Origin of the sequence: Streptomyces sp. NPDC086147, from assembly GCF_040702165.1 — a bacterium.
In the GTDB taxonomy this organism is placed as follows: Bacteria; Actinomycetota; Actinomycetes; order Streptomycetales; family Streptomycetaceae; genus Streptomyces.
In genome coordinates this window covers 1-53475 of record NZ_JBFBJO010000022.1, presented here as the reverse complement: position 1 = coordinate 53475, position 53475 = coordinate 1, and the positions used below count along the sequence as shown (strand labels likewise).

General features: G+C 73.6%; 57 protein-coding genes and 1 riboswitch (1 of these 58 only partly in view). Of the genes, 31 read left to right on the top strand and 26 right to left on the bottom strand.

The annotated features are described in order from the left end of the window. Positions 1 to 268: the 5' portion of a tetratricopeptide repeat protein gene (locus AB0398_RS29890; protein WP_366378771.1), read on the bottom strand. 242 nt of this gene lie to the left of the window's left edge; 268 of the gene's 510 nt are visible here — the first part of the coding sequence; the start codon lies at positions 266 to 268; its stop codon lies beyond the left edge, outside the window. A gap of 169 nt (positions 269 to 437) precedes the next feature. Here AB0398_RS29890 and AB0398_RS29885 point away from each other — a divergent pair, with 169 nt between their 5' ends. Continuing rightward, positions 438 to 2048: a PHB depolymerase family esterase gene (locus AB0398_RS29885; protein ID WP_366378770.1), complete on the top strand. Its 1611-nt coding sequence runs from the start codon at positions 438 to 440 to the stop codon at positions 2046 to 2048. Between the two features lie 33 nt (positions 2049 to 2081). On the opposite strand, the gene AB0398_RS29880 is transcribed toward AB0398_RS29885, so the two are convergent. Then, positions 2082 to 2567: an SRPBCC family protein gene (locus AB0398_RS29880; RefSeq protein ID WP_366378769.1), complete on the bottom strand. Its 486-nt coding sequence runs from the start codon at positions 2565 to 2567 to the stop codon at positions 2082 to 2084. A 239-nt stretch (positions 2568 to 2806) separates the two neighbouring features. On the opposite strand from AB0398_RS29880, the gene AB0398_RS29875 reads away from it, so the two are divergent. The 6 genes from AB0398_RS29875 to AB0398_RS29850 all read left to right on the top strand — a co-directional run bounded on the left by AB0398_RS29875 (position 2807) and on the right by AB0398_RS29850 (position 7240). After that, positions 2807 to 3442, top strand: coding sequence for a PadR family transcriptional regulator (locus AB0398_RS29875; RefSeq protein WP_366378768.1), 636 nt, complete (start codon positions 2807 to 2809; stop codon positions 3440 to 3442). 102 nt (positions 3443 to 3544) lie between these two features. Continuing rightward, complete coding sequence (locus AB0398_RS29870; RefSeq protein WP_366378767.1) at positions 3545 to 3994, top strand: peroxiredoxin; 450 nt, start codon at positions 3545 to 3547, stop codon at positions 3992 to 3994. Positions 3995 to 4127: 133 nt separating this feature from the next. Further along, positions 4128 to 4526, top strand: coding sequence for an SHOCT domain-containing protein (locus AB0398_RS29865; RefSeq protein ID WP_366378766.1), 399 nt, complete (start codon positions 4128 to 4130; stop codon positions 4524 to 4526). A 111-nt stretch (positions 4527 to 4637) separates the two neighbouring features. Beyond that, positions 4638 to 5081, top strand: coding sequence for an Rrf2 family transcriptional regulator (locus tag AB0398_RS29860; protein ID WP_366378765.1), 444 nt, complete (start codon positions 4638 to 4640; stop codon positions 5079 to 5081). Between the two features lie 73 nt (positions 5082 to 5154). After that, positions 5155 to 6342, top strand: a complete 1188-nt coding sequence (locus AB0398_RS29855; protein WP_366378764.1) for a globin domain-containing protein — start codon at positions 5155 to 5157, stop codon at positions 6340 to 6342. A 178-nt stretch (positions 6343 to 6520) separates the two neighbouring features. After that, on the top strand, positions 6521 to 7240 hold the full coding sequence (locus AB0398_RS29850; protein WP_366378763.1) for a rod shape-determining protein: 720 nt from the start codon (positions 6521 to 6523) through the stop codon (positions 7238 to 7240). A 289-nt stretch (positions 7241 to 7529) separates the two neighbouring features. Here the strand turns inward: AB0398_RS29850 and AB0398_RS29845 are convergent, their stop codons facing one another. From AB0398_RS29845 to AB0398_RS29830, 4 genes are all read right to left on the bottom strand, one after another. Then, positions 7530 to 8315 carry a polysaccharide deacetylase family protein gene (locus AB0398_RS29845; protein ID WP_366378762.1) on the bottom strand — a complete coding sequence of 262 codons (786 nt, stop codon included), beginning with the start codon at positions 8313 to 8315 and terminating at the stop codon, positions 7530 to 7532. Positions 8316 to 8544: 229 nt separating this feature from the next. Next, on the bottom strand, positions 8545 to 8922 hold the full coding sequence (locus AB0398_RS29840; RefSeq protein WP_366378761.1) for a hypothetical protein: 378 nt from the start codon (positions 8920 to 8922) through the stop codon (positions 8545 to 8547). Between the two features lie 186 nt (positions 8923 to 9108). After that, positions 9109 to 10470 carry a DUF6397 family protein gene (locus AB0398_RS29835; protein WP_366378760.1) on the bottom strand — a complete coding sequence of 454 codons (1362 nt, stop codon included), beginning with the start codon at positions 10468 to 10470 and terminating at the stop codon, positions 9109 to 9111. A gap of 230 nt (positions 10471 to 10700) precedes the next feature. Continuing rightward, on the bottom strand, positions 10701 to 11114 hold the full coding sequence (locus AB0398_RS29830) for a roadblock/LC7 domain-containing protein (protein WP_366378759.1): 414 nt from the start codon (positions 11112 to 11114) through the stop codon (positions 10701 to 10703). 152 nt (positions 11115 to 11266) lie between these two features. Here AB0398_RS29830 and AB0398_RS29825 point away from each other — a divergent pair, with 152 nt between their 5' ends. Next, positions 11267 to 11692: a PPOX class F420-dependent oxidoreductase gene (locus tag AB0398_RS29825; protein WP_366378758.1), complete on the top strand. Its 426-nt coding sequence runs from the start codon at positions 11267 to 11269 to the stop codon at positions 11690 to 11692. Positions 11693 to 11800: 108 nt separating this feature from the next. Here the strand turns inward: AB0398_RS29825 and AB0398_RS29820 are convergent, their stop codons facing one another. The 5 genes from AB0398_RS29820 to AB0398_RS29800 all read right to left on the bottom strand — a co-directional run bounded on the left by AB0398_RS29820 (position 11801) and on the right by AB0398_RS29800 (position 17075). After that, the gene (locus AB0398_RS29820) at positions 11801 to 12418 is read right to left on the bottom strand and encodes an ATP/GTP-binding protein (RefSeq protein ID WP_366378757.1); all 618 of its coding nucleotides are present in this window, start codon (positions 12416 to 12418) and stop codon (positions 11801 to 11803) included. Beyond that, positions 12399 to 12815 (bottom strand): DUF742 domain-containing protein, encoded by a 417-nt coding sequence (locus tag AB0398_RS29815; protein WP_366378756.1) that lies wholly within the window; start codon positions 12813 to 12815, stop codon positions 12399 to 12401. Before AB0398_RS29815 ends, AB0398_RS29820 begins: the two co-directional genes overlap by 20 nt. 13 nt (positions 12816 to 12828) lie before the next feature. Next, positions 12829 to 13263 carry a roadblock/LC7 domain-containing protein gene (locus AB0398_RS29810; protein ID WP_366378755.1) on the bottom strand — a complete coding sequence of 145 codons (435 nt, stop codon included), beginning with the start codon at positions 13261 to 13263 and terminating at the stop codon, positions 12829 to 12831. Further along, on the bottom strand, positions 13260 to 16157 hold the full coding sequence (locus tag AB0398_RS29805) for a nitrate- and nitrite sensing domain-containing protein (RefSeq protein WP_366378754.1): 2898 nt from the start codon (positions 16155 to 16157) through the stop codon (positions 13260 to 13262). Before AB0398_RS29805 ends, AB0398_RS29810 begins: the two co-directional genes overlap by 4 nt. An 81-nt stretch (positions 16158 to 16238) precedes the next feature. After that, entirely contained in the window at positions 16239 to 17075 is an 837-nt protein-coding gene (locus AB0398_RS29800; protein ID WP_366378753.1) for an MHYT domain-containing protein, read from the bottom strand. Between the two features lie 196 nt (positions 17076 to 17271). On the opposite strand from AB0398_RS29800, the gene AB0398_RS29795 reads away from it, so the two are divergent. The 3 genes from AB0398_RS29795 (at position 17272) to AB0398_RS29785 (ending at position 19298) form a co-directional block, all read left to right on the top strand. Next, positions 17272 to 17877, top strand: coding sequence for a methyltransferase domain-containing protein (locus AB0398_RS29795; RefSeq protein ID WP_366378752.1), 606 nt, complete (start codon positions 17272 to 17274; stop codon positions 17875 to 17877). A 146-nt stretch (positions 17878 to 18023) separates the two neighbouring features. Then, entirely contained in the window at positions 18024 to 18341 is a 318-nt protein-coding gene (locus AB0398_RS29790; protein ID WP_366378751.1) for a hypothetical protein, read from the top strand. A 96-nt stretch (positions 18342 to 18437) separates the two neighbouring features. Continuing rightward, entirely contained in the window at positions 18438 to 19298 is an 861-nt protein-coding gene (locus tag AB0398_RS29785) for a hypothetical protein (protein WP_366378750.1), read from the top strand. A 28-nt stretch (positions 19299 to 19326) separates the two neighbouring features. Here AB0398_RS29785 and AB0398_RS29780 read toward each other — a convergent pair whose 3' ends face one another. Continuing rightward, positions 19327 to 19923 carry an HD domain-containing protein gene (locus AB0398_RS29780; RefSeq protein WP_366378749.1) on the bottom strand — a complete coding sequence of 199 codons (597 nt, stop codon included), beginning with the start codon at positions 19921 to 19923 and terminating at the stop codon, positions 19327 to 19329. Positions 19924 to 20091: 168 nt separating this feature from the next. On the opposite strand from AB0398_RS29780, the gene AB0398_RS29775 reads away from it, so the two are divergent. Next, the gene (locus AB0398_RS29775) at positions 20092 to 21468 is read left to right on the top strand and encodes a tannase/feruloyl esterase family alpha/beta hydrolase (protein ID WP_366378748.1); all 1377 of its coding nucleotides are present in this window, start codon (positions 20092 to 20094) and stop codon (positions 21466 to 21468) included. Positions 21469 to 21523: 55 nt separating this feature from the next. Here AB0398_RS29775 and AB0398_RS29770 read toward each other — a convergent pair whose 3' ends face one another. Beyond that, on the bottom strand, positions 21524 to 22600 hold the full coding sequence (locus AB0398_RS29770) for an acyl-CoA desaturase (protein ID WP_366378747.1): 1077 nt from the start codon (positions 22598 to 22600) through the stop codon (positions 21524 to 21526). 414 nt (positions 22601 to 23014) lie between these two features. Here AB0398_RS29770 and AB0398_RS29765 point away from each other — a divergent pair, with 414 nt between their 5' ends. After that, positions 23015 to 25975: a DEAD/DEAH box helicase gene (locus tag AB0398_RS29765; protein WP_366378814.1), complete on the top strand. Its 2961-nt coding sequence runs from the start codon at positions 23015 to 23017 to the stop codon at positions 25973 to 25975. Continuing rightward, entirely contained in the window at positions 25972 to 27279 is a 1308-nt protein-coding gene (locus tag AB0398_RS29760) for an SWF or SNF family helicase (RefSeq protein ID WP_366378746.1), read from the top strand. The genes AB0398_RS29765 and AB0398_RS29760 overlap by 4 nt, the downstream gene beginning before the upstream one ends. Before the next feature lie 170 nt (positions 27280 to 27449). Here the strand turns inward: AB0398_RS29760 and AB0398_RS29755 are convergent, their stop codons facing one another. Then, positions 27450 to 28313 carry a hypothetical protein gene (locus AB0398_RS29755; protein WP_366378745.1) on the bottom strand — a complete coding sequence of 288 codons (864 nt, stop codon included), beginning with the start codon at positions 28311 to 28313 and terminating at the stop codon, positions 27450 to 27452. A gap of 7 nt (positions 28314 to 28320) precedes the next feature. Then, complete coding sequence (locus AB0398_RS29750; RefSeq protein ID WP_366378744.1) at positions 28321 to 29175, bottom strand: tetrahydrofolate dehydrogenase/cyclohydrolase catalytic domain-containing protein; 855 nt, start codon at positions 29173 to 29175, stop codon at positions 28321 to 28323. Positions 29176 to 29203: 28 nt separating this feature from the next. Beyond that, a riboswitch (ZMP/ZTP riboswitch) is annotated at positions 29204 to 29309 on the bottom strand. A 255-nt stretch (positions 29310 to 29564) separates the two neighbouring features. Between AB0398_RS29750 and AB0398_RS29745 the strand changes: the two genes are divergently transcribed. Then, on the top strand, positions 29565 to 30518 hold the full coding sequence (locus tag AB0398_RS29745; RefSeq protein ID WP_366378743.1) for a terpene cyclase: 954 nt from the start codon (positions 29565 to 29567) through the stop codon (positions 30516 to 30518). Positions 30519 to 30569: 51 nt separating this feature from the next. On the opposite strand, the gene AB0398_RS29740 is transcribed toward AB0398_RS29745, so the two are convergent. Beyond that, complete coding sequence (locus tag AB0398_RS29740; RefSeq protein WP_366378742.1) at positions 30570 to 31400, bottom strand: DUF1206 domain-containing protein; 831 nt, start codon at positions 31398 to 31400, stop codon at positions 30570 to 30572. Between the two features lie 173 nt (positions 31401 to 31573). On the opposite strand from AB0398_RS29740, the gene AB0398_RS29735 reads away from it, so the two are divergent. Both AB0398_RS29735 and AB0398_RS29730 read left to right on the top strand, forming a co-directional pair. Next, positions 31574 to 32383 (top strand): alpha/beta hydrolase, encoded by an 810-nt coding sequence (locus AB0398_RS29735; RefSeq protein ID WP_366378741.1) that lies wholly within the window; start codon positions 31574 to 31576, stop codon positions 32381 to 32383. A 40-nt stretch (positions 32384 to 32423) separates the two neighbouring features. Next, positions 32424 to 33416, top strand: a complete 993-nt coding sequence (locus AB0398_RS29730) for a glutathione S-transferase C-terminal domain-containing protein (protein WP_366378740.1) — start codon at positions 32424 to 32426, stop codon at positions 33414 to 33416. Positions 33417 to 33785: 369 nt separating this feature from the next. On the opposite strand, the gene AB0398_RS29725 is transcribed toward AB0398_RS29730, so the two are convergent. Next, complete coding sequence (locus AB0398_RS29725) at positions 33786 to 35036, bottom strand: PP2C family protein-serine/threonine phosphatase (RefSeq protein WP_366378739.1); 1251 nt, start codon at positions 35034 to 35036, stop codon at positions 33786 to 33788. A 264-nt stretch (positions 35037 to 35300) separates the two neighbouring features. On the opposite strand from AB0398_RS29725, the gene AB0398_RS29720 reads away from it, so the two are divergent. The 7 genes from AB0398_RS29720 to AB0398_RS29690 all read left to right on the top strand — a co-directional run bounded on the left by AB0398_RS29720 (position 35301) and on the right by AB0398_RS29690 (position 41076). Continuing rightward, positions 35301 to 35834, top strand: a complete 534-nt coding sequence (locus tag AB0398_RS29720) for a DUF6328 family protein (RefSeq protein ID WP_366378738.1) — start codon at positions 35301 to 35303, stop codon at positions 35832 to 35834. A 121-nt stretch (positions 35835 to 35955) separates the two neighbouring features. Beyond that, positions 35956 to 36750: a peptidase M4 gene (locus tag AB0398_RS29715; protein WP_366378737.1), complete on the top strand. Its 795-nt coding sequence runs from the start codon at positions 35956 to 35958 to the stop codon at positions 36748 to 36750. Between the two features lie 283 nt (positions 36751 to 37033). Next, positions 37034 to 37570 (top strand): EF-hand domain-containing protein, encoded by a 537-nt coding sequence (locus AB0398_RS29710; protein ID WP_366378736.1) that lies wholly within the window; start codon positions 37034 to 37036, stop codon positions 37568 to 37570. A gap of 140 nt (positions 37571 to 37710) precedes the next feature. Beyond that, entirely contained in the window at positions 37711 to 38781 is a 1071-nt protein-coding gene (locus tag AB0398_RS29705) for an isocitrate/isopropylmalate family dehydrogenase (RefSeq protein ID WP_366378735.1), read from the top strand. After that, positions 38778 to 39449 carry an isochorismatase family cysteine hydrolase gene (locus tag AB0398_RS29700; RefSeq protein ID WP_366378734.1) on the top strand — a complete coding sequence of 224 codons (672 nt, stop codon included), beginning with the start codon at positions 38778 to 38780 and terminating at the stop codon, positions 39447 to 39449. The genes AB0398_RS29705 and AB0398_RS29700 overlap by 4 nt, the downstream gene beginning before the upstream one ends. Further along, positions 39416 to 40315 carry an SAM-dependent methyltransferase gene (locus AB0398_RS29695; RefSeq protein WP_366378733.1) on the top strand — a complete coding sequence of 300 codons (900 nt, stop codon included), beginning with the start codon at positions 39416 to 39418 and terminating at the stop codon, positions 40313 to 40315. The genes AB0398_RS29700 and AB0398_RS29695 overlap by 34 nt, the downstream gene beginning before the upstream one ends. A 92-nt stretch (positions 40316 to 40407) precedes the next feature. Further along, on the top strand, positions 40408 to 41076 hold the full coding sequence (locus AB0398_RS29690) for a hypothetical protein (protein ID WP_366378732.1): 669 nt from the start codon (positions 40408 to 40410) through the stop codon (positions 41074 to 41076). A gap of 24 nt (positions 41077 to 41100) precedes the next feature. Here the strand turns inward: AB0398_RS29690 and AB0398_RS29685 are convergent, their stop codons facing one another. From AB0398_RS29685 to AB0398_RS29650, 8 genes are all read right to left on the bottom strand, one after another. Next, complete coding sequence (locus AB0398_RS29685) at positions 41101 to 41439, bottom strand: gas vesicle protein K (RefSeq protein WP_366378813.1); 339 nt, start codon at positions 41437 to 41439, stop codon at positions 41101 to 41103. A 107-nt stretch (positions 41440 to 41546) separates the two neighbouring features. Beyond that, positions 41547 to 41762: a gas vesicle protein gene (locus AB0398_RS29680; RefSeq protein ID WP_366378731.1), complete on the bottom strand. Its 216-nt coding sequence runs from the start codon at positions 41760 to 41762 to the stop codon at positions 41547 to 41549. After that, the gene (locus AB0398_RS29675; protein ID WP_366378730.1) at positions 41759 to 42658 is read right to left on the bottom strand and encodes a GvpL/GvpF family gas vesicle protein; all 900 of its coding nucleotides are present in this window, start codon (positions 42656 to 42658) and stop codon (positions 41759 to 41761) included. Before AB0398_RS29675 ends, AB0398_RS29680 begins: the two co-directional genes overlap by 4 nt. Then, positions 42655 to 43122 carry a gas vesicle protein gene (locus AB0398_RS29670; protein ID WP_366378729.1) on the bottom strand — a complete coding sequence of 156 codons (468 nt, stop codon included), beginning with the start codon at positions 43120 to 43122 and terminating at the stop codon, positions 42655 to 42657. Before AB0398_RS29670 ends, AB0398_RS29675 begins: the two co-directional genes overlap by 4 nt. Positions 43123 to 43140: 18 nt before the next feature. Further along, positions 43141 to 43389 (bottom strand): gas vesicle protein GvpG, encoded by a 249-nt coding sequence (locus tag AB0398_RS29665; protein WP_366378728.1) that lies wholly within the window; start codon positions 43387 to 43389, stop codon positions 43141 to 43143. Between the two features lie 85 nt (positions 43390 to 43474). Further along, complete coding sequence (locus AB0398_RS29660) at positions 43475 to 44191, bottom strand: GvpL/GvpF family gas vesicle protein (protein ID WP_366378727.1); 717 nt, start codon at positions 44189 to 44191, stop codon at positions 43475 to 43477. Positions 44192 to 44194: 3 nt separating this feature from the next. Further along, positions 44195 to 44662 (bottom strand): gas vesicle structural protein GvpA, encoded by a 468-nt coding sequence (locus AB0398_RS29655; protein WP_366378726.1) that lies wholly within the window; start codon positions 44660 to 44662, stop codon positions 44195 to 44197. A gap of 28 nt (positions 44663 to 44690) precedes the next feature. Continuing rightward, entirely contained in the window at positions 44691 to 45059 is a 369-nt protein-coding gene (locus AB0398_RS29650) for a gas vesicle protein (RefSeq protein ID WP_366378725.1), read from the bottom strand. A gap of 204 nt (positions 45060 to 45263) precedes the next feature. Between AB0398_RS29650 and AB0398_RS29645 the strand changes: the two genes are divergently transcribed. Both AB0398_RS29645 and AB0398_RS29640 read left to right on the top strand, forming a co-directional pair. Beyond that, a complete protein-coding gene (locus AB0398_RS29645; protein WP_366378724.1) occupies positions 45264 to 46148 on the top strand; it encodes a histone protein in 885 nt (294 codons plus the stop codon). 3 nt (positions 46149 to 46151) lie between these two features. After that, positions 46152 to 47243, top strand: coding sequence for an SRPBCC family protein (locus AB0398_RS29640; protein ID WP_366378723.1), 1092 nt, complete (start codon positions 46152 to 46154; stop codon positions 47241 to 47243). A gap of 80 nt (positions 47244 to 47323) precedes the next feature. Here AB0398_RS29640 and AB0398_RS29635 read toward each other — a convergent pair whose 3' ends face one another. Further along, the gene (locus AB0398_RS29635) at positions 47324 to 48535 is read right to left on the bottom strand and encodes a S8 family serine peptidase (protein ID WP_366378722.1); all 1212 of its coding nucleotides are present in this window, start codon (positions 48533 to 48535) and stop codon (positions 47324 to 47326) included. 618 nt (positions 48536 to 49153) lie between these two features. On the opposite strand from AB0398_RS29635, the gene AB0398_RS29630 reads away from it, so the two are divergent. The 5 genes from AB0398_RS29630 to AB0398_RS29610 all read left to right on the top strand — a co-directional run bounded on the left by AB0398_RS29630 (position 49154) and on the right by AB0398_RS29610 (position 53325). Next, positions 49154 to 51208, top strand: coding sequence for an ABC transporter ATP-binding protein (locus tag AB0398_RS29630; RefSeq protein WP_366378721.1), 2055 nt, complete (start codon positions 49154 to 49156; stop codon positions 51206 to 51208). A gap of 168 nt (positions 51209 to 51376) precedes the next feature. After that, positions 51377 to 51952 carry an NUDIX domain-containing protein gene (locus tag AB0398_RS29625; protein ID WP_366378720.1) on the top strand — a complete coding sequence of 192 codons (576 nt, stop codon included), beginning with the start codon at positions 51377 to 51379 and terminating at the stop codon, positions 51950 to 51952. A gap of 147 nt (positions 51953 to 52099) precedes the next feature. After that, entirely contained in the window at positions 52100 to 52675 is a 576-nt protein-coding gene (locus AB0398_RS29620) for a TerD family protein (protein WP_366378719.1), read from the top strand. A gap of 64 nt (positions 52676 to 52739) precedes the next feature. Further along, a complete protein-coding gene (tatA, locus tag AB0398_RS29615) occupies positions 52740 to 53000 on the top strand; it encodes a Sec-independent protein translocase subunit TatA (RefSeq protein ID WP_366378718.1) in 261 nt (86 codons plus the stop codon). A gap of 58 nt (positions 53001 to 53058) precedes the next feature. Next, positions 53059 to 53325, top strand: a complete 267-nt coding sequence (locus AB0398_RS29610) for a GlsB/YeaQ/YmgE family stress response membrane protein (protein ID WP_366378717.1) — start codon at positions 53059 to 53061, stop codon at positions 53323 to 53325. Positions 53326 to 53475 lie beyond the last annotated feature (150 nt).

Sequence of the window (53475 nt, the reverse complement as noted above, 5' to 3'; positions counted from 1 at the left end):
TGCTGCCGAGGCCGAGGAGGGCGCCGCGCCGGTCGTCGGGCGCGAGCCGTCCGGAGGCGTCGCCGAGGGCCCTCTCGTAGTACGGCACGGCCTCCGCCTCCAGGCCCAGGACGTCGTGCGCCCAGGCCGTCTGGTAGGCGATCCCGGCGTCGTCCGGCCACCGGGCGGAGAGCGCGACCAGCCGCTCGCGGGCCTCCTCCCGACGGCCCTCTTCGCGCAGCGCGACCGCCTCGGCCAGCAGGCCGTCCTTCTCCTCTTGGTGCTCCATGGCGCCATCCTCGCAGCTCGCGGCGGACGTCCCGGCACCGGCTGCCAGGTGACGGGCCGCCATAGCGGACCGGCCGGATTGTGGCGTCCTCACCCATGGAGGACGGCTCCGGGAAGCCCGTAGCCTCCCGGCCGATCCCCTGTCAGGAACGAGCCGCCCGGGAGCCCCCATGCGTTCACTCCGTCCCGCCCGCCTGCGCGGGCCACGCCGTCTCGCGGCGCTGCTGCTGTGCGCCGCCGCGACCCTCTTCCCGACCGCGGTCCCCGCCGGGGCCGCCGCTCCCCCGCCCGTGCCCGGCACGCTCCAGGGGTACGACATCGGCTCCGTGTTCAGCGCGGGCGTCTCGTCCGGCGGGTACATGGCCACGCAGCTGCACGTGGCGTACTCGGGGACGTTCGAGGGCTCGGCGGTGTTCGCCTCGGGGCCGTACGACTGCGCCCGGGGCCAGCTCGCCACGGCGCTGAACGCCTGCATGGACACCACGCAGAACCTCCAGCTCGCCGCCCTGGAGCAGGCCACCCGCGACCGGTCCGCGCAGGGGCAGATCGATCCGGTGGCGAACCTGGCGGGCGACCCGGTGTACGCCTTCAGCGGGTCGGCGGACACCACGGTGAAGCGGCCGGTGGTGGACGCGCTCTCCGACTACTACGGGCGGTTCGGCGCCCGGGTCCGCTACGACCGGTCCACGGCGGCGGGCCACGCCTGGATCACGCCGCTCGGCCCCAACTCCTGCGGGGTGACGCAGACCCCGTTCCTGAACAAGTGCGGGACCGACGCGGAGGGGGCGCTGCTCGGCCATCTCTTCGGGTCGGTCGCGGCGCCCGGTTCCGGGACGGGCGGCTCGCTGATCCGCTTCGACCAGAACGCGTACGCGCCCGGCGGTTCGGCCTCGGCGATCTCGATGGGCGCGGAGGGCTTCGCGTACGTGCCGAGGTCCTGCTCGGACGGGGCGCGCTGCCGTCTGCTCGTGGCGCTGCACGGCTGCAAGCAGGGGTACGCGTACCAGGGCTTCGGGACCCGGTTCGTCGAGGGCGCCTACCTCAACGAGTACGCCGACACCAACGACATGATCGTGCTGTACCCGCAGGCGGCGGCCACGGGGACCCTGGAGAACCCGAACGGCTGCTGGAACTGGTGGGGTTACCTCGGTGACACCGCCTACGCCCGGCACGGCGGGAAGCAGATCGAGGCGATCATGGGCATGGTCCGGGCGCTGCGCGGCACCGGGACGCCGCCTCCCTCCTCCGACCGTACGGTCCTGACCAGCACGGACGCCGATGACGGCTACGTGAAGGCGGCGGCGGACGGTTCGGGGGCGGCGGTCGGCACCCTGGAGGACGTGTCCGGGCTCGCGCTGGGCCGGGGCACGGACGGGAAGGTGAACCGGACGGTGGTCTCCTTCGACACCTCGCGGATCCCGGCCGGCAAGGAGGTCTCGCGGGCCTGGCTGACCGTCACGCGGTCGAGCGGTTCGGGCGACCCCTGGGCCTCGCCCGCGGGGAACCGGCTGCTGGCGGACGTGCGGACGGGCTGCTTCGGCGGGTGCGCGGTCGAGCCGGCGGACTGGTCGGCGTCGGCCTCGGTGGCGGGCGGCGCGCGGATCGACGCGTTCTCGTCCGGGAGCGCGGTGTCGACGGACCTGTCGGCGGAGGCGCTCGCGGCCCTGAACCGGGGCGGGACCACCCAGTTCCGCCTCGGGTTCGCGTCGGCGCCGACCGGCACGGCGTACCTCTTCGTGAACCGGGACGCGCCGGTGACGCTGACGGTCGAGTACCGGTAACCGACGGGGGTGGTCCGTGGGCCGCGGGGGCGGTCAGCGGGGCGGCTCCGGGAGTTCCTCCCCGGTCTCCAGGAGGGACTTGAGGCTGGAGATCAGCGCGGGCCAGCCCTCGCCGATCAGCTCCTTGACGGGGCCGTCGGCCGCCAGGTCGCCGTGGGTGACCGTCAGCCTGACCGTGTCGCCCGACGGTTCGATCTCGAAGGTCGCCTTGGACCGGGGCCCGGCGGCGAGGCGTTCGTACACGTCGCGCCCGAGGCCGACGGCGTCCGCCCAGGCCGGGGTGAAGGTGTGCCAGGTGTACGAGAGGAGGCGGCCGGGCTCGGCCCGGAGCACCACCTGCTCGGGATCGGCCGTCCGGCGGCCGCCCTCCTCCCAGACCATGGGGGCGCCGGGCGTCCAGTCCGTCTCGAAGGCCACGCCCCAGTAGCGGCGGGTGAGCTCCGGTTCGGTGAGCGCCTTCCAGAGCTCGTCGGGGGTGGTCCGGATGTAGGTGGTGTAGACGAACGTGTCGCTGCCCATCGCGCTGCCCTCGGATCTGCTCCCCTGCGGCTTCCCCTCCCCTCCAGCCTAGGCGGGCGCCGGAGGTACGTGCCAGCGAGGGCGCCCCGGGCGTACGTGCCGGCCGGGGCGCCGGAGGTACGTGCCGGCGAAGGGCTCACGGCCCCTGCCGGTCCCCGCCCGCCTCCAGCGGTGCGATGATCCTTCTTCCGTTGAATAGGTGCGGAAGAAACTATTCAACGGACTGCTAGCGTGTCCGGATGTCCCTCAAGCACGCCGTCCTCGCAGCTCTCCTGGAGGGCGAGGCCTCCGGATACGACCTGGCCAAGATCTTCGACGTGTCCGTCGCCAACTTCTGGGCCGCCACCCCGCAGCAGCTCTACCGCGAACTCGACCGGCTGGCGGAGGCCGGCCTGATCACGGCCCGCGTGGTGGAGCAGGAACGGCGCCCCAACAAGAGGATGTTCAGCCTCACGGAGACGGGCAGGCGGGATCTGGCCGCCTACACGTCGACGCCTCCGCGCCCGAGCGCCGTCCGTGACGAGCTGCTGGTCCAGGTGCAGGCCTGCGACGAGGGGGACACCGCGGCCGTCCGCGCGTTCGTGGCCCGGCGGATGGAGACGGCCCGGACGAAGCTCGCCCGCTACGACCGCCTGCGGGAGCGGATGCTCGCCGGCCGGGACGAGGAGACGTACCTGGAGGAGGCGGAGCGCATCGGGCCGTATCTCACGCTGATGCGCGGCCGGTTCTTCGAGGAGGAGAACCTGCGCTGGGGCGCCCGCGCCCTCGCCCTGCTCGACCGGCGCGTCGCCGTGGAAGCCCGGGAAGGGCGGAAAGAGCGGGAGGGGCAGGAAGGGACGGGGCGGGCCGCGGCGGAGGCGGCACGGGGGGCGTGACGGGACCCGAGGGGTGACCGGGGGTCCTACTCTGCGGTAACGTCACCGGCCGGCCGCCGGAGGCTCCGGCGGCGCATCGGGACGGATCGGGGACGGATCTCCATGAACGTCGGTGACCTCGTCGAGGACTTCAGCCTTCCGGACGAGACGGGTACCTCTCGCTCCCTGACCGGGCTGCTGGCCGAAGGGCCGGTCGTCCTCTTCTTCTACCCGGCGGCGCTCACCCCGGGCTGCACCGCCGAGGCCTGCCACTTCCGCGACCTGGCGGCCGAGTTCCGCGCCGTCGGCGCGCTGCCCGTCGGGATCAGCTCCGACGCGGTGGAGCGGCAGCAGGAGTTCGCCGAGCGGCACTCCCTCGGCTATCCCCTGCTGTCCGACCCGGACGGTGCCGTACGGGAGCGGTTCGGCGTCAAGCGCGGTTTCTCGCTCGCGCCGACCAAGCGGGTCACGTTCGTGATCGGCCGGGACCGGCGGGTGCGGGAGGTCGTGCGCAGCGAGCTGCGGATGAGCGCGCACGCGGACCGCGCGCTGGCCGCCCTGCGCGACGCCTGAGCCGCGTCCGGTCCGCGTGGGGGCGGGCGGCCCGTACGGCGGGCCGCCACGACGTGCGGGGACGCGGCGCCCGGGTGAGACTCGCTCCAACGACCGGCCGTTCCCGGCCGGCGCCGGAACGGAGCGTGCTGGCATGGACGACTACCCCCTCCTCAACCTCTTCTGGACCATGCTGTGGTTCTTCCTCTGGATCATGTGGCTGTTCCTGCTGTTCAAGGTGGTCACCGACATCTTCCGGGACCACAGCCTGCACGGCTGGGGCAAGGCCGGCTGGCTGGTCTTCTGCATCCTGCTCCCCTACCTCGGCGTGCTCGTCTACGTCATCGCCCGCGGCAAGGGCATGAGCCGGCGTGACGTCAAGCAGGCGAAGGACAGCGAGGCCGCGTTCCAGGACTACATCCGCAAGACCGCCGGGACGCAGGGCGGCGGCACGAGCGCCACGGACGAGCTGGCCCGGCTCGCGGACCTGAAGGACAAGGGCGCCATCACGGCGGAGGAGTTCGAGAAGGCGAAGGCCAAGGTCCTGTCCTGAGGTGCCGCCGCGACGACCGGTACCGGTAGGAGTCGGTACCGGTGCCGGTGTCGACGGGTGCACCCACCCCCTTAATGCGTATCTCGAATACCACTTTGATACGGTCGGGTCGTGAAGCTGACGAAGTTCACCGACCTGGCGCTCCGTGCCGTGATGCGCCTGGCGGTCACCGCGCAGGAGGAGTCCGTCACCACACGCGAGGTGGCGGAGTCCATGGACGTGCCGTACGCCCACATGGCGAAGGTGATCACCCGGCTCCAGCACCTCGGCGTGGTCGAGGCGCGACGCGGACGCGGCGGCGGGCTCGCCCTGACGGAACGGGGCCGGCGCTCGTCGGTGGGCTGGTTGACCCGCACCCTGGAGGGCGAGGAGGAGGTCGTCGCCTGCGAGGGCGACCCGCCCTGCCCACTCAGGTCCGCCTGCCGGCTCCGGGGAGCGCTCCGCGAGGCGCAGGAGGCGTTCTACCGCGTGCTCGACCCGCTGACCGTGGCGGAGCTCGTCTCCTCGCCGACAGGCCCGCTCCTCCTCTCCCTCTCTCCCCGCCCCACCCCCTGACCGCACGCGCCCCGAGCGCGTGCTCCCTTCCGCCTTTAAATTGGTAGATGATCTACCAGATTAGGAGTCCCCCATGCTGTCCGAGCAGGCCGTCCCGGTCGTCCGCGCCACCCTGCCCGCCGTCGGCGGCGCCCTGGACCGGATCACCGAGCGCTTCTACGGGCGCCTCTTCGCCGCCCACCCGGAGCTCCTGCGCGACCTGTTCAACCGGGGCAACCAGGCCAACGGCGAGCAGCGGCAGGCTCTCGCGGGCTCCATAGCCGCCTTCGCCGCGGCCCTCCTCGAACACCCGGACCGGCGCCCGGACGCGATGCTGGCGCGGATCGCGCACAAGCACGCCTCGCTCGGGGTGACCTCCGAGCAGTACAAGGTCGTGCACGAGCACCTCTTCGCCGCGATCGTGGAGGTCCTCGGCGACGCGGTGACGCCCGAGGTCGCGCGCGCCTGGGACGAGGTCTACTGGCTGATGGCCAACGCGCTCATCGCCGTGGAGGCCCGGCTGTACCAGGAGGCCGGCGTCACCGAGGGCGAGGTCTGGCGTTCGATGGAGATCGCCGAGCGGCGGGAGGAGACGGCCGACACGGTCTCGTTCGTCCTGCGCCCCGCGGACGGGAGCCCCGCGGCGGCGTTCCGACCGGGCCAGTACGTGAGCGTCCGGGTCGCCCTGCCCGACGGCGCCCGGCAGATCCGCCAGTACAGCCTCTCCTCCGCTCCCGGCCGCCCGCAGTGGCGGATCACGGTGAAGCGGGTCGACGGCGACCCGGCGGGCGAGGTCTCGTCCTGGCTGCACGCCCGCGCCCGCGAGGGGGACGCGGTGGAGGTGTCGGCCCCGTTCGGCGACCTGGTCCTGCGCGAGGGCGACGGGCCCCTGCTGCTCGCCTCCGCCGGAATCGGCAGCACCCCGATGCTGGCGATGCTCGACCACCTCGTGGAGACCGGGTCGGCCCGCCCCGTCGTGGTCGTGCACGCCGACCGGGCCCCCGCCTCCCACGCGCACGCCGCCGAACTGCGGCGCCTCGTGGACGCGCTGCCGCAGGGGACCCTGCACCTCTGGTACGAGGAGCCGGGCGACTCCGGCGCCCTGCCGGGCCGCGCGGACGTCACCGCGCTCGACCTGCCGGCGGGCACGACCGCGTACCTCTGCGGGCCGCTGCCCTTCCTGCGCGCGGTGCGCGGCGACCTCCTCGGCCGGGGCACCGCCGCGGCCGACATCCACTACGAGGTCTTCGGCCCCGACCTGTGGCTGGGTGCCGAAAGCTGAACCTCCATCCTCGGAATTCCTTCGATCTCCAAGCAGCATGGCGTTGTTGCTACGGATAATGCATAGTGAGGTGCCATATCGGCCTCGCATTCAGCGGGTCCGGGAGGAACGGACGGAAGCGACGGAGACGATGGCATCGTTCGGGTCAGCACATGGCGGTCGAGGTGCCGGACGGCCGGTGCGCGGGATCGCCCTCGACATCGGCAGTTCGCGGACCCGCGCCTGGGCACCGGGAGCAGGCGTCTTCGCGGACGTCCCCAGCGGTCCGGTGCTGCGCGGCCGCGTGACCGATCCGGACTCCCAGCTCCGACTGCTGCGGAGCCTGACGGCCAGGGCGCCGGGCGGCGACGGTGACGACACCGTCGTGATGCTGACCCACCCGGTGCTCGCCGGCCCGAAGGAGCGGGAGGCCGTGAAGCGGGTGGTGGACGGTCTCGGCGCGGTACGGGTCTTCGCCGTGGACAGCGCCCGCGCGGCGGCTGCCCACGCGGCCCCGCCCGGCGACGGTCCGCTGCTCGTGGTCGACCTCGGCGCGCAGTTGACCGAGGTCACGCTCGTCGTGGACGGCCTGGTCGTGGACGCCCGGCTCGCCGAGGTCGGCCTCGACGACCTCCCGGAGTCGGGGAGCACCCCGGACTCGGTCGCCGGGACGGCCGCCGACCTGGTGAGCGACCTGTGGCGGCGCGACCGCACCGGCGCCGTGCGGGGGGCTCTGCGCCGCGGCGTCCTGGTGACGGGCGGCGGCGCCCTCCGCCTCGACGTGACCGGCCGGCTGGCCCATCTGCTCCGGGCCCGCCTCCGCCTGGCCAACGACCCGTCGACCAGCGTCGTCCGCGGCGCGGGTCTGATGCTCGCCTCCGCCCTCCGTCACCCGACCGCCCCTCCCGCCCGGGTCTGACACCGGCCGGGGCGGAGGGATCCTCCGGAGAGTGCGGGAGAGGGACGGACACGACAAAGCCCCGGTTGGACGGGGGATTCCAACCGGGGCCGATCGCCGTGACGGACGAAGGGCGGTCACCTCTCGGGGGGGGACCTTGGGGACCGGGCCCCTTCGCCGTCACATACGTATGAACGGTAAACCTTTCCCGAATGTTCCGAGAGTTCCCGAGTGGGCGATGTGAGCCACCTCACCCGTTTTCGGCAGTGCTCGGCGGAGCGTCGCGGGGCCGGTGGCCGCGGCGGGCCCGTCAGTCCTTCTCGGGGCGGTAGACGGTGCCGGGTTCCGCCTTCCCGGGGGCGAGGAGTTCCGGCACGGTCACGAAGGTGAAGCCCCGCCGCTTGAGCTCGTCGATGATCGGCGGGACGGCGGGGACCGTGCCGTCGTAGATGTCGTGGAGCAGGATGATCCCGTCGCCGTGCGCCTGTTCGAGGACGCGCTGCTCGATGAGGGCCGAGTCGTCGGTCGAGTAGTCCTTGGCCGTGATGCTCCACAGGATCTGGGCGAGCCCGAGTTCCCTGCTGACCTCGGACACGGTGTCGTCGGTGCGGCCCTGCGGCGGGCGCATCAGAGTGGGCTTCCGGCCCGTGATCCTCTCGACGGCGTCCTGGGTGCGCGACAACTCCTCGCGGACCCCGGCGGCGTCGAGATCCGTCAGGATCCGGTGCGTCCAGGTGTGGTTCGCGACCTCGTGCCCCTCGTCGGCTATGCGCTTGACCACCTGGGGGTAGCGGTCGACGTGCTTGCTGCCGAGCAGGAAGAAGGTGGCGGGGACCTGCTTCTCCTTGAGGATGTCGAGGAGCCTGGGGGTGTCCTTGCCCGGCCCCGCGTCGAAGGTCAGCGCGATGCACTTGGTCTTCGCGCAGTCGACGCGACGGCCCGCGCCACCGGGCTTGTCGTCCGATCCGGCTTCCTCCCGCGCCTCCTGGGGAGTGAGCGGGTCGACGCCGCAGCCGCTCAGCGTCATCATCAGCGACGCGGCGGCCAGCAGGGCGACGGCGGTTCCCCCGCGTCGGCGCAGCCTGGATCGGAACATGGTGGAACCCGCTTTCCCCGGTGACGTTCGACAGGGCCGCGGCCGTCGCCTGGTCAGGGCGGGCCGTGCGACCGAACACGCACACTACACAGGGTGTATACCGGGGACGGCAGGGGGGTCGCACGCCTGTTCGCGGGCGCGCGAGAGCCCCGGGAGCGCCCGTCCGCGCTTCCCGGGGCGTCCTCAGGCGGTGCCTCCGACAGCGGTGGTGCGCTGCGGCGCCCGCCGCTCAGCGGGAGGCGAGCAGCAGACGCGCCTCCTTCTCCTGGTCACCGGAGACGGTGTGCCGGGACTGGACGTCGAAGCCCGCGGCCAGGACCTTCTCCACCTCGTCGACGGCGTGGTAACCGCCGGTGAGCGTGACGCCGACCATGGCGGACAGAGGGGCCGGAGACGTCTTCCGGTGCTCCCCTCCGGCCGTGTCGAACGTGGCCGTCCAGACGGTGGGGGACGGCCCCGTCGCCGCCTGCGGGCCGGATGTCGCCACGTCCTCCAGCCGGTAGGTCGCATCGAGGACGTCGAACACGGCCTTGGCGTCCTCCCGGCCGCAGTCGCTCAACTGGACGGTGACGTCGGTGTCGATGTGCAGGTCGTACACGTCGCTCATCTCCTCACGGCCCCCCGGTCGCCGGTGACACCTCGCGCTCGTCGCGCCACCTCTCCAGCATCCCTCCGGGGGCGCCGCTCCGCGAGGGCCGTCGGGCGCTCGACCGCCCCCGGCACCCTCCGCGACGGCGTGCCGCCCGGCTGCCCGGCCCCGCGCCCGACCGGACCGGCATCAGGGAGGCGCCCATCAGGGCCACGACACCGGGCGCCTCCGTCGCCGGGCGCGCGCCTCACCGCCCGCCCTCCCCCGGCGGAACCGGTCGAGGAACCGGGTGCGGGCCGGACGGGACGGCCGATGCGAGGCAGGTTGGACGACCCCCGGCTCCGCCTCCGCCCGCGCTTCCGCTTCCCCCCACGTCGCCGCCCCTGCCGCCACCGGTGGTTCCGCCCTCATCGGAGAGCGTCCCGCTTCCGCCGTCCCCGACGGTTCCGGCTCCCGCCGGGCAGTCGGCGGCGGGGTCGCCGAGAGAGGTTGCGTCGTCGGGAAAGGTCGCGTCGTCGGGAAAGGCTGGGCTGTCGGGAAAGGCTGCGCCGTCGGCAGAGATCCGGACCGGGACCGGGCCGACAAAGCCCGTGGGCCGCCGCGGACGACCACCGGGACAGCCCATGGGTCCGCCGCCCCGGGCCGTACGGGAGGTGTCGCGTCGGGCCGTACGGACAGCTCGGCATCGGACCGTACGGAAGGCCAGGCGTCGGACCGTACGGAAGGCTCGGCCTCGATCCCCCGGCCGGTCGGGGCGGTCGGCGCGGACGCGGCGGCGTCTCCCGGATACGGGGCCGGGCACGCGGCCCGTGCCTCGTCCAGGGCGAGCGCCAGGCTCAGCCGGTGCCAGAGGATCTCGTCCGGGTCGTCGGCACGCGTGAGCCGCTCGGCGAGCTCCCGCGCGGCGGCGGGCACCGGCATTCCGGGCGGTGGCGGCGGGCGCAGCCGGTCGAGGTGGGCGCGTTCGTACGGATCGTCCACGACCTCGGCCACCTGGAGCGGGTCCAGCAGGGAGGCGACGGCCGAGGCCCGCGCCCACGGGTCGTCGGCGGCCCGGAGCAGCAGGGAGAGCCGCCGCGCCCGCCAGTTCCTCGGCCGCAGGTCCTCCCCCGCGGCCAGACGTTCACGGAGCTCCAGCGGCAGCCGCCCCGCGAGCAGCGCGGGGCAGGCGCGGCCGAGGTCGGCGACCTCCTCCGCCACGTACGTCCACACCACCGCCCGGTAGCGGTTCAGCGAGAACCGCACCGGGCTGAGGTGACCCGTCCGGACCAGCCTGGTGAACCGCTCCGGGGTGATCCCGAGGAGTGCGGCGGCCTCCCCGGTGCCCACCGCGCGCACCCGGTCGCGCAGGCCGGCGGGGAAGTTCGGCGCGGCCTTGAGGCGGTCGAGCTCGCACCGCTCGACCTTCCGCCGTCCGCCCTCCCCGGCCGGCACCGTCCGCACCAGACCGAGCTGGGCCGCGAGCCGGAACTCGTCGCGCTTCAGCTCCAGTTCCCGCGCGGCCCGCGCCGGCGTCACCGTGCGCGCCCCTGCGTCCGCCGTCCTCTCCCGACCGTCCACCTTCATCACGCGGCCCTCCCCCGTACGTCCGTACTCTCCGTGGCGCGGATCCGTCCGACCCGCCGAAAAGAACGTAACGCAGAGTGACGAACCCCGCACCACCTGTGGACAACCACCTGTGGACAACCCTTGGCAGCACACCGGCGAGGGGCACGGCGAGGGACAGCGGAAGGGAAGGCCGGACAGAGTGGCGGAAGGCCGGGGCAGAGCGACGGACGGAGGGCCGGGGCAGAGCGTCAGAGCGGGCCGTCACCCGGATGGCCGGGCTGCCGCGCCTCCACTCCGAGGTGCTCGCCGACGCGGTTCACCAGCAGTGTCATCTCGTACGCCACCTGGCCGACGTCGGCCTCGGCCGCGCTCAGGACGCACAGGCAGCTGCCCTCGCCCGCGGCGGTCACGAAGAGCAGCGCCTCGTCGAACTCCACCATCGTCTGCCGCGCACGGCCCGCCTCGAAGTGCCGGCCCGAACCCCGGGCGAGGCTGTGCAGCCCGGAGGAGACAGCGGCCAGGTGCTCGGCGTCCTCGCGCGCCAGCCCGTTGCTCGCGCCCGTCACCAGGCCGTCGTTCGACAGCACCAGCGCGTGCCGTATGTGCCCGACCCGCTGTGTCAGGTCGTCCAGGAGCCAGTCCAGTCCCTTGTTCAACGCCATCAGTGGTCCTCCCCCTGTGTGGTGCGTCCCCGTCGACCCGGATTCCCGTGCTCCCCGTGCCACCGTGGTCCGCGTGTCGGCGCAAGCCTTACGCACTGTCGTGGACAGGGCAAGCACTGCACCACGCCCGCGTGTGCCTCAGGATGGGAGGCATGACGAGGATGACCGAGGAGCAGTGGCGGGCCTTCGTGTCCGCGGGCACCCGCACCGGCAAGCTGGCGACTGTCCGGGACGACGGCAGTCCCCACGTCGTGCCGATCTGGTTCGTGCTCGACGGCGAGGACTTCGTGTTCAACACCGGCAAGACCACGGTGAAGGGCCGCAACCTCGCCCGCGACGGACGGGTCTCCCTGTGCGTCGACGACGACACCCCGCCGTTCTCCTTCGTCACGCTGTTCGGGCGCGCCGAACTCGGCGAGGAACCGGACGCGTTGCGCCACTGGGCCACCCGCATCGGCGCCCGTTACATGGGTGAGGACCGGGCGGAGGAGTTCGGCGAGCGCAACGCCGTCCCCGGCGAACTCCTCGTCCGGGTGAGGATCGACAAGGTGATCGCCGAAGCCGGCCTCGCGGACTGAGGACCCGCTCCGACCGAACCCGTGGTCCGACCGAACCCGCAGCCGGAACGAACCCGCGGCCGGACGGACATCAGGTCCCACGGCCCCGTGGCCCCGCCTCCGGCCCGCTCAGCCGACGGTGTCGAGGAGCCGGGCGGTGTGCATCCGTCCGGCGTGCTCGACCAGGCGGATCAGCACCTCCTTCCCGGAGTCCCGGTCGCGCGCGTCGCACAGGACGACGGGCGTGCCCCGGTCCAGGTCGAGCGCGCGGGAGACGTCGTGCGCGCCGTAGGTACGCGCGCCCGTGAAGCAGTTGACGGCGACCACGAAGGGGATCCGCCGGTGCTCGAAGTAGTCGACCGCCGGGAAGCAGTCCTCCAGGCGCCGGGTGTCGGCGAGGACGACCGCCCCGAGCGCGCCCTGGGACAGCTCGTCCCACAGGAACCAGAACCGGTCCTGGCCGGGCGTCCCGAAGAGGTAGAGGGAGAGCCCGGAGCGGATCGTGATGCGGCCGAAGTCCATGGCGACGGTCGTGGTGGTCTTCCGGTCCACGCCGCCGGTGTCGTCGACGAACTCCCCGGCCCGGCTCAGCCGTTCCTCGGTGCGCAGGGGCCGGATCTCGCTGACCGCGCCGACGAGGGTGGTCTTGCCGACGCCGAAACCCCCGGCGACGAGGATCTTCAGGGCGAGGTCGGTGCTGTCCGCGTCGTCGTCCGCACCGGTTCTCTCAGAGTGCTCGTAGGCCATCGATTACTTCCCTCAGGATTCTTTCGTCGGGGAGCCGCGCGGGCGGCACGGGCCGGCTGACACGTACGAAGCCCGATTCGAGGAGGTCGCCGAGGAGCACCCGGACGACTCCGACGGGCAGGTCGGCGTCGGCGGCGAGTTCGGCCACCGACTGGGTCTCGGCCCGGCACAGGGCGAGCAGGGACCGGTGCTCGGGACCGAGGAGGGACTCCTCGGCCGGTCCGGGCGGATCGTCGTCCACGACGACGAGGGCGATGAGGTCGAACCGCACGTTGCCGGGCCCCGGTCTCGTCCGGCCGCCGGTCATCGCGTACGGGCGTACGAGCGGCCCGGCGTCGGAGTCGTACCACCGGTCGCCCGGCACGGACGGGCCGCCGCCGGTGCTGTCCTCGTTCATGGGGTTCTCCGGGTCAGCCGGCGGGCGGCGGGGTCACCGTGAGGCGCGGCGGGGTGTGCAGGTGCTCGCCGACGCGTTTGACGAGACGGGCCATCTCGTAGGCGACGAGGCCGATGTCGGCGTCGGCGGAGCCGAGGACGGCGAGGCAGGAGCCGTCCCCCGCGGCCGCCACGAAGAGGAAGCCGTCGTCCATCTCGACCATCGTCTGGCGCACCCCGCCGGTGCGGAACTGGCGGCCCGCGCCCTTGGCGAGGCTGTGGAAGCCGGAGGCGATGGCGGCGAGGTGTTCGGCGTCCTCGCGCCCGAGGCCGCTGGAGGCCCCGACGGCGAGTCCGTCGCCGGAGAGCACCACGGTGTGGCGGACCTCGCGGATCCGTGCGACGAGGTCGTCGAGGAGCCAGTCGAGTTCGCCGGAGCGGTGGTGGGAGACTCTCTCGTGGTCGATCATGCGTCGTCTCCTTCGGGGTGAGGGGCGGGGCGTCCGCCGTCGTGGCCGGGGCCGAGCGGACGCCTGTTGCCCGGGGCCGTGCCGCCGCCCCGCCGCCAGCCGTCCTGATAGGCCGTCATCCGTTCCCGGACCCGTTCCGGGGTGCGGGCGTCCGTGCCGGGTGCGGCCGGTGCGGAGACCGGCTCCTGGGCCGGGGCCTCGCGCAGCTGCGGGACGAGGCTCGCCTGCCGTACGCGGCGGGGCAGTTCGCCGTCGGGATCGCCGGAGGCGCGGGGAGCACGGGGAGTGTCGGGAGCACCGGGGCCGTGGGCCGGTGCTCCGGCCGGCTGCTCCCGCTGTTCCCGCTCTTCCCTCCGCTCCCCCGTCGACGGCGGTACGGAGGTGCCGCGGGGGCGCAGGGCGGTGACCCCGGCGGGCACCTGCCCGGATCCCGACCGCGGTTCCGGCCTGGGTTCCGACCCGGATCCCGGCCTCGGTCCTGCCCCGGACGCCGCTGCCCCGGATCCCGGCCGCGCCGTGAGCGCGGGGACGGCGGTCGGGCGCGACAGCGGTCGCGGGCGGGTGGGCGAGGGGATCCGGGGCAGCGGCGTCCGGGGCCCGTCCGGCTGTTGCGGCGGGCTTCCGTGCCGCCCGCTCCCCTGCGGCCGCGGGGCGGCCCGGTGCGCGTCCCCGGAGTCGGCGGGGTCGTTCCGCTCCCCGGAGGGGCAAGGCGTTCCCGGCGCACCGGAGCCCGGCGGCAGCGCGCCCTGGAGCACGTCGGTGGGGAGCAGCACGACGGCCGTCGTCCCGCCGTAGGGAGAGGGCCGCAGGTGGACCTTGACGTCGTGGCGGGAGGAGAGCCGGCTGACCACGAAGAGGCCGAGCCGGTCGCTGTCGAAGAGGTCGAGTTCCTCGGCACGGGCGATGCGGGCGTTGGCCTCGGCGAGGCTCTCCCTGCCCATGCCGAGACCCCGGTCCTCGATCTCCAGGACGTACCCGTTGCCGACGTGTTCGCCGCTGACGCGCACCTTGGTGTGGGGCGGGGAGAACTGGGTGGCGTTCTCGACGAGTTCGGCCAGGAGGTGGGTGAGGTCGGCGACGGCGCCGCCGACGACGGCCGTCTCGGGGAGCCGCGGCACCTCCACGCGCGCGTAGTCCTCGATTTCGGAGACGGCGGCGCGGACGACGTCGGTGAGGGGGACGGGCCTGCGCCAGGCGCGGCCGGGGGCGGCGCCGGAGAGGATGATCAGGCTCTCCGCGTGGCGCCGCATGCGGGTGGTGAGGTGGTCGAGCCGGAAGAGGTCGTCGAGTTCGCCGGGGTCGTCCGCGCTGCGCTCCATGGCGTCCAGGAGGTCGAGCTGGCGGTGGACGAGGACCTGGCTGCGGCGGGCGAGGTTGACGAAGACGCCGGAGACGCCGTCGGCGAGTTCGGCCCGTTCGACGGCGGCGGAGAGGGCCGCTCGGTGGACGGTGGCGAGGGCCTCGCCGACCTGTCCGATTTCGTCCGGGGAGTCGGGTCCGGCCGGTGCTTCGGCGCGGATGTCGATCTCCTCGCCCGCGCGCAGTCGGCGCATGGCGGCGGGGAGTTCGCGGCGCGCGATGCCGAGGGCGGTGTTGCGGAGGCTGACGAGTTCGACGACGAGGCCGCGCCCGATCCGTACGGAGACGAGAAGGGAGGCCACGACGGCCACGAGGCCGAAGACCACCGCGGCGCCGCCGGTGGTGAGGGCGCCGCCGGCGAAGGGGTCGGCGCGGTCGGCCGCCCCGGTGCGCGCGCCGGTCTCGATCGCGGTGAGTCCGTCGCGCACGGCGGCGAGGTGGGCGTCCCAGTCGGTGGAGGCGACCGCCCGGGCGGCGGGGCGGCCGGGGCTCGCGGCGCGGATCCGGTCCTCCGCGCGGGTGAGCCGGGTGTGGTCGGTGCCGGTGGCGAGCCGGGCCCACGCGGCGCGTTCGGCGGCGGGCAGGTCGGCGGTGGCCGAGGCGACGAGGGTGCGCCGGGTCTCGACGGCTCCGGAGAAGGCACGCAGCCGGTCGGCGGTGAACAGGCCGGTGAGGTGGGCGGAGCCGAGGAGGGCGTCCTCGCGGGACAGCATCTCGCCCGCCCGGCCGAATTCCAGGAGTACGCGCGCGTCGGCTCCCCGTTCGGCGTCCTGGATGCCCGTGAGGGCGCCGCCGACGGCGAAGGCGGCGGAGATCGCCCCGGTGTACTCCGTGTACACCTGGTCCCAGTCGGCCCGCCCGTCGGCCGCGGCGGTGCGGAGCAGGGCGAGGCCCTCGACCGTGCCGACGAACGCGCTCACCCGGTCGGCGACCTCGCCGGGCAGGTCGCCGGTGTCGCCGACGGTGTGGGTCCCGTCCAGGCGGAGCCGGTCGACGGCCTCGTCCGTGCGGCGCATCAGGTCCCTGAGTTCGGCGGCGCGGCCGGCGCCGGGGGCCGCGACCTGGCGTACGGCGGCGCGCCGTTCGGCCTGGAGCGCCGCGAGGGCGGCCGAGACGGGTTCGCGGACCTCGGCGTCGACGCGCTGGAGCTGGCGGAGCCGGGCGACGTCCTGGGCGGTGGTGACGGTGGCGAAGCCCCACAGGGCGAGGAGCGAGACGACCGGGACCATCAGGAGCGAGACGATCTTGGCGCGGACCGTACGGGGGCGCAGGCCGGTGCGCGTGGCGGGCCGGACGCGGTCGTCGCCGGAGACGGAACGCTCCCCGGAAGAAACGGCCCCGGAGGGGGCGGAGGGCACGTCGGCGTCCGGAGGCGCGGTCGGCGCCCCGTCGGCCGTGCGGTCGGCCGCCGGGAAGGACCCGGGGCCGTGCTCCTCCGGCTCGTCGGCGGGCGGCCCCGCGTGTGCGCGCCGCCCGCGCGCGGCTGTCGGCGGTGCCGGTACCCCGGCGTCCTCGGTCCTGCGGGGAGTTCGCATGGCCTCCTCGTTCCGGCTGCGGCTGTCTCTGGTGCGGTGGGGCGGACGGTGGGCGGCTCGACCGGGAGAAGTGTCGGCAGCTCAGTGCGTACGGGGGCGGACGACTCCGGCGGCCTGGGGGCCGGGAGGCGCCACGGCGTCCGCCGGATGCCCGTCCGGTGCGGCGGGGCGCCCGGCGGAGGCGTACGCGGCACGTTCTCCGGCCGTCGGGGAGAGGGCGACGAAGGCGGCGGTGATGAAGAGGTACGAGCCGAGGCCGACGGCGAGCGGGAAGACGAACTGCATGACCGTGGCGCCGGGGAGGGCGGCACCGGAGGGGGCGACGTCGACGCTCACCGCGAGCATGCCGGTGTAGTGCATGCTGCTGACGGCCGCGCCCATGACGAGGGAGGCGACGGCCACGGCCGCGGGCGCGTGGATGTGGAGGGCCGCCCACAGCGCCGCGGTGGCGGCGACGACGGCGATGAGGACGGAGAGTCCGACGAGCAGGGGGTCGTACCGGACCTGGCCGTGGAGCCGGAGGGCGGCCATGCCCAGGTAGTGCATGCTCGCCACGCCGACGCCCGTGGTCAGTCCGCCGATCAGCAGGGAACGGACCCGGTCGCCCCCGTGGCCGACGACGAACACGCCGCCGCCGACGACGCCCATCGCGACGACGAGGCTGAGGACGGTGAGGGGAACGTCGTAGCGGATGTCGGTGCCCCGCACGCCGAATCCGAGCATCGCCACGAAGTGCATCGTCCAGATGCCGCTGCCGATCGCGGAGGCGGCGGTGAGCAGCCAGTTCCGTCGCGATCGGCCGGTCGCGTCGAGCGCCCGCACGGTGCAGCGCAGCCCGAGGGCGGCGCCGACGCAGGCCATCGCGTACGACAGCACGGGGGTAAGCCAGCCGAAGGCGGCGTGGTCCAGGTGTCCCATGGCTCAGGGACGCTAGTGCGCACCGAGGGGCGCATCGGGGGCGCATTTCGAAAGCTGATGGAATGTGACAGAGAGCTGTCCCCGAACGATCGCGCCGGGTTCGAACGCTCACCCAGAAAGCCCGCACCGAACGTTCACCCCTCCGGGTGGCGTACGTGCCGGACCCCTGCCCCTCCGGGTACGGGATCATGGGCGCATGAGCGACGACCCCACACGCGTCCGAGAGTTCTTCGGTGCCCGCGCCGCCGACTGGGACAGCCGGTTCCCCGACGACGGCCCCGCGTACGCCGCCGCCGTGGCCGAGCTGGGCCTGCGTCCGGGCGACTCGGTCCTCGACGCGGGCTGCGGGACCGGCCGCGCGCTCCCACCGCTCCGCGCCGCCGTGGGCCCCTCCGGCACCGTCGTCGGGGCGGACCTGACCTCCGAGATGCTCGAACGGGCCGTCCGGGCCGGACGCGACGGCGCGGACGGCGGGGCGCTGCTGCTCGCCGACGTCGGCCGGCTGCCCGTCCGCGGCGGCGCGCTCGACGCCGTCTTCGGCGCGGGGCTCGTCTCGCACCTCACGGACCCCGCCGCCGGTCTGCGGGAGCTCGCCCGTGTCGTACGGCCCGGCGGCCGGCTCGCGCTGTTCCACCCGATCGGGCGGGCCGCCCTGGCAGCCCGGCACGGCCGCGCCCTCACCCCGGACGACCTGCGCGCCGAGCCCCGGCTGCGCCCCCTGCTCGCCGGGGCGGGCTGGCGGCTCGTCGAGTACGTCGACGAGGACGCGCGGTACCTGGCCCTGGCCGTCCGCGAGGGCTGAGCCGCCGACGGCTCCTCCTCCGGCCCGGCCCGGGAGGGCGTGCGCCCCGTGACCGGACGCCGGACACCGACGCGCCCTTCTGCGCCGACGCTTCACTGTCTACGGTGGAAACGCCGGGCAGCCGTGCCCGGGAAAGGCGGCGGGCCGTGACGCAGATACCGGAAAGACTCCGCAGGCTCCTTCCCTTCGCCCGGAGGACGCCCGGGGCCGCCGCGCCGACGGCGGCGCGCCCCGCCCGGCAGGGGCACAACCTCTTCGAGGCTGCGGCGGTGTACGTGGCCGCGTGCGCCGAGGACGACCAGGTCCGGGCGGAGGAGGCCGCGAACCGCGTCTCCCCCAACGCGCTCTCCTTCGGCGTGAACGAACTGGCCTGCCGGGCCCTCGTCGTCCTCGCCCGGCAGCGGAACGAGTCACCGCTCACCGTGGCCCGCTCGCTGCTCGGCCTGCGGAACGACCCGGTGTGACCCCGGACGCACACGGCCCTCCCGTCACGGGGAAACCCTCGACGCGTGGGTTACTCACTGGTTAAGGTGCGCCGACGACCGGATGGGGAGGCTGCCGTGGCTGGGACGGACCCGATCGCCGAGGGCGACGGCGACGCCGACGCGTTGTTCGTGCTGACCGCGGCGCTGCTGACGCCCGCGCGCTTCCCGAGCGTGCTCGGGGACGACTATCCGGCGGCCTGCGCGGCCCTGGGTCTGGCGGCGCAGCCGGAGGGGTACGGACTCGTCTTCGGCCAGGACGGTCTGGGGGCACGGTGGACGGTGGTCGTCGACGACGTGTCGCTGGTCGCCGTGGCCATCTCCTCCTGGGACTGCGGCATGGCCTACGACCTGTCCCCGGACGAGCGGTCCGTGGTGGCCGGGCTGCCGGGCTGGCCGCTCCCCGTGGCGACCTCCGCCCCGGGGGTGCCGGCCCCGCACGACCCCGAGCCCGAGGAGGGCGACCCCGCTCCGCTGGCCCCGCCCTCGGGTGACGAGTGGGGCCCGGCCCAGCGCCGTCTGGGCACCGACCAGGTGGCTCTCCACTGGACCGCCTGGCGGTCCCGGATGGGCGACGACGGCACGTATGCGGAGAGCGCCGAGGGCACGGAGACGGCGAAGGCGGAGGACGCGGAGACCACGTCCTCCGGAGCCCCCGGGAGCGACCCGTACGACGGCGTCAGGAGGGTCCTGGACGAGCTGCACGCCTATCTGGAGGAGCCGCCGCCGTCGGGACGGGTGCGCTCGGCCCCCGACGCGGAGGCCGGCGCGCGGCTGCTGCGCGCGGACGGCCCCGGCTGGTCGTTCGTGGCGAAGGCCGACGACATGGCGTTCGTCCTGCTCGACGAGGTGCCGCGCGAGGTGCTGCCGGTGGCACGGGGAGAGAGGCTCCCCGCGCTTCTCAAGGGCCTCGACGCGATGGCCGTGCGCCCGGTCTGAGCCGGCACCTCCTGGAGACCCGCGGGGCTCAGGTCAGGGCGTGCCCGTATGCGGCGGCCAGGCCGTCGAGCTCCGGGTCGCCGTACGCCGCGCGCAGCGCCCCGAAGGCCGCGACCTTGTCCTGGCCGAACCGGCTCACGGACACCGCGTAGGTCTCCGGGGACAGGAACCTCGGCGGTGTGCTCTTGCTGTGGAACTTGTCCGCGTACATGACCATCCGCTCCTCCGGCGTGACCGCGAGGTAGTCGGCCGGCGGCAGCGGCAGGCCCTGTGCGAGCACGTCCTCCTTGGTCAGTCCGACGCCCGTGTGGCACGAGCAGAACCGGCACACGGCCTCCGGCAGTCCCTCGGCCGCCAGGAGCTCGTGCCCCAGGATCCCGTGCCGGATGTAGTTCCGGCCGTCGAGCCGCCCCTCGGCGTCGTACAGGCGGTACACCCCGATGTCGTGGAGCAGGCACCCCGCGCGCACGAGCTCCGGATCGAGGTTCCCGCCCGAGCGCGGGAGCAGGCGCTCGGCGATCCGCCACACGATCTCGCAGTGGGTGAAGACGCGCTCGAAGGCCTCCTCATGAGGAGCGTGTCTCCTGTGCAGCGCGCGGATCTCTTCGACCGAGGGAATGTCCATCCCCGCAGCCTAATGAGCCGGGTACGCGGCGGCTCCGGGCCCCCGGTCCGGGGCGCGCCCCATAGGACGACGGTCCGGGATGTGGTCTCCGACCATGGTCCGGCGGACGCGGCGCGCCGCACGATGTGGCGCCACCTCGCTTCTCCACCGTCCCACCGGAGGCCCATCATGCGCCTGTTCCCGGGCGTCTCCCTGTTCGCCGCGTTCCTGGCGGGGGTCACCGTCCTCGCCCCCGCGTCCCCCGCCGGGGCCGGGTCGGGGGCCGCCGCGCACTGCGCGGACCGGCACCGGCTCCACGTGCCGGGCGCCGAGCACCAGCGGTCCGCCTGTCTGGACGACCTGACGACCGCGGGGCTCGCGGGCACGCCGTACACCGACATGGCGGACCAGGCCGGTCTCGCCGCGAAGGGGACCCGCAACCCCTCGGGGGTGCCGGGCGTCCAGATCGACGGCTACTTCCCGGACGACTCGCGGCTCAACGCCACGCACGGCTGGGCCCACGACGCCCAGTTCGTCATCCGGCTGCCGGACCGCTGGAACGGCGGGCTCGTCGTCACCGGCGCGCCCGGCACCCGCCGCCAGTACTCCACGGACGCCCTCATCTCCGACCAGGTGCTCGCCCGGGGCTTCGCCTACGCCTCGACCGACAAGGGCAACACCGGCCCGGACTTCTTCACCGACGGGCGGAGGCCCGGCGACGCGGTCGCCGAGTGGAACCGCCGGGTGACCGAGCTGACGCTCGCCGCGAAGAAGGCCGTGCGGCAGCGGTACGGGCGGTCCCCGGAGCACACGTACATGACCGGCATCTCCAACGCGGGCTATCTGACGCGCTGGCAGCTGGAGAACCGGCCCGAGCTGTACGACGGCGGGGTCGACTGGGAGGGCGTGCTGTGGACCGCGCGCGGCCCCCACCTCCTGACGAGCCTGCCCGTCACCGTGGCGCGCTCCCTGGGGCGGGCCACCGACGAGGACCTGATCGGGGCCGGATTCGCGCCGGATTCACGCTTCCTCTGGCCGTACCACGAGCAGGCGTACTGGGGACTGACGCAGAAGATCTTCCGGGCCGAGTTCGACCCCTCGTACGACCCGGCCTGCCCCGGTTCCACCGCCGGCCGCACCGTGGAGGAGATCTTCGCGCCCTGCGCCTCGGACGCGTCGTACGACTACGCCTCCCGGCCGGTGTCCGTCCACCGCGCCGTCGCGAAGGTCGCGCTCACGGGCCGGATCGGCAAGCCCCTCATCACGCTCCACGGTGACCTGGACACCCTGCTGCCCATCGCCACCGACTCCGACGTGTACGCGCGGATGATCGACGACCGGGGGCGGGGCCGGCTGCACCGGTACTACACGGTGCGGGACGGGACGCACACCGACGGCCTGTACGACACGTATCCGGACCGGCTGCGGCCGATCCTGCCGTGCTACCGCTCGGCGTTCGACGCGCTGACGCGCTGGGTCGAGGAGGGCGCGGCGCCGCCCGCGGACCGCACGATCGCGCGGCCGGCGGGCGGTGACGTGGTCAACTCCTGTGCGCTGACGGGGTGAGCGTCCCGGGCGCCGGGGGCGGTGCGGCCCCTCCGGCGCCCGGCCCCGGCCCCGTTCAGCCGCGCAGGGACGCGCCCACCTCGCGCAGGTGCCCGAGGGCCTGGCGGTACGAGTCCACGAAGCCGGTCTCCGTGTACGGGACGCCGAGCGCGGCGCAGTGGGCCCGTACGGCGGGCCGGGCGAGCCGGAGGTTCGGGCGCGGCATGCTGGGAAACAGGTGGTGCTCGACCTGGTAGTTGAGGCCGCCGAGGAACCAGTCGGTCAGGGCGCCGCCGCGGATGTTGCGCGAGGTGAGCACCTGACGGCGCAGATGACCCCAGTCGTCGCCGTCCTCGTGCTCGTCCGGCCGGTCCATGCCCTTGTGGTTGGGGGCGAAGGCCATGCCCAGGTGGACGCCGAGGAGCATCTGGTGGAGCAGGGCGAAGGCCAGGGCCTGGGCGGGGGTGAGGAGGACGAGGAGCAGGGTCGCGTACCCGGCGAAGTGGGCCAGGAGGAGGCCGCCCTCGACGAGCCGCTCGCGCCGGGTGCGGCAGGGCCCGTCCTTCGCGAGCAGGGCCCGGATCCCGTACGCCTTGAGCGCGATGCCCTCCAGGGTCGTCAGCGGGAAGAACAGCCCGGCCTGGTGGCGGGTGAGGAAGCCGCGCAGGCCCGTGCGGCCCGCCGTCTGGTGCTCGGCGAAGACGAGGACGTCGGCCGCGACGTCCGGGTCCTTGTCGAGGTGGTTGGGGTTCGCGTGGTGCCGGTTGTGCTTGTCGTTCCACCACTCCTTGCTCATGCCGAGGAGGAGGTTGGCGTGGACGAGCTGGACGGCTCGGCTCACCCTGCGGTCGGCGGTGATCTGGGCGTGCCCGGCGTCGTGGCCGACGAAGGCGGCACGGGTGGAGAGCAGGGCGAGGGGGACGGCCAGCGGGAGCGCCCACCAGGAGGGGCCGACGAGGGCGAGTCCGGCCACCACGGCGGCGATGCCGAGGAGGTTGAGGACGATGACGCGGGCGTACCAGCCGGGGCGGTGTTCGAGGAGGCCCTGTTCCCTGACCGTCCGCAGGAGCGGGGTGAACTCGCTGCCGCCCCTGGCGCGGGCGGGCGCCGCGGAGGGTGCGGCGGCCGGGGGCAGGACGGTGGCCTGGGACATGGCGGGCTCCGGTTTCTGTCGGTCGGTGGGGCGGCTCGCGGGGGCCGGCCGGTGAGACGGTCGGCGGGTGCTCGGTGGGCAGTCGGCGGGTGCATGGTGAGGGCTCGGCGGACGTTCGGTGGGCAGGTGGCAGATGCCCGGTGGTGAGGGCTCGGCAGGCAGTCGGTGGGTGCTCGGTGGGTGCCCACTGAACGTACGGACGCGCGGCTCCGTGGAGCCATGGCGTCACCACCCGGCCCGGTCGGGGGGTGCGCCAGGGGGCCGGGGTGGGGAGAGCCCCACCCTGGAAGGAGCCTTCGGGAAGGGCGTGCGGCCTGTGGCGCGGATCACCCCGGACGGGGGCACGCCAGGACGTCCGGTGGGGTACTCTCGGCCGCTCGGTACACGTAGTCAAATTTGAGGAATGCGTTGTCGCTGTCGCACAAACCCGATGATCCGACCCGCGAACCCGCCGGGAAACCCTCCCGCCACTCCGCCGTCTTCCTCCCCGCCGATCCGCCCCGCGCCGGACGGATCGCCTTCTGGTCCCCGGACGGCGAGCCGCTGCCGGACTCCCCCGGCGCTCCCTCGGCCGCCGAACTCACGGTCGTGGACGGCGACTCCCTCCGGCCCGTGACCGTCCCCGCCCGGACCCTCTCCGTACGGGACGCCCTGCCGCTGCTCGTCCGCGCCCGGTTCTCGGACGCCGCGTCCCCCTCGGCCGCCTTCTGGGGCGCCGCCGCGCTGCTCGCCCTCGACCTCGTGGCACGCGGTCTGCTCCTGCCCGGCCTCACGCCCGGGGACCACGACGCGTGGCGGGCCGGACCGCTCGGCCCCGAGGACCTGGGGAGGCTCCGTACGCTCGCCGCTTCGATGCCGCCCACCGCCCACGCCGTCCCCCTCCCTGCCTCCTCTCCCGACGCTCCGCCCCTGCTGCCCGAACCGGAGGCGCTGCTCCGGGCCTTCGCCGACGCCGTCGCGGACACCCTGCCGCGCACCCCGGCGGCTCCGGCGGCGGCCGGCGGCCCCGCCTTCGCGGCCGAGGCGCCGGGGACGTTTCCCGAGCAGCGGGCGTGGGCGGCCGACGTGGCCGCCGTGCACGACGCGGGCGTCCGCCTCTCGCTCCGCCTCGAACTGCCCGGTTTCACCGCCGCGTCGCAAGAGGCCCCCGGGTTCCGGGCGGTGCTCCAGCTGCACGGCGTCGCCGATCCGGCGCTGGTCGCGGACGCGGCCGAGGTGTGGTCGGGCTCCGGGCCGGTCGGGGCGGCGTTCGGCCCCCGCGCCCGCATGGACGCCCTGCTCGCCCTCCGGCGCGCCGCCCGCGCCTGGCCCCCGCTCTCCCCGCTCCTGTCGGCTGCCGTGCCCGACACGGTCGAACTGGCCGACGAGGAGGTCGCGGAACTCCTGGGCCCGGCGGCCGACGCCCTCGCGGCCCTGGGCGTCCGGGTCCACTGGCCGCGCGAACTCTCCGACCGGCTGACGGCCCGGGTGGAGATCGGCACGCACACGTCCGGCGCAGGCACCGACACAGATACCGGCGCTACCCATACAGACGTCCACGCCGATGCCGACGCGAACGCGGGCACCGACGCCGACACCCGTACCGGCGCGGCCGCCTCCTCCCTGCCCTCGCTCCTCGCCGCCGACTCCCTCCTCGCCTTCAACTGGCGCTTCGCCGTGGGCGACCACGAGCTGACCCGCGCCGAGCTGGACCGGCTCGCCGAGACCGGGCGGCCCCTCGTGCGGCTGCGCGACAAGTGGGTCCTCGTCGATCCGGCCGAGGTGCGCCGCGCCAGGACGCACCAGGACCGCAAGGTCACTCCGGTGGACGCGCTCTCGGCCGTCCTCACCGGGACGGCCGAGGTCGACGGGCGGGCCGTCGAGGTGGCCGCGACCGGCCCGCTGGAGCGGCTGCGGGAACGGCTCGCGAATCCCGAGGGCGACCGGCCCGAGGTGGCCCAGCCCGCCGCGCTCGCCGCGACCCTGCGCGACTACCAGCTGCGCGGGCTCGACTGGCTGCACCGGATGACCTCGCTCGGTCTCGGCGGCTGCCTCGCCGACGACATGGGCCTCGGCAAGACGATCACCCTCATCGCCCTGCACCTGCACCGGCAGACCGATCCGGCGTCGGCGGGTCCCACCCTCGTCGTCTGTCCGACCTCGCTCATGGGCAACTGGCAGCGGGAGGTCGAGAAGTTCGCGCCCGGAACGCCGGTGCGCCGCTTCCACGGCGCCGCCCGCGATCTGAAGGGGCTCCCCGACGGCGGCTTCGTCCTCACCACGTACGGCACCATGCGGCTCGACGCCGAGCGGCTCGCCGAGCGGGACTGGGGGCTCGTGGTCGCGGACGAGGCCCAGCACGTCAAGAACCCGTACTCGGCGACGGCCCGCCGGCTGCGGACCATCGGGGCACGCGCACGCGTGGCGCTGTCCGGCACGCCGGTGGAGAACAACCTCTCCGAGCTGTGGGCGATCCTCGACTGGACCACGCCGGGGCTGCTCGGCGGCCTGGGCGCCTTCCGCGCCCGGTTCGCCACCGCAGTCGAGGGCGGCCGCGACCCGGCCGCCGCCGCGCGCCTGGCCGCGCTCGTCCGGCCGTTCCTGCTGCGCCGCCGCAAGTCGGACCCCGGCATCGCGCCCGAGCTCCCGCCGAAGACGGAGACCGACCGGACCGTGTCGCTGACGCCCGAACAGGCCGGTCTGTACGAGGCGGTGGTGCGGGAGACGCTGGCGGCGATCTCCGAGGCCGACGGCATGGCGCGCAGGGGTCTCGTCGTGAAGCTCCTGACGGGGCTCAAGCAGATCTGCAACCACCCGGCCCAGTACCTCAAGGAGGAGCGGCCGGAGATCGAGGGGCGGTCGGGCAAGCTGGAGCTGCTCGACGAACTCCTCGACACGATCCTCGCCGAGGGCGCGTGCACCCTGGTCTTCACCCAGTACGTGGGGATGGCCCGGCTCCTGGAGGCGCACCTCGCGGCGCGGGGCGTGCGGACGCAGTTCCTGCACGGCGGCACGCCGGTCGCGGAGCGGGAGGCGATGGTCGCCCGCTTCCAGAACGGGGAGGTGCCGGTCTTCCTGCTCTCCCTGAAGGCGGCGGGGACGGGGCTCAACCTCACCCGCGCCGAGCACGTCGTGCACTACGACCGCTGGTGGAACCCGGCGGTGGAGGCGCAGGCCACCGACCGCGCGTACCGGATCGGGCAGGACCGGCCGGTGCAGGTGCACCGGCTGATCGCCGAGGGGACGATCGAGGACCGGATCGCCGCGATGCTCGACCGCAAGCGGGAGCTCGCGGACAGCGTCCTCGGCACCGGCGGGGACCTGCCGCCGGAGCTGACCGAACTGACCGACGCCGAACTGGCGGAGCTGGTGCGACTGCGGGGGGACGGACGATGAGCGGGTACGGACACGGGGACGGCGAGCGGACGTTCGCGGCGCTGCCGCCGGCGCGGGGCGGGGTGTTCACCCGGACCTGGTGGGGCCAGGTGTGGCTCAAGGCCCTGGAGGACACCGCGCTCGACGGGCAGCAGCTCAAGGCGGGGCGGCGCCACGCGCGCGCGGGGGCGGTGGGCGCCGTGTCGGTGCGGCCCGGCCGGATCACCGCGGTGGTCAAGGACCGGGACGGCACGGCGCACCGGAGCGACGTGCTGGTGCGGGAGTTCTCCGAGGAGGAGTGGGAGCGGCTGCTCGACCTGGCGGTGGACAGCGCGGGCCACATCGCGGCGCTCCTCGACCGCGAGATGCCGCCGCACCTGGTGGAGGACGCGGCGGCGGCCGGGCTCGACCTGCTGCCGGGGATCGGCGACCTCGATCCGGAGTGCGGCTGCGAGGCCTGGGACCACTGCCCGCACACGGCGGCGCTCTGCTACCAGGTGGCGCGCCTCCTGGACGAGGACCCCTTCGTGCTGCTCCTGATGCGCGGGCGCGGCGAGCGCACCCTCCTCGACCAGCTCCAGGAGCGCAGCGCCTCGCGTGCCGCCGCTCCTCCGGCGCGCGACGGGGACGACGGCTCTTCCGGGGACGTCGGCGGGATGCCCGGCGTGCCGGCCGAGGAGGCGTACGCGTCGGCGTTCCTGCTGCCGCCGCTGCCCGGCCCTCCGGTCGCTCCGGCCGCGCCGGGGCGGGCTCCGTCCCTGGACGCGGACACCGAGCCGGAGCCGGGGGTGGATCCGGCGGCCCTCGAATTCCTGGCGGCGGACGCGGTGGGCCGCGCGCACCGGCTGCTGGTCGAGGCACTGGGGTCGGACGGGGAGGCGCCGGGGTTCGCGGAGGCAGGGCTGACGGGAGCTCAGGACGCGGTGCGGCTCGCCGCGGGCTCTCCCGCTCCGTGGATCGCGGCGCGGCTCACCGCCGGTTCGGGCCGGTCGCGGGCGGAGATGGACCTCGCCACGCGCGCGTGGCGGTTCGGGGGCGCCGCCGCCCTCGCCGTACTGGAGGAGGAGTGGGCGCCGGACGCCGAGGCACTGGCGCGCGCCGGAACGCGGCTCGCGGAGGCCTGGGAGGACGACGAGCGGCCGGTCCTGCGGCGGGCGGGCGGCGCGCGGTGGACGGCCGTGGGCGCGGAGGCGCAGCTGCGGCTCGGCGAGGACGGCCGCTGGTGGCCGTACCTCAAGTCGGGGGGCCGCTGGGTTCCGGCGGGCCCGCCGGACCGGGACCCGGCGACGGCCCTGGCGACGGCCTCGACGGCGGGCGCGGTCTGAGGCGGGCACCGTTCCGGGCAGGCGCGGCCCGAGGCGGGCGCCCTCTTGGGCCGGGTGTCCGTCCGTGCCCGCGAACGGTGCTCGCACCGGTGGGCGGACGGCACCCGCGTCGGCGCGCGCCGCCTGAGCCGGTGACCGACCCGTGGGCGGGCGGCATCCGCGTCGGCGCGCTACCTGAGCCGGTGGCTGATCGTGCCGCCGGCGGAGGGGGCGACCAGGCTGCAGGCGACGGTGTCCGAGCCGAGGAGGTGGCTCGTCCGGTACGGGTACTGGACGAAGGTCGTCCAGCGCGTGCCGAGCGGCTGTCGGGCGGCCTTGCGGCGCAGCGGCTCGCGGCAGAGTTCCGTGGCCGCCTCGCGCACCGCCCGGTCCGTGGCGTAGCGGCCGGTCAGCCGGGGGCGGGAGACGAGTTCGGCGGAGTGCGGCGTGTCGCAGGGGCGCCGGACGACGGTGCCCGGCGCGGCGCGGTCGATGTCGAAGCAGTCGCCCACGCGCAGTGCCTCGAAGGAGACGGGCCGCCCGGAGCGCCGTTCGCCCTTCGGGGTGCCGGAGGGGGTCGGGGCGGTGCTCGCGGAGGGGGTGCTCCCGGTCCGGGACGGCACGGGTGACGCGCCCGTGCGCGGGGTCCGGCCTCCGGGCTCCGTACGGGTCGGCGTGCCGCCCCGTGTGGTCGCGGTCGCCGGCGCGCCGTCGTGTGTCGTGTCGGGTTGTTCCGGCGTGTCGGTGCTCCCGGCGCCGGACGCGCCGGGCGACGGGCTGCCGGTCGCGGGAGGGGCGGTGTCCGGGCCGGTCTCCTCGGTGACGACGGGGGACGGCGCGCTCATCGGGTTCCCGTCGTCCTCCCCGCCCCGGACGGACAGGAAGGCGGTCGCCACCACGGCGGCCGTGAGCAGCGGCACGAGCGGCGTGCCGAACCAGCGGGCGCGGCGGACCGCCGGCCGGTGGTCGCGGCCCCGGCGTTCCCCGTCGGCCGGGCGTCGTCCGTACAGCATCGTGACGACCGCCGAACGCGCGCCCTGCCGCCTTCCCGTCATGGCCGTCCTACAGTCCCAGCTGGCGCTCGGCGCCCTCGACCGTCTGGGCGAGGAGCACGGCGATGGTCATGGGGCCGACGCCGCCGGGGACCGGGGTGATGAGGGAGGCGCGCTCGGCGGCCGACGCGAAGTCGACGTCGCCGATGTTGCCCGGGTTGTAGCCGGCGTCGACGACGACGGCGCCGGGCTTGATGTCCTCGCCCTTGATGAAGTTCGGCCTGCCGACGGCGGCGACGAGGACGTCGGCCTCGCGGACGACCGAGGAGAGTTCCCGGGTGCGGGAGTGGCAGTAGGTGACGGTGGCGTCGCGGCCGAGGAGGAGCAGGCCGGCCGGCTTGCCGAGGATGGCGCTGCGGCCCACCACGACGGCCCGCTTGCCGCTCAGTTCGACGTCGTACGCGTCGAGGAGGCGCATGATGCCGCCGGGGGTGCAGGAGACGAAGCCGGGGAGGCCGAAGCCCATGGCGGCGAAGGAGGCCGTGGTCACGCCGTCGACGTCCTTCTCCGGGGCGATGGCCTCGAAGGCGGCGCGCTCGTCGATGTGGGGGCCGACCGGGTGCTGGAGGAGGATGCCGTGGACCTCGGGGTCCAGGGAGAGGGCGGTGATCGCGGCGACGAGTTCCTCGGTCGTCGTGGTGGCGGGCAGCTCGACGTGCCTGGAGCGGATGCCGGCCTTCGCGCAGCGGTTCTGCTTCATCTTCACGTACGTCACGGAGGCGGGATCCTCGCCGACCAGGACGGTCGCGAGACAGGGGGTGACGCCGGTGCGGCGGGTGACCTCGGCGGCGCGGGCGGCGGTCTCCTCGACCGTGCGGCGGGCGAGGGCCGTACCGTCCATGAGGGTGGCGGTGCTGGTGGACATGGCAACTCCTGGGCGTCGTCTCTGACCGGTGGTTCGCCCAGGCGCACGGCATTCGGCACGGCCGCGCCGGTGGGCGCTCCGCCGGGCCGCTCCACGGTGGTGATCCACCTCAAGCGCCAGTCACGGCCCGGGCCCCACTCTACGTGAGGGGCCGGGGGCGAGTCTCGGACAGGTCCGGGTCGGGCTCCGGGGGCGGTGGCCGCTCGCGCGGGACGAATCGTCCCTGACCGCCCCAGGTCCCACCGCGACCGGCCGCCGGTCGGGTTCCGGCCGTTCGGATCCGGATTCGATCCCCTTGTTATTCCTGGCAGTTAGTGATCAATTCAAGTACTCTTCGATCGCGCCGGGGGGCGTCGGTGGCACCCGGGCCCAACGCCCAGGGGGTGCACGTGTTCCACGCCGCAGTGCTCGACCTTCCGTTCCCGCCGCACAGCCATCCGGACCGGGAGCCCGCCGCCCGGCTCCACCGGGAGTGGCTGCGGCGTCACGAAGGGCTCGCCGGGGCCGTCGACCGGGCGGTGTACGAACGGTGGGAGGTGCCCCGGCTCGCGGCGTTCACCAGTCCCGACTGCGCCACCGGCGACCTCGCCCTCGCCGCGGACCTGCTCGGCTTCTACTTCCTCTTCGACGACGGGTTCGACACCGGCCTCGGCCGGGCCCCCGCTCGGGTGGCGGAGGTCTGCACCCGGCTGACGGCCCTCCTGCACGGGGACGGCCCCGAGCCCGGCGCCCGCACCCCCGCCGAGCGGGCCTTCGCCGACCTCTGGGAGCGCAGTGCGCGCGGCATGTCCGCCCGGTGGCGGGCCAGGAGCGCCTACAACTGGGAGTGGTACTTCGCCTGCCATCCGGCGGAGGCCGCCGGCCGGCTCTCGGGGCGGCTCCCGGACCGGGAGGGCTATCTGGCGCTCCGCCGGGGCACGGCCGCCATGGAGACGCTCTTCGACATGGTCGAGCGGCTCAACCGGTTCGAGGTGCCGCAGGAGGTGCTGCACCATCCGACCTTCCGCCTGATGCGCCAACTGGCGGCCGATATACCGTCGTTCACCAATGACGTGCACTCGTACGCGCAGGAGCTCGCCCGGGGTGACGTCGCCAACATGGTCATGATCGTCCGCGAGGAGATCGGCGGCACTCCCGAGGAGGCGGCCGCCCAGGTGATGCGCGAGGCCCAGGCGATGGTCGACCGCTTCGTGGAGCTGTCCGCCCGGGTCCCCGGGATCTGCGACCTCCTCGGTCTCTCCCCGGCCGGGAACGAGGCCGCCCGCCGGTACGTCGACGGCCTCTCCTCCTGGATCGCCGGCTATCACCGCTGGGAGGTCGACACCGGCCGCTACGGCAACTGAGAACGCCCCGCACGCGTACGCGTGCGGGGCGCCCGGATCACGGCCGGCGGATCAGACGTCGCGCCACTTCGCCTGGCCGAAGGAGAAGACCCCGAAGAGGACGAGTCCGACGGCCACGGCGACCAGCAGCCACGGTCCGGCGGGGGTCTGCGCGAACGAGCGGATCGCGTCGTCCATGCCCTTGGCCTCGTTCGGGTCGAACTCGATCGCGGCCTTCAGGCCGAAGAAACCGATGGCCGCGAAGACGAGCCCGCGTCCGACGCCTCCGACGATGCCGGTCACGTCCATGAAGCGCCGCTCCTTCTCGGACATCGTGGCCCACTTCAGGCGCTTGCGGTACTTCCGCATCACGGCCCGGCCGCCCATCCACAGTCCCGCGCCCAGGAAGCCCACCGCCGCCGCGCCGACCAGCCACTGTCCCGCCGGCAGGTCGAGGAGACGCCCGGTGATGTCGTGGCTCTGCCGGTCGGTCGAGCCGGCGCCGCTGTCCCGGTTGCCCGTCGCGAAGGACAGGACGAAGAAGGCCGAGACGGCGTAGAAGACGAACCGGGCGGCGGCCACGGCCCGCTTGGCCGGCTTGTCGCCCTTCGGACCGGCGCTGCCGAACAACGCCTCCGAGAGCCGCCACAGCGCCATCCCGACGAGTCCGATGCCGAGGGCCCAGAGCATCACCGCTCCGAACGGCGTCTCGGCGACCTGCGCGAGGGCTCCTCCCTTGTCGGCCTGTTCGCCCGTGCCCGTCAGCCCGATGCGTACGGCCAGGACTCCTATGAGCAGATACAGAACTCCACGGGCGACGAAGCCCGCCCGGGCACCCGCCCTCACCACGTCCCCACGGGCCGCTCTTCTCGCGACGGCCGTGGTCGACCCCCCTGCGCTCATGCCCCTTCACCCCTTCCCGGATCGGAATGACCGGGTGCCCCGTCTTCTCCGTTCGAACCCTCGCGAGAGGTTCGAACAGCGGCCGGCACGGCGCGGACCACCGTTTGCGCCGCTCCGGCGCCCGGCGGACACTGGGCGGGATCAGGGGGCGATCCGGAGAGGGCCTGGACGACATGGGCGCATACGCTGACCTTCCCGGGGTCAGGACCTGGTACGAGACCGAGGGCGAGGGCGACCCGCTGGTCCTGCTGCACGGCGGCTTCTGCACCAACGAGACGTGGGGCGCCCAGCGGCCCGACCTCGCCGGCGCGTACCGGCTCCTCCTGCCCGAGCGGCGCGCGCACGGACACACCCCCGACGTGGCCGGGCCGCTGTCGTACCGGGACATGGCGGACGACACGGTGGCGTTCCTGGAGCGGGTGGTCGGCGGTCCGGCGCATCTGGTCGGATGGAGCGACGGCGCCGTCGTCGCGCTGCTCGTCGCCGCCGCCCGGCCCGACCTGGTCCACAAGGTCGTCGCGATCGGGGCGAACTTCCGCCCCGGCCCCGAGTGCTTCGTCGAACCGGCGATGCTCGACGCGATGACGCCCGACAGTCCGGACATGGAGTTCTTCCGCGAGATGTACGCGGCCGTCACGCCGGACGGCGCGGACCACTGGCCGGTGGTGGCGGCGAAGGTGGTCGACATGTGGCGGACCCAGCCGACGCTCACCCCCGAGGACCTGGGGCGCGTGCGGGCGCCCACCCTGGTCGTGGTCGGCGACGACGACCTGATGACGCTCGAACACACCGCCGCCCTCTACCGCGCGATCCCGGGGGCACGGCTGGCCGTGGTGCCCGGGGCGTCCCACCTGGTGCCGCTGGAACAGCCGGACCGGGTCAACCGGATGATCCTCGACCACCTGGCGCGGGACGGGCCCGCCGAGACGATGATGCCGGTCCTGCGCGCGGCGCCGGCGGCCCCGGACGGCGCCCCCGGCTGATCGCGGGCGGAGCCGTACGGGGCGGGCTACGCTCGTGGCCATGGCTGGCGACGGTGAGTACGAACGCGACCGGAACTACATCACGACACGGATCACGGCCGACGGCCGGGACGGCTTTCCCGTGGAGCCGGGGCGCTACCGGCTGATCATCGCCCGCGCGTGCCCGTGGGCGAACCGCGCCTCGATCGTCCGGCGCCTCATGGGTCTGGAGGACGTCCTGTCAATGGGCATCGCCGGGCCCGTGCACGACGAGCGCAGTTGGTCCTTCCACCTGGACCCGGACGGCAGGGACCCGGTCCTCGGCATCGAGCGGCTCCAGGAGGCGTTCTTCCGGCGGGACCCCGACTACGCGCGCGGGATCACCGTGCCCGCGATCGTCGACGTCCCCACCGGCGCGGTGGTGACCAATGACTTCGCGCGGATCACGCTCGATCTGGGCAGCCAGTGGACGGCCCATCAGAGGGAGGGCGCGCCGGAGCTCTATCCGGAGAAGTGGCGCGACGAGATCGACGACGTGGCGGAGAAGGTGTACCGGGACGTCAACAACGGTGTCTACAAGTGCGGTTTCGCGAGCGGCCAGGAGGCCTACGACAAGGCGTACCGGAGGTTGTGGGACCGGCTGGAGTGGCTGGAGGAGCGGCTTGGGAACCGGCGCTATCTGGTCGGGGACACCCTCACGGAGGCCGACGTCCGCCTCTTCACGACGCTCGTGCGGTTCGACGCCGTCTACCACGGCCACTTCAAGTGCAACCGGCGGAAGCTGACCGAACTCCCGGCGCTGTGGGGCTATGCGCGGGACCTGTTCCAGACGCCCGGTTTCGGCGACACCATCGACTTCGAGCAGATCAAGACGCACTACTACGTCGTCCACCGCGACATCAATCCGACCGGGATCGTCCCGCTGGGCCCGGACACCCGGAACTGGCTCTCGGCGCACGGCCGGGAGGAGCTGGGCGGGCGTCCGTTCGGCGACGGCACGCCGCCCCGGCCGCCGCCCGCGGCCGAGCGGGTGCCGCCGCTCGGCGCGGGCTGAGCCCCTCCCGGCCGGGCGCGGCCCCGTCTCGTACGCGCGTCGGCCACCACCCTGCGACAGGGTGGGGGCCGACGGACGTGACCGCTCAGGTCACCGGTTCGGGACCGGGGCCCGGCTCGGGCAGCGGGCCGGGCTGCGGGAAGGGGTCCGGAGGCGGTGTCGGGGCCGGCGGGTCCGGTTCCGGCTGGGGCGGGGCGGGCGGAACGGGGTCCGGGCCGCCGGGCCCGGGAACCGGCCCCGGGAGCGGTCCCGGTCCGGGAGCGGGGCCCGGCCCGGGCGGGGGCGTGGGACTCGGAGGGACGGGATCGTTCGGGGGCGTGCTCATGAACCCTCCTGACGGTTCTCCATGGTCTCGCTGTCGACCCGCGCCTACCCGCGTCCGGAGCGATCACTCGCCCCCGGGGTCCGGTCGTGTCCTCCCGCCGTGTCCGGCCGTGCTCCCCCGCCGCGCCCGCGCGGGTGCCACTCGGTGAGCAGGATGGTGGCGTCGTCGCGCAGCTTGTGGCTCTGGTGCTGCCGCAGGCCCTGGACCAGGCGGCGGAGGGCCTCGGGGGCGGGGGCGCCGGCCGCCGTGGCGCGGATGACGGTGTCGGCCAGCCGCTCTTCGCCGTAGAAGTCCCCTCCGGGCGAGCGCGCCTCGGTGACGCCGTCGCTGTAGAGGAGGATCCGGTCGCCCGGCTGGAGGCGCTCGGTGTGCTCGGTGGGCGGCGCGTCCCTGAGGAACCCCCAGCCGAGCGGCAGGTCGGGCTCCCGTTCGAGGACCTGCGGGAGCACCCTGCCGTGGCGGATCAGCAGGGGTGGCGGATGCCCGCAGTTGATCCAGGTCAGCCGTCCGTCGGAGGTGTCCAGATGGGCGACGACGGCGGTCATGAGGCGGTCGGTGAACCAGGTGTCCAGGATCTCGTCGATCGAGGTGACGATGTCGGTCAGCGAACCCCCGGAACGGCGGGCGGCCCGGCAGGCGGCGAGTCCGGCCGCGCTGGCCCCGCCGGAGGCGAGGTCGTGGCCCATGGAGTCGATGACGGTCAGGTGCAGGCCGCGGTCGTCCAGGGTGTGGTCGAAGGTGTCGCCACCGATGTCGTACGCGGGTTCGAGGACCGCCGAGGAGGTGACCTCCGCCGTGCCGATGGTCCGCGGCGGCAGGAAGGCCCACAGCAGTTCGGCCTGCACCGTCATCGCCCGCGCGCGTTCGGTCTCGACCAGCAGGTCGCTGTGGGAGGACTTCGACACCACGAGCAGGGCGGCGATCCCGGCGAGCGACTCCCCGCGCCCGAGCAGGGCGTCGTCCAGGGCGGGCGCCGTCACCATCAGGACGCCGACGCGCTCGACCCCGTCGATCATCGGCAGCCAGGCGGTGGCGCCGTCCCTCGACCGCTGCGGCTGCTGCGTACGGTAGGCCAGGCCCGCCAGCGAGCTGTCGACGTCGAGCGTCGGCGGGCCGGTGGCGTCCGGCTGGGGCAGGGCGATCAACCGGATCTGCTGGAGGTCCGTGACGTACATGGCCGTCCCCCCGAACCCCATGCAGCGGCCCGCGTCCTGGACGAGGCCCGCGAGCTCCCGCCCGGACCGCAGGTGGGAACGGGCCAGCAGACCGCCCAGGACATCCTCGTACGTCGACACACGACCTCCGCGGCTCTTCTCCGGCGTCTTGCGGCGGCGTGGAGCGGCCCGTCCTCCCCCGGGCACCCCGGGAGTGGCTCCCAGGCTACGCAGGCGCTCCGGTGATCGCACTCCTCGCGCGCGCGTGCGTGCGAAAGCGTCCTCACGGGCCCCGGCTTGCCGCGAGGACCTTCCCGCCGGGCCTGAACGGGGGGGGTGGCACGCACGCCGGGAAAAGGGAAACTCCAGGCGGATGGGATGCCGACCTGTGGGAAAGAGGACGCCATGGCTGAGGATGCGATACCCGACAGTGACCGGCGGACCAGAAGACACGAGTCGTCCGAAGAGCGTGCGGACCGGCGCTGGACCGAACTCATCCAGGAGATCAGGGTCGCCCAGACCGGCGTCCAGATCCTCCTGGGATTCCTGCTCACCGTGGTGTTCACACCACATTTCCAGGGCTTGGAGCAGACCGACAAGACGATCTACATCGTCACCGTCGTGCTCGGTTCGCTGGCGACCGGCGCCCTCATCGGGCCCGTGGCCTTCCACCGCATCGTGTCGGGGCGCCGCATCAAACCCCAGGCGGTCGTCTGGGCGTCCCGGCTCACGTTCCTCGGCCTCATCCTGCTGCTCGCGACGCTGATCTCGGCGCTCTTCCTGATCATGCGCGTGGCCACGCACGACGGCTACGTGCCGTGGCTGGTGTCCGGGGTCTTCGCCTGGTACCTGGTCTGCTGGTTCCTCCTGCCGTTGTGGGCGCGGTTCCGCTACACGAACGGGGACGAGAACGGGGACGACTCGTCGTCCGACCGGTGAGGCGGCGTCCGGACGGGGCACCGGGAAGGTTTACCCCGTCCGGACCGGAGGAGGACCGCGATCGGGTGGTTGGGCGGGCCGCCGCGTCACGGAGCGGAGGGCACGGGTCAGGAATGGGTGCATGAGCACTTCTCTGCGACATCGACTGCGCGGCCCGGCCGTCGCCTGCCTCGCCGCGTCCTGCGCCCTTCTGCTCGCCGCCTGCGGCTCCGAGCAGAAGGAGACCACCACGACCTCCGCCCGCGTCGCGCCGGCCCAGACCACCGGCACGGCCGAGCCGTCGGCGCCGACCTCCGCGCCCGCCTCCCCCTCGGGGTCCGCCTCGCCCCGGCTCACCGACGACCAGGCCGAGCGCGAGCGCCTCGTCCCGGCCACGAAGGTCACCTGGGACAAGGCCACGCAGACCGCCGTGGCCACCGTCCCCCAGGGCAAGCTGGTCGAGACCGAGCTCACCTGGGCGCCGCCGAACGCCACGGCGAGCGGCAGCCCCCAGCCCAGCGGCAGCGCGTACGCCTCCCCGTCCGTCAGCGCCGACGCGTCCGCCTCCGCGAGCCCGTCGGCGAGTCCGGGTGCGCGGACCCCGGCGTGGCACGCGAGCGTCGCCGCCTCGGACGGCACCCTCCACGACGTCTGGGTCGACGGCGTCAGCGGCAAGGTCATCAGCGACAAGCCGGACGCGGACCAGGACGCCGAGGACAAGCAGGAGCTGGCCGACCGGCTGAAGCGGACCACCGTCACGCCGGAGCAGGCGGTCCAGACGGCCACCCAGGACGACAAGGGCACCGTCACGGCCGTGGAACTGGACGACGACGCCTGGTCGGTGGACGTCGTCAACACCAGCAACTGGGACAAGACGACGTACGACGTCTCCACGACCGAGCAGCGGGTCCTCCGCAAGGAAGTCGACCGCGACTGACCGTTCCTGTCGGACCGTTCCCTTCCTCCCGCCCGTTCCGGCCCGGCCGGAACGGGCGGTTCGCCGTCGACCGCCGGTGAGGGCGGGAGACGGCAGACCGCCGGAAGGGAATCCGCCCCTGATTTCCCCCTTCCCGTCCCGTCATGCACCGCCCGGCGAATTGCCTTCGATCGTGTACAACAGCCCGCTTTTGTACACCGGAAGCGCCCCCGCGCCCCGATAGTGGATCAGCGGCCGGGCGCGTGTCCCGGCGTCATCCTCACCGAAAGCCGGGTGCATCCTCATGCCCACCACCGAGGCCACCGACCGTGTGCAGCTCGTGTTCTCGCTCTTCGACGCCGACGGGAACGGCTTCCTGGAGCCCGCCGACTTCGAACTAATGGGGAAGCGGACCGTCGCGGCACTGCCGGCGGCCGACGAGAAGGCCGGGGCGCGGCTCCTCGGTGCCTTCCGCCGGTACGGGGACACGCTCCTGTCCGAGCTGGACGCCGACGGGGACGGACGGGTCAGCCCCGAGGAGTTCACCGCCGTCGTGCTCGACCCGCAGCGGTTCGACGCCGCCGTCGACGAGTTCGCCGAGGCGCTGGCGGCGATGGGCGACGTGAACGGCGACGGCTTCGTCGCCCGCCCCGACTTCCTCGCCCTCATGACCGCCATCGGCTTCGACCGGCCCAACATCGAGGCGCTGTTCGAGGCCTTCGGCCCGGTGGACGGCGACCGCGTCCCGGCGGCCGTCTGGGCGGCCGGGATCCGGGACTACTACCGTCCGGAGAAGGCCGGCATCGCCGGTGACCATCTCGTCCCCGGCGCCGCCCGATGACCGGGGAGGCCGGGCGGGGGGCCGCGGGAACCATCCCGTTAGCAGGAGCCGCGCCGACGAGGGGAGCCGTTGCGTCGGCGCGGGTCTCCCCGTCGGCGACGGGCCCATCGGACGGCGACCGCCCCGCGATCGGCCTGGCCGTGGGCCACGGCACGGGCCCGGAGCTGGCGGACGTCTTCGAGCGCGTACTGAGCGCCTTGGCCGCCGGCCGTCCGGGCGGCGCGGACGTGGACGTCGTCCGTTCGCCGCGCCTGTACCACTCGTACGTCTCGCTCCGCCGGGACCACGACGTCGCCGCCGTGCAGCGGCTGACCGCCGAGGACGCCGACCACTACGAGGCGTGGTGCCGTGGCCTGGCCGAGCGCGGGACCACGGCGGTCTTCCGCACCGCGATCAACGCCCAGTCGCTGTACCTCGTCCGGCGCCGGCTGCGGGCCGTGAAGGTCGACCTGCTGGCGGCCGACGGGCGGTCGCTGCTGCTGGTCAGGGACCAGGCCCAGGGCTTCTACACCGGCGAGAACACGCACACCGAGGGCGAGGTCACCCGCACCCTCACCTTCAGCCGCGAGATCACCGGCGCGGTCGTCGAACACGCCCTGGAGCGGGCCCGGCGCACCTGGCCGGACGGGCGGATCGGCCGGGTCCTCATGGCGTACAAGTTCCATCTGCTCGACGGGGCGTTCGACGCGTGGGTGGCCGACCTGTCCGAGCGGCTCGGGGTGCGGATCGAGGTGTTCCAGCCGGACACGGTCAACCGCAACCTGCTCGCCCACGGGCTGCCCGACCGCACCCTGCTGATCGCCGGGAACGAGTGGGCCGACATCATGCACGTCGTGCTCCTCGACCGGTACGGCTCCGACCGGCAGGAGAACCGCTGCACGGAGAACGTCTGTCTCGATCCGGCGCTGCGGGGCCTGGTGGAGTACCAGACCGTGCACGGCTCGGCCGACGACCTGGCGGGGCGGGACCTGGTCAACCCGGTGGCCACGGTCCGGGCCGCCGCGCTCGTCGCCGAGCACCACGCCGGGTGCCACGGTGCCGTGGCGGCCGTGGAAAACGCCCTCGCGGTCCTCGACGAGCGGGGCGTGCGCACCCCCGACCTCGGCGGGCGGCACTCCACGAGCGACGTGGTCGACGCCCTGCTCGACGCGCTCGACGTCTCCGGACCGGGCGGCGTCCGGCGCGACGCGGCCCTGGTGGGCGGCCCGTGACGGCACCGGCGCGCACGGCCCTGGTCGTGGTGGACCTGCAGAACGACTTCTGCGCGAGTCCCCTGGCCAGGGCCCGGTTCCAGGGCGACCCGGCGGTCCTGGACGCCGTCGTCTCCGCGACCGCCGGAGCGGTCGCGGAGGCCCGGCGCAGGGGCGTGGAGGTGGTCTTCGTCCGGTTCACCGGCGACCCCGCCCACCAGGGGGCGAGCTGGCGGCTGCGGGACCGGGGCCGGGGCAGGCCGCCGAAGTGCCTGGAGGGCACCTGGGGCGCGGACTTCCACCACCACGTCCTGCCCGCCGCCGGCGAGGCCGTCTTCACCAAGCGGGCCTGCTTCGACGCCTTCCTCGCGGCGGGCTTCGAGGAGCACCTGCGCGCCCGGGGCGTCGAACACCTGGTGTTCGCGGGCCTGTTCGCGGACGTGTGCGTGGACTCCACCGCTCGTACCGCGTTCCAGAAGGGCTTCCACGTCACCGTGCCGGCGGACTGCACCACGTCCCTGCACCTGCCGTACGAGGAGGTCCTCGCGTTCATGCGCGTCCTCTACGGCGCCCGTACCCCCGCCTCGGACGACCCGTCCGTGTGGGACGTCCCCGCGGCGGAACCGCGTCAGCGCGAAGAGGAAGAGGAGGAGAAGTGCGCACCGCAGCCGGTCCGGCCCCGGGGGTGACGGCGGGCGTGGGCCGCACCGCCCTGCTGGTGGCCGCCGCCCGCGCCGTCGAGACCCACCGTCCCGACGCGCTCGCCCGCGATCCGTTCGCCGCCGCCTTCGTCCGGGCGGCTCCGGACACCGCCGACTGGCCGCTCCACCCCGACGAGGTCCCCGGCGGTTCCTCGGATCCGCTGTGGGGCAGGCTCGGCCGGTACTTCGGGTTGAGGACGCGGGTCCTGGACGATCACCTGCTGGCGTCCGCCCGGTCGGGCGTGCGCCAGGTGGTGCTGCTGGGCGCGGGGCTCGACTCCCGGGCCTTCCGGCTCGACTGGCCCGCCGGGACCGTAGTCCACGAGATCGACTCGGCCGATGTGCTGGCCTTCAAGCAGTCGGTGCTCGACGGCGTCGGGGCGGAGCCCGTCGCCGAGCGCCGCCCGTGCGCCGCCGATCTCCGGCACGACTGGACGACGGCCCTGCTCGGTTCCGGTTTCGACCCGTCCGCCCCGACCGCCTGGCTCGCCGAGGGCCTGCTGCTCTACCTCCCCGCCGAGGCCGAGCGGCGGCTGATCGACGACGTGGACCGGCTCAGCGCCGCCGGCGGCACGCTGGCGTACGAGATCAAGGAGGTGACGGCCGAGTCGTCGCGCGTGCGCGGTGGCCCCGTGTACACGACGGCGCGCGAGCGGATCGGCATCGACCTGCCGGGCCTCTTCGCCGCCGGGCCGCGCCCCGACTCGGCCGGGTTCCTCGCCGCCCGTGGCTGGCGGGTGGCCGTGCACCGCCCGTACGACTTCACCGTGCTCCACGGCCGGGGCCCGCTCCCGGAGCCGGAGGACGCCCTGGCGGCCAACCGCTGGATCTTCGCCGAGGCCGGCCGTTCCTGATCCGGCCGACGGGCGGGGCCCGGCGGCCGGTCTCCGAGAGGGCCGTACCGTTGGTGTGATCATCATCGGGACGAGGATTCACGGGGGCACGCATGACCATCCACCGGCCGGGACTTCCGGAGGACCTTCCGCCGGGCGAGGCGCTGTGGGGCCGGTGGGCGCTGCTCGCGGCGATCGGGGCGACCAGCGCCGAAGAACAGCGCGCGAGCGGCTGCCGCACCGGTCTCCGGGTCGACACCGAGGGACTCCACCACGACGACTCCGGCTGCACCTGGTGGACCATGTCCCGAGGGGGCGAGGGCCGCTTCGTGCTCTACGGCGAGGACGAGTCGAGCGGTGTGAAGTGGCACGGGACGCCGATCGACATGCTGGCCGGCGGACCGGACTGGCTCCCGTACGACGAGCTGCGCGACCGGATCGAGGGGTACGAGCTGGGCTGTGTCTACTGGTACGAGGACGGCGTCTGGGCCCGCGCGCCGTACCCCGACGACCTCCGGGACGACGGTCTGGACTGCGGCATGAGCGGCCTCGTCGACCGGGAGCAGGTGCTGGGAGAGCTGGCGGACCGCCTCCACGTCCCGGACGGCGGCGGGGCGGACGTAGCGGGTCTCCTGACGGACGCCGAGGCGCACCGGCTGCGGCCGGAGCCCCTCCTCGAACGGTTGCGGCCCGCCCGCCACGAAGACGCGCCGCTCGACCTGCCCGCCGTGGCCAGGGCCCTCGACCTGGCGGGCCTCACCGTCTCCTCCCATTCCTCGTGACGGCGCGGGCCGGAGCCGTGGTGCTCAGTCCGACCGCGGCAGCAGGGGGCCGAGCGGGCCGAGGTCGAGGTTGAGGTCCTGGAGCGTGTAGCCGTGCTCGGCGCAGAGGTCGGACAGGGCGTCGTGCAGGGCCATCAGGGTGGCGCCCAGCTCCTCCTCCTGGGCGTCGGTGAGGTCGCCCGCGTCGACGCGCCGCAGTGCCTGCCGCTCGATGAGCTGGCGCAGCAGTTCCACGACGGTGAGGACGAGTCTGAGCAGGTCCTCCTCCACCGATTCGTGGTCGGTCCGGAGTCTTCGGGCGGGGCGCGGGGGTTCGTCGGCCGGGGCGGGCGGGGCCTGGAGGAGGCGGAAGGCGTCGTTCAGGGCGGTGCCCGCCCGGTCCAGGGGCGGAGACGCCTTCGCGGGCCGCTCGGGCGGAGGCCTCCCGGGAGGACGCCTCCGCTCCCCCGGTGCCGGGGCAGCCTCGTCGTTCACGCCGGACCCCGGTCCAGCGGTGTCAGGGGGTCCGCCGCCGAGTCGACGGACACGATCAGGGCGCGGAGGGAGATGCGGACGAGGTCGATGTCCGCGATCGACAGGACGATGTCGCCGGAGAGGACCACTCCCCCGCTGAGCAGCCTGTCGAGCAGGTCGACCAGGGCGACCTGCCGGCCGGGCAGCGACTCGGTGGGCCGGGAGACGGTCATGGCGCCGTCCCCTCCCCGGGGGCTTCGGGTGCGGGTGACGGCGTGGCGAAGGAGTACGGGGCCCACGGGCCGGTCACCTCGACGCGTACGCCGTTGAGACCCTCCACCGCGGCGGTGAGCGCCGTCCGGAACTCTTCGGCGCGGTCGTGCGGGACGAGGTAGGCGTCGTTGAGGACGTTCTCCTCCGGGCCCGCCAGGGCTCCGCGCTGGGCGGGATGGCGCACGCGGTGCGTGCTGAACCGTGAGGCCAGGGCCTCGACGCGGTCGGCGGCCTCCTGGGCGTGCCGGTAGCGGACCTGCTGGGCGCTGTGCTGGGCCCGGCGGCTTCGCAGATAGGCCTTGCCGGGGCCGAGGGAGGCCCCGGCGGTGTCCTCTCGGGGCTCCGAGGGGCCGGTGGGGCTGATGTACAGCTTGACGCCGAACTCGCTCCGGTCGCGGAGGAGGGCGATCCGTTCGGCGAAGACGTGGTGCTGGGCGGCGAGGGCGCCGCGGGCGCGGTCGTCGTTCTGGTAGACGGTCGCCAGGCGCAGCGGGAGGACGGTGTCGTGGCGGGCGACGGTCTGCACGACCTCGTGGTGGGCGCGGGCGACGCCCTCCAGCCACTCCAGGTCCTCGAAGCGGGCCTTCAGCGTCCGCTCGTCGAACTCGTCCGACGCGACCCGGCTGACGACGAACGCGACGGGGGCCGGGGCGGTCGTCCGGATCGGGTCCGTCGGCGGGGAGCCCGCCGGGAAAGAGCCTGTCGGGAGGGAGGTCGTCGGCGGAGAGGCCTTCGAGAGGGGCAGGAGGGCCACGGAAGTGCCCGACACCCCCCGGACGCCCGCGAGCGACGCACGTACCTCCGGCGTGTCCGGAGCCGCGGCGTACACGTAGGTGAGGTCTTCGCGGCCGTTCATTTCCTGCGCTTCCGCGGCGTCCTCGCCCCCGTTCCGCGGCCGGGGGCCGTCCCGTCGTCCGGCTCGGCCTCGTCGTAGGCCTCGGCCTCCTCGACGGCCTCCGCGTCCAGCGGCTCCCCCGGCTCCAGCCTCTCGCGCCGCAGCTCCTCCAGCTCCGCGCGGAGCCTGCGGTTCTCCTCCGCCAGGGGGCCGCCGGTGTGCTTCGAGGAGAGCGAGGGGTCGTGCTCCCACCAGTCGATCCCCATCTCCTTCGCCTTGTCCACGGAGGCGACCACGATCCGCAGTTTGATCGTCAGCAGTTCGATGTCGAGCAGGTTGATGCGGATGTCCCCGGCGATGACGATGCCCTTGTCGAGGACCCGCTCCAGGATGTCCGCGAGGTTGGCGGAGGAGCTCGGTCCGTACGGCGAGGGCGCCGCCCGGGAGGGGGCGGATCCGAACCGGTCGGGCAGGGGGTCAGACACGGCGGCCTCGCTTCCGGGTCATCGCTCCCCCCGCCGGTAGGCGTCGATCTCGTCCAGCCGGTCGAGCAGCTCGTCCTCGCGGTGGTCGAAGGCATCCTGGTCGATCTCACCCCGTACGAGCCAGCTCTCCAGCTCCCTGAGCTCCCGCCAGACGGGAGCCGGGTCGTAGTACTCCTCCTCGGCCTCCTCCACGACCCGCTGGGCGATCCAGACGGCTCCGCGCACCGGGGCGACGGGGAGCGTGAGCAGCTGCGTCAGCAGTCCCATCCTCCGCGTCCTCCTTCCTCGTCCTTCTCCTGCCGTCCCTCTTCCTTGTCCGTCCCCTGCCGTCCCCGCCGTCCGCCCCTCCCCGCTACCGGACGAAGCTGTACGGCGGCAGGGGGCCGTTCAGCCGGAAGTCCACCCCGTCCCCGAGCTGCCGGACGAGACCCGACTGCGCCGAGAGGAACTCTTCCTTCCGGTCGTCGGAGATCAGCAGCGAGAGGTTGAGGAAGTCGTCGCCGGACGCCTGCCGGACGCTGTGCTCCCTGGCGTACGGGACGAGCGCGTCGGTCAGCCCGGCCGCAAGCGCGTCCTGCCGTTCCTCCACCTGCGCGGCGACCATCCTGCCGAGGGTGAGCGGGAGCTGGGGGTCCGGGTCCCCGGCGCGGATCCGCTCGTTGAGCTCCCGGGTCTCGGGCGTCTCCCGCAGGATCTGCCGCAGGAGCTCCTCCTCGTTCTGGGAGGCCCTCACGTGGTACTCGGCGCAGCCGTCGAGACGTTCCAGGTTGGCGAGGTAGCCGTCGGCGTCCTTGCGGAGGGCCTGCTCGACCGCCGCCTCGTCGGCGGCGGTGTAACCGAACTGGAGGGGCAGGACGGGGCCGCCCTCCATGAGGCGCTCCTGCACCTCCTGGTGGATCAGCAGATCGCGCCGCTTGGGCCGGATCTCCTCGGAGACGTCGCTGACCACGGCGTACAGCGGCCCGCACGCGAGGGCGCGCACCGGGGACGGTTCCGCGCCGACTCCGGTCATGTCCGCGACGGCGAGGGGGTGGTCCTGCCCCGTGATCGCGTAGACGTAGAGGGCCATCGGTCACTCCTTCTCCCGGCGTGCCGCGCGTCGGGCGGGAGGCCGTCGGCGCCGGGGAGCGGGCTCCTCCTCCGCCTCTTCCTCCTCGTCCGGCTCCTCGTCGTCGCGGGACTTCCCGGTCAGGGACTCGGTGACGGCGTCGACCGCCCCGCTGAGCGCTCCCTTGGACTTGCCGTGGGCCCCGCCCTCCATCATGCCCCCGACGACCTCGGGGAGCTGCGCCGGAGCCTTGCGGCCGGATTCGAGGTCGAGCCTGTTGCAGGCCTCGGCGAAGCGCAGATAGGTGTCCACGCTGGCCACGACGATCCGGGCGTCGATCTTGAGGATCTCGATCCCCACCAGCGAGACGCGGATGAAGACGTCGATCACCAGGCCCCGGTCCAGTATGAGCTCCAGGACGTCGTAGAGAGTGCCCGAGGAGCCTCCGCCCCTGCCGACGGCACTGCCGCCGCCCTGCGGCACCATCGTCATGGCGCCTCCCTTCACGGCCGAACCGTTCTCAGAACGGCCGATCGATCATCCCGCGGCTGTAGCGGCGGGTGCGTTCGAAGGAGATCAGCGCGCCTTCCTCGTCGAGTGAGACCTTGTAACTGGCCAGGACACTGGTCGTGTCGGGGATGCGCTCCAGCTCCAGCACCTCCACCTGCGCCTCCCACCCCGAATCGGTGGGTTTGAGCGAGGAGACGGACTCGGGCGGTCTGCCGAGCAGCTTCGCCAGTTGCTCGGCGGCCGAACTCATGGCCGAGCCCGCGTCGACGGCTTTCGCCTTGCGCGGCGCGGGTCCGCGCCGGGCGGGGGGGCGCTCCCGCCGCTCGTCGCCGGCGTGTGGGGCGGACCGCCGGGGGCGATCCGAATCTGCTGAGGCCATGTGGCACTTCCAGAAGACGTACAGCCAGTTAGGGCTAGAATTTCACGATATAGGGACAAATGCCATGTCCGGGAGAGCAGGCTCGTTCCCCACCGCCCGAACGGGGCGTCCTCCACAGGCATATGAGCGGAGGTGCGACTCGGTATGGAGGCCCCGTACGAGGCGACGGCGAGACCGCAGACGCCCGGTGAAGGGACAGAGGCCATGGATGACACGTCCAAGATCGCCCTGGCGGCCGCGGTGGCCGGGGGCTACGTACTGGGGCGGACGAAGAAGGGGCGTCTCGCGTTCACCGCGGCGACCTACCTGGCGGGGCGGCGTTTCGGCCTCGAACCTCGGCAGCTCATGGCGGAGGGCCTGAGCAAGCTCAAGGAGATACCCCAGGTGGCGGAGATGGGTGACCAGCTGAAGGGGGAGGCCCTGAACGCCGGCCGCCAGGCACTCAAGGCCGCGGCCAACCGCAAGCTCACCGACCTCGCCGACTCGCTCCACGAACGGACGCTGGCGATCGGCAGCGGCGGCGAGGACGAGGACGAAGAGGAGGACGAGGAAGGGCGTTACGAGGACGAGGAGGACCAGGAGGGCTACGAGGACGACGAGTCGGAGCCCGAGGACGACGACGAAGAGGACGCCTGGGAGGAAGAAGAGGAGGAGGAGCCCGGAGAGGACGGGGAACCGCAGGAGGACGAGGAGGAGACCGAACCGGAGGAGGACGAGGAGGAGACCGAACCGGAGGAGGAGGACGAGGAGGAGACCGAACCGGAGAAGCCACGGCCGCGCCGGTCCTCACGTTCGTCGTCCCGGACGCGCGGCACGGACGCGCCCGCCAAGAAGACGGCCGCGAAGAAGACGGCCTCGAAGCCGACGGCGAAGAAGAGCACTCCCGCGAAGAAGACCGCCCCCGCCAGGAAGAGCGCCTCCGCGAAGAAGACCGCCCCCGCGAAGAAGAGTGCCCCGGCGAAGAAGACGGCGACACGCAAGACGACAGCCGGGAATGCCTCGGCCAAGAAGACCTCGGCACGCAAGCCGGCGGCGAAGAAGACCGCCTCGAAGAAGACGGCCGCGCGCAAGCCGTCGGGGCGGAGGTAGGTCATGGCACCCGAGAACCGCAACTCCGCAAAGGAATCGAGTTCCGGACTGGACCGGCTGTTCGGCGAGCTCGGCGGCTTCCTCTCCGCCCAGACCGGACAACTGGCCGAGAAGGCAACGGACAAGCTCGGGGACGTCACCGGACAGCTCCAGGACGTGGCCGACAACGGCGGCAGCATCGCGGACATCGGCGGGCGCATGCTCCAGGGGGACTCCCCCGTCAAGGCGATGGTGGGCCACGGCATCGGCGGCCTGAAGGACAAGGTCACCGACGCCGCGTCGAACCTGTTCGGCGGCAAGGGGAAGGGCAAGCGCAAGAGCGGGACCCAGAAGATCACCAGCATCGTCGAGACGGTCGACGTGGGCGCTCCGCTCCGGAGGGTGTACGACCACTGGGCCCAGTACGAGGACTTCAGCGGTTTCACGAAGGGCGTGCGCAGCGTCTCGCAGGGCGACGAGACCAGCAGTGACTGGAAGGTCAAGGTGGGCCCCTCCACACGCAGTTGGAAGGCCACCGTCCAGGAGCAGGTGCCGGACGACCACATCATCTGGACCTCGGAGGGCGCCAAGGGGTCGACCCGGGGCTGCGTCAGCTTCCACGAACTGGGACCGTCGCTCACCCGGGTCCTGGTCACCGTCGAGTACTACCCCTCCGGTTTCTTCGAGAAGACGGGCAACGTCTGGCGTGCCCAGGGACGTCGGCTCCGCCTCGACCTGAAGCACTTCCGCCGCCACGTGACCCTCACCGACGACGAGCCGGAGGGCTGGCGCGGCGAGATCCGCGACGGCGAGGTGGTCCGCACGCACGAGGAGGCCATGGAGGAGGAACAGGAACAGGAAGAGGAAGAGGGGCAGGGAGAGGAACAGGGGGCGGACGGGTTCGACGAGGAGGAAGGGGAGGGGGAGCCCCGGGGCGAGGACGAGGAGGACGAGGAGTACGGCCCCGAGGAAGAGGAGGAGTACGAGGACGAGGAGGCCGGGCCCGGCGAGGAATACGACGAGGAGTACGAGGACGAGGACGAGGACGGTGAAGGGGGCGAGGAGGAGTACGAGGACGCCCACGAGACCGCCGGCCGGGGGCGGCGCGGGCGCTGAAAGTCCCGTCGTGACCGAACGAACGGCCCGCCGCACCCTCTCGGATGAGGGTGCGGCGGGCCGTCGTCGGGCGGGTGTGATCACTCCACGATCTTCAGGAGCTTGTTGGCGGTGCCGGGGGAGGCGTTGCCGATCTTGTCGGCGGTCGCGCCGCCGACGAGCGCCTCGGCGACCTGGGCCGGGGTGGCGTCGGGGTGGCCGCCGAGGTAGACGGCGGCGGCGCCGACGACGTGCGGGGTGGCCATGGACGTACCGGAGATGGTCTTGGTGCCGGTGTCGCTGTCGTTCCAGGCGGAGGTGATGTCCGAGCCGGGGGCGTAGATGTCCACAACCGAACCGAAGTTGGAGAAGCTGGACTGCTGGTCGTCCTTGGTGGAGGAGGCGACGGTGATCGCCTCGGGCACGCGGGACGGGGAGCCCTGGCCGGCGTCGGAGGACTCGTTGCCAGCGGCGACGCCGAAGGTGACGCCGGAGGCTATGGCCTTCTTGACCGCTTCGTCGAGGGCCGGGTCGGCGCTGCCGCCGAGGCTCATGTTGGCGACGGACGGGCCCTGGTGGTTCTCGGTGACCCAGTCGATGCCGGCGATGACCTGCTCGGTGGTGCCGGAGCCGTTGTCGTCGAGGACCCGGACGGCCACGATCTTCGCCTTCTTGGCGACGCCGTGGGCGGTTCCGGCGATGGTGCCGGCGACGTGGGTGCCGTGGCCGTTGCCGTCCTGGGCGGTGTCGTCGTTGTCGACGGCGTCGAAGCCGTCGGTGGCGCGACCGCCGAAGTCGCCGTGGCCGACGCGGACGCCGGTGTCGATGACGTACGCGGTGACACCCTCGCCCCCGGCGTCGGGGTAGGTGTACTTCTGGTCGCCCGCGGTGTCCGCCTGGTCGACCCGGTCCAGCCCCCAGGAGGGCGGGTTGGCCTGGGTCTCGTTGATGGTGAAGGTGCGGTTCTGGACCACCTTCGCGACGGCCGGGTCGGCGGCGAGGCGCTTGGCCTCCGTCTCGGTGAGGTCGTTGACGGAGAATCCGTTGACGCGGGAGTCGTAGCTGCGGCGCAGCGTGCCGCCGTACTCCTTCGCCAGATCGGTCTTGCCGGCCTTGTCGGTCGTCTCGTCGAGCAGCACGACGTAGCTGCCCGCCACGGCGTTCTCCGCTCCGAGGCCGTAGACGGTTCCTTCGGCGGGAGTGGGGGCCGCACCGGCGAACGGGCCGGTGGCGACGGTCACTCCGGCCGCCGCGGCGATCGCGGTCGCGACGGCGACGATCCTGAACTTGCGGACGCGCTTGTGAGTTGCCATGAAAGAAGGCTCTCCTCGTCAGGATTTGTGGGGGGTTGGACCACCGGAAGGAAACTCTCCGGCGGCTCGCTCGAAACCCTGACCGATTGACGAGTGCAAATCAACGGGCCTTCACAGAGCTATGACTTTCTCAACAAGGTTTCTTAAAAAGTGAAGGGACAATTCACCCCAACCCGCCCGCATCGATTGCCACTCCCTTTCCGAAGTGACGACAACGGGCTCCTCCGGCAAGGTCGTTGACCGAGCGACACCGGAGAGGGAGACCCGGATCGCCACCCGCTTTCCGTCCCGTACTGGAAGCCCTTCCACGGGGACACTCTTCTTTCGGCCATGTGGATCGCGGGGCGCGGTCCCGTGCCACAGGGGTCGGTGTACCCGGCACGAACACCCATTCGCCCGCACGGGCGGTTCGCACCGCGTCCGAAACACATGTGTTCGACACGCCCGGCGGCCTCGTTGGACCTCACGACACTCCACCTCCTCACCTCCGGAGGCCGCCTTGCGTCCCGTACCGCCCGTTCCGACTTCCCCTCCCCTCCGGCCCCCGGCCGCCGCGCCGCGCATCCGCCGCGCCGCCGGCGCCTCCCCCTCGATGCGTCCGGAGACGAGGAGGACGGCATGAGCCACGACGACAGCGCTCCCGGGGCGGCCACTACGGAACGCACCTCGGCCTCGGAGCAGCTCCTCTTCGGCGGCGAGCTCACCTACGACTACGGGTGGGGCGCCCACAACGGCGCCTGGCTCAAGCTCAGTCTCCGCTCCATGGCCGTCTCGCTCCCCCGGCAGGTCGCGGTCGCCGTCCGGCTGGCACGCCGGGCGGACCCCCGGGCGCTCACCACCGTCGCCGTCGGCGAGATCGCCCGGGGCGTCACCCAGGCCGTCTCCCTGATCGCGGTCAACGCCCTGCTCGTCGAACTGCTCGCCCCCGGCGACATCACCGGCCGGCTGCGGGCGGCGCTGCCGTCGCTCGTCCTGGTCGCCGTCCTCTCGGTCGTCGGGTCGGCCTGCGGGTCCGCGTCGACCGCCGCGACCGGTGTCCTGGAGCCGAAGGTCCAGCGGGCGGCGACCGAGCGCTACCTCGGCCTGGTGGCCGGGGTGGAGCTGGAGGCGATCGAGGACGACGCCTTCCACAAGCTGATGGACTCCGCCCAGTGGGGCGCCGAGTCGGCCCGGCGGATGGTCGTCTACTGCACCGCCGTCGTCACCTCCGCGATCTCCCTGGTCGCCGCGGCCGGCGTCCTGACCGTGCTGCACCCCGCGCTCCTGCCGCTGCTGATCTGCATGGCGCTGCCGAGCGCCTGGGGATCGCTGACCATGGCCCGCCACCGGTACGTCAGCTGGCACCGCTTCGTGCAGCACGTACGGGCCGGCCAGCTCATCAGCCGCCTCCTGATCGACCAGCAGGCGGCGGCCGAGGTCCGCGTCCACGGTGTGGCGCCGTTCCTCCTGAAGCACTTCCGGCAGATGGCGGAGACCAGCGAACGGGAGCAGACCCGGCTGGCCTGGATCGGTGCCCGCACGGGCCTGTTCTCGGACTCGGCGCGCGGGATCGCGACCGTCGGCACCTACGGCGTCCTCGGGCTGCTGCTGTGGAACGGGCGGATGGACCTGGCCGTGGCCGGTACGGCGGTGCTGGCGATCCGCACCGGGTCGGCGAGCATCACCGACCTCGTCCTGCGCGTCACCGAGGTCCAGGAGGAGGCCCTGTTCGTCGCCGACCTGGAGACCCTGTGCGAGGAGGCCGTGCGGCGCGCCATCCCCGTCGGCGGGCGCGACCTGCCCGAGGGGTTCGACGAGATCCGGTTCGAGAAGGTGACCTTCACCTATCCCGGCGCGGACACGCCGTCCCTGCACGAGGTGGACCTCGTCATCCCCCGGGGCCGGACGGTCGCCCTCGTGGGCCGCAACGGCAGCGGCAAGTCGACCCTCGTCCGGCTGCTGAGCGGGGCCCGGCTCCCCGACGCCGGCCGGATCCTCTGGGGAGGCGTGGACACGGCCGAGGCCGACCGCGCGCAGGTCTTCGACCGCGTCGCGATGGTCGCCCAGGACTTCTACCGCTGGCCCTTCACCGCGCGGGTCAACGTCGGCATCGGCCGCCCCGGCGCCGCGATGGACGACACCGCGATCGGGGCCGCAGCCGCCTACGCGGGGGCGGACGAGGTGGTGGGGAGCCTTCCGCGCGGCCTGGACACCCTGCTCGCCCGCGGCTACAGGGGCGGGCAGGAGATCTCCGGCGGCCAGTGGCAGAAGATCGGCCTGGCCCGCGCCCGGTACCGCGACGGGGCCGTCCTGATCGTGGACGAGCCCACGAGCGCGCTCGACCCGGCCGCCGAGCAGCGGGTCTTCGACCAGATCCACCGGCTCGCCGGCACGGGGCAGACCACGGTCCTGATCACCCACCGCCTCCACAGCGTGCGCCACGCCGACCTGATCTACGTCCTCGACGAGGGCCGGGTCGTCGAGCAGGGCACCTTCGAGCGGCTCATGGACCCGGCCACGGGCACGGGCGCGTTCCGGACGGCGTACGAGCTCCAGGCCCGCCAGTTCACGTCCCCGTCGGCGCCGGCGCGGCCTGTCCCACCGCCGGAAGCCGTCCCATCGGCTCGGCCCGTCCCGCCGCTGGAGGCCGACGGGTCCGCAACGCCGCTCGGTGAGGGGAAGGCGTCGTCGTGACCCCCGCGCCGTGCTCCCGCGGCCCGACCGGCCGGACGGCCCGTGCCGTACCGCCGCCGCCCACCACACGCGAAACCCGGCAGTGGTACGGAGAAGTCGGCGTGTGCGGCACGGACGACCGCCGGGTCCCGCTCGTTCCCCCGTCCCCGAATTCCGCGAGGTTCTGACATGCCGCCCTCCCCTTCTCACATCGGTGACCTCCTGGCCGCTTACCTGGCCCGACATCCCGGCGAACGGAGCACGCTGGAACCGCTGCTGGCCGCGCTCGGCGCGGACGGCGATCCGGCCTCCCTCTTCCCGTCCGGGAGCGTGCCGCAGATCGTCGGGGTGCACCTCTGGCTGGAGCGCGACGGGAAGGTGCTGCTCGGTCTGCGCCACCCGGACTCGGCGTACGCGGGGAACCTGTGGCACTTCCTCGCCGGGCACTGCGAGGCGGAGTCGGCGACCGCGTGTCTCGCCCGCGAGGCGTACGAGGAGGCCGGGCTCGTGGTCGACCCGGCCGGCCTCGACCTCGTGCACGTCGTCCACCTGCTGCACCGGCCCGGCGTCCCTCCGCGCGTCCAGCTGTTCTTCCGGGCCCGCCGCTGGGAGGGCGTCCCGGAGCTGCGCGAGCCCGACAGGTGCGCGGCGTGGCGGTGGTGGGACCCGAAGGACCTTCCGGACGCCCTCGTCCCCTACGCCCGCGCGGCGATCGAGGGTGTCGGGGCCGGCCGTCTCTACACCGAGACGGGATGGCCGGGTTGACCGGTCGCGCCGTCGGCGGCGTCGGCCCGTGCGCCCCGGCGGACGGACGCGTACCGTAATTTTCTACACTGCTGTAGATTTCTCCGCACTGGTACTCGATGATCCGGGGCCGGGCCCGGCCCGGCCCCGTACGAAGGGGGATGCGGCATGGGTGTGAGTCTGGCCAAGGGCGGCAACGTCTCGCTGAGCAAGGAGGCCCCGGGGCTGACCGCGGTCGTGGTCGGTCTGGGCTGGGACGTGCGGACGACCACCGGCGCCGACTACGACCTGGACGCCAGCGCGCTGCTCCTGGACGAGGCGGGCAAGGTCCTCTCCGACCGGCACTTCGTCTTCTACAACAACCTGACCAGCCCGGACGGTTCGGTCGAGCACACCGGCGACAACCTCACGGGCGAGGGCGACGGTGACGACGAGAGTATCAAGGTCGGCCTGTCCGCCGTCCCCGCCGACGTCCGGCGGATCGTCTTCCCCGTCTCCATCCACGACGCCGCGAACCGGGGCCAGAGCTTCGGCCAGGTCCGCAACGCCTTCATCCGGGTCGTGAACCAGGCCGACGGCGCCGAACTCGCCCGCTACGACCTCTCCGAGGACGCCGCCACCGAGACGGCCATGGTCTTCGGCGAGCTCTACCGGCACGGTGCCGAGTGGAAGTTCCGCGCGGTGGGACAGGGCTACGCCTCCGGATTGGCCGGCATCGCGGCCGACTTCGGCGTGAACGTCTGACCCCCGGTCACCCTCCCTCCTCGCCCCCGCTCACCCTCGTCCCACCGAAGAGGCCACGGACACCATGTTCGGCATCAGCGAAATAGCCATTCTGCTCATCGTCGTCATCCTGCTCCTCGGCGCCAAGAAGCTCCCCGACCTCGCCCGCTCCCTGGGCAAGTCGACCCGGATCCTCAAGAGCGAGGCCGCCGCGATGAAGGCCGAGTCGACGTCGCCGCCCACGGTCGAGGGACCGACCGTGATCACGGGGATCGTGCACCCCTCCCAGGGCGGCACCACCCGTCCCCCGGCGGGCCCCGCCGGTCCCGAGGCGCCCCGCGCCTGAGCCGACGCCCCCGCCGGACACCACCCCTCGACGCCGTACGGAAGGCAGCCTCCACCCCATGGGCATCATCAGCTGGATCGTCCTCGGGCTCCTGGCCGGAGCCATCGCCAAGGTCCTCCTGCCCGGCCGTGACCCGGGCGGCCTCATCGGCACCACCCTCATCGGCATCGCCGGCGCCTTCCTCGGCGGCTGGCTCTCCGCCCGGTTCCTCGACCGGCCGATAGAGAACCAGTTCTTCGACCTCGCCACCTGGGGCGCCGCCATCGCCGGGTCGTTCGCCCTCCTGGTCGCGTACCGCCTGCTGTTCGGCAACTCCCGCGACTGACCGGCGGGGCGGCACGCTCTCGCGGACCGGCCCGCACGCGCACCGTCCGCCCGTGCGGCAGAACTTCGTTGCCCCCTGTCGAAACCCCGTGAGAGCATCGAGGTCCGACGGTCCGTCTGCTTTTGTTCACACCGCGCGGTGTGAACAAAA

Excerpts from the sequence above, each read along its gene's own strand:
- AB0398_RS29885 (WP_366378770.1), top strand. The coding sequence starts at position 438 with ATGCGTTCACTCCGTCCCGCCCGCCTGCGCGGGCCACGCCGTCTCGCG.
- AB0398_RS29880 (WP_366378769.1), bottom strand. The coding sequence starts at position 2,567 with ATGGGCAGCGACACGTTCGTCTACACCACCTACATCCGGACCACCCCC.
- AB0398_RS29875 (WP_366378768.1), top strand. The coding sequence starts at position 2,807 with ATGTCCCTCAAGCACGCCGTCCTCGCAGCTCTCCTGGAGGGCGAGGCC.
- AB0398_RS29870 (WP_366378767.1), top strand. The coding sequence starts at position 3,545 with ATGAACGTCGGTGACCTCGTCGAGGACTTCAGCCTTCCGGACGAGACG.
- AB0398_RS29865 (WP_366378766.1), top strand. The coding sequence starts at position 4,128 with ATGGACGACTACCCCCTCCTCAACCTCTTCTGGACCATGCTGTGGTTC.
- AB0398_RS29855 (WP_366378764.1), top strand. The coding sequence starts at position 5,155 with ATGCTGTCCGAGCAGGCCGTCCCGGTCGTCCGCGCCACCCTGCCCGCC.
- AB0398_RS29845 (WP_366378762.1), bottom strand. The coding sequence starts at position 8,315 with ATGTTCCGATCCAGGCTGCGCCGACGCGGGGGAACCGCCGTCGCCCTG.
- AB0398_RS29840 (WP_366378761.1), bottom strand. The coding sequence starts at position 8,922 with ATGAGCGACGTGTACGACCTGCACATCGACACCGACGTCACCGTCCAG.
- AB0398_RS29835 (WP_366378760.1), bottom strand. The coding sequence starts at position 10,470 with ATGAAGGTGGACGGTCGGGAGAGGACGGCGGACGCAGGGGCGCGCACG.
- AB0398_RS29830 (WP_366378759.1), bottom strand. The coding sequence starts at position 11,114 with ATGGCGTTGAACAAGGGACTGGACTGGCTCCTGGACGACCTGACACAG.
- AB0398_RS29825 (WP_366378758.1), top strand. The coding sequence starts at position 11,267 with ATGACGAGGATGACCGAGGAGCAGTGGCGGGCCTTCGTGTCCGCGGGC.
- AB0398_RS29820 (WP_366378757.1), bottom strand. The coding sequence starts at position 12,418 with ATGGCCTACGAGCACTCTGAGAGAACCGGTGCGGACGACGACGCGGAC.
- AB0398_RS29815 (WP_366378756.1), bottom strand. The coding sequence starts at position 12,815 with ATGAACGAGGACAGCACCGGCGGCGGCCCGTCCGTGCCGGGCGACCGG.
- AB0398_RS29810 (WP_366378755.1), bottom strand. The coding sequence starts at position 13,263 with ATGATCGACCACGAGAGAGTCTCCCACCACCGCTCCGGCGAACTCGAC.
- AB0398_RS29805 (WP_366378754.1), bottom strand. The coding sequence starts at position 16,157 with ATGCGAACTCCCCGCAGGACCGAGGACGCCGGGGTACCGGCACCGCCG.
- AB0398_RS29800 (WP_366378753.1), bottom strand. The coding sequence starts at position 17,075 with ATGGGACACCTGGACCACGCCGCCTTCGGCTGGCTTACCCCCGTGCTG.
- AB0398_RS29795 (WP_366378752.1), top strand. The coding sequence starts at position 17,272 with ATGAGCGACGACCCCACACGCGTCCGAGAGTTCTTCGGTGCCCGCGCC.
- AB0398_RS29780 (WP_366378749.1), bottom strand. The coding sequence starts at position 19,923 with ATGGACATTCCCTCGGTCGAAGAGATCCGCGCGCTGCACAGGAGACAC.
- AB0398_RS29775 (WP_366378748.1), top strand. The coding sequence starts at position 20,092 with ATGCGCCTGTTCCCGGGCGTCTCCCTGTTCGCCGCGTTCCTGGCGGGG.
- AB0398_RS29770 (WP_366378747.1), bottom strand. The coding sequence starts at position 22,600 with ATGTCCCAGGCCACCGTCCTGCCCCCGGCCGCCGCACCCTCCGCGGCG.
- AB0398_RS29760 (WP_366378746.1), top strand. The coding sequence starts at position 25,972 with ATGAGCGGGTACGGACACGGGGACGGCGAGCGGACGTTCGCGGCGCTG.
- AB0398_RS29755 (WP_366378745.1), bottom strand. The coding sequence starts at position 28,313 with ATGACGGGAAGGCGGCAGGGCGCGCGTTCGGCGGTCGTCACGATGCTG.
- AB0398_RS29750 (WP_366378744.1), bottom strand. The coding sequence starts at position 29,175 with ATGTCCACCAGCACCGCCACCCTCATGGACGGTACGGCCCTCGCCCGC.
- AB0398_RS29740 (WP_366378742.1), bottom strand. The coding sequence starts at position 31,400 with ATGAGCGCAGGGGGGTCGACCACGGCCGTCGCGAGAAGAGCGGCCCGT.
- AB0398_RS29735 (WP_366378741.1), top strand. The coding sequence starts at position 31,574 with ATGGGCGCATACGCTGACCTTCCCGGGGTCAGGACCTGGTACGAGACC.
- AB0398_RS29730 (WP_366378740.1), top strand. The coding sequence starts at position 32,424 with ATGGCTGGCGACGGTGAGTACGAACGCGACCGGAACTACATCACGACA.
- AB0398_RS29720 (WP_366378738.1), top strand. The coding sequence starts at position 35,301 with ATGGCTGAGGATGCGATACCCGACAGTGACCGGCGGACCAGAAGACAC.
- AB0398_RS29715 (WP_366378737.1), top strand. The coding sequence starts at position 35,956 with ATGAGCACTTCTCTGCGACATCGACTGCGCGGCCCGGCCGTCGCCTGC.
- AB0398_RS29710 (WP_366378736.1), top strand. The coding sequence starts at position 37,034 with ATGCCCACCACCGAGGCCACCGACCGTGTGCAGCTCGTGTTCTCGCTC.
- AB0398_RS29690 (WP_366378732.1), top strand. The coding sequence starts at position 40,408 with ATGACCATCCACCGGCCGGGACTTCCGGAGGACCTTCCGCCGGGCGAG.
- AB0398_RS29680 (WP_366378731.1), bottom strand. The coding sequence starts at position 41,762 with ATGACCGTCTCCCGGCCCACCGAGTCGCTGCCCGGCCGGCAGGTCGCC.
- AB0398_RS29675 (WP_366378730.1), bottom strand. The coding sequence starts at position 42,658 with ATGAACGGCCGCGAAGACCTCACCTACGTGTACGCCGCGGCTCCGGAC.
- AB0398_RS29665 (WP_366378728.1), bottom strand. The coding sequence starts at position 43,389 with ATGGGACTGCTGACGCAGCTGCTCACGCTCCCCGTCGCCCCGGTGCGC.
- AB0398_RS29660 (WP_366378727.1), bottom strand. The coding sequence starts at position 44,191 with ATGGCCCTCTACGTCTACGCGATCACGGGGCAGGACCACCCCCTCGCC.
- AB0398_RS29655 (WP_366378726.1), bottom strand. The coding sequence starts at position 44,662 with ATGACGATGGTGCCGCAGGGCGGCGGCAGTGCCGTCGGCAGGGGCGGA.
- AB0398_RS29650 (WP_366378725.1), bottom strand. The coding sequence starts at position 45,059 with ATGGCCTCAGCAGATTCGGATCGCCCCCGGCGGTCCGCCCCACACGCC.
- AB0398_RS29645 (WP_366378724.1), top strand. The coding sequence starts at position 45,264 with ATGGATGACACGTCCAAGATCGCCCTGGCGGCCGCGGTGGCCGGGGGC.
- AB0398_RS29640 (WP_366378723.1), top strand. The coding sequence starts at position 46,152 with ATGGCACCCGAGAACCGCAACTCCGCAAAGGAATCGAGTTCCGGACTG.
- AB0398_RS29635 (WP_366378722.1), bottom strand. The coding sequence starts at position 48,535 with ATGGCAACTCACAAGCGCGTCCGCAAGTTCAGGATCGTCGCCGTCGCG.
- AB0398_RS29630 (WP_366378721.1), top strand. The coding sequence starts at position 49,154 with ATGAGCCACGACGACAGCGCTCCCGGGGCGGCCACTACGGAACGCACC.
- AB0398_RS29625 (WP_366378720.1), top strand. The coding sequence starts at position 51,377 with ATGCCGCCCTCCCCTTCTCACATCGGTGACCTCCTGGCCGCTTACCTG.
- AB0398_RS29620 (WP_366378719.1), top strand. The coding sequence starts at position 52,100 with ATGGGTGTGAGTCTGGCCAAGGGCGGCAACGTCTCGCTGAGCAAGGAG.
- tatA (WP_366378718.1), top strand. The coding sequence starts at position 52,740 with ATGTTCGGCATCAGCGAAATAGCCATTCTGCTCATCGTCGTCATCCTG.
- AB0398_RS29610 (WP_366378717.1), top strand. The coding sequence starts at position 53,059 with ATGGGCATCATCAGCTGGATCGTCCTCGGGCTCCTGGCCGGAGCCATC.